Origin of the sequence: Burkholderia sp. AU39826 (assembly GCF_020419965.1) — a bacterium.
GTDB lineage: Bacteria > Pseudomonadota > Gammaproteobacteria > Burkholderiales > Burkholderiaceae > Burkholderia > Burkholderia semiarida.
Genome location: NZ_JAIZQG010000017.1, coordinates 56,775 through 112,790 on the forward strand (window position 1 = coordinate 56,775; position 56,016 = coordinate 112,790).

At 66.8% G+C, this 56,016-nt stretch carries 51 protein-coding genes and 1 tRNA gene (1 of these 52 cut by a window edge); 24 read left to right on the plus strand and 28 right to left on the minus strand.

Annotation, left to right across the window (positions count from 1 at the left end):
* Positions 1-104: 104 nt before the first annotated feature.
* Positions 105-1,169, minus strand: a complete 1,065-nt coding sequence (locus tag LGM42_RS24455; protein ID WP_226233461.1) for a LacI family DNA-binding transcriptional regulator — start codon at positions 1,167-1,169, stop codon at positions 105-107.
* Between the two features lie 170 nt (positions 1,170-1,339).
* Here LGM42_RS24455 and LGM42_RS24460 point away from each other — a divergent pair, with 170 nt between their 5' ends.
* The 3 genes from LGM42_RS24460 to LGM42_RS24470 are packed head-to-tail and all read left to right on the plus strand — an operon-like array spanning position 1,340 to position 4,040.
* Positions 1,340-2,422 (plus strand): fatty acid desaturase family protein, encoded by a 1,083-nt coding sequence (locus LGM42_RS24460; RefSeq protein WP_059578664.1) that lies wholly within the window; start codon positions 1,340-1,342, stop codon positions 2,420-2,422.
* Positions 2,423-2,458: 36 nt separating this feature from the next.
* On the plus strand, positions 2,459-2,767 hold the full coding sequence (locus LGM42_RS24465; RefSeq protein WP_059578663.1) for a non-heme iron oxygenase ferredoxin subunit: 309 nt from the start codon (positions 2,459-2,461) through the stop codon (positions 2,765-2,767).
* A 4-nt stretch (positions 2,768-2,771) separates the two neighbouring features.
* Entirely contained in the window at positions 2,772-4,040 is a 1,269-nt protein-coding gene (locus tag LGM42_RS24470) for an NAD(P)/FAD-dependent oxidoreductase (RefSeq protein WP_226233463.1), read from the plus strand.
* Between the two features lie 42 nt (positions 4,041-4,082).
* Here LGM42_RS24470 and LGM42_RS24475 read toward each other — a convergent pair whose 3' ends face one another.
* From LGM42_RS24475 to glpD, 3 genes are all read right to left on the minus strand, one after another.
* Complete coding sequence (locus LGM42_RS24475) at positions 4,083-4,799, minus strand: MIP/aquaporin family protein (protein ID WP_011546148.1); 717 nt, start codon at positions 4,797-4,799, stop codon at positions 4,083-4,085.
* Between the two features lie 81 nt (positions 4,800-4,880).
* Entirely contained in the window at positions 4,881-6,383 is a 1,503-nt protein-coding gene (gene glpK, locus LGM42_RS24480) for a glycerol kinase GlpK (protein WP_059578659.1), read from the minus strand.
* 110 nt (positions 6,384-6,493) lie between these two features.
* Entirely contained in the window at positions 6,494-8,017 is a 1,524-nt protein-coding gene (glpD, locus tag LGM42_RS24485) for a glycerol-3-phosphate dehydrogenase (RefSeq protein ID WP_059643008.1), read from the minus strand.
* 162 nt (positions 8,018-8,179) lie between these two features.
* Between glpD and LGM42_RS24490 the strand changes: the two genes are divergently transcribed.
* Entirely contained in the window at positions 8,180-8,548 is a 369-nt protein-coding gene (locus tag LGM42_RS24490) for a hypothetical protein (protein WP_226233465.1), read from the plus strand.
* A gap of 90 nt (positions 8,549-8,638) precedes the next feature.
* On the opposite strand, the gene LGM42_RS24495 is transcribed toward LGM42_RS24490, so the two are convergent.
* Entirely contained in the window at positions 8,639-8,836 is a 198-nt protein-coding gene (locus LGM42_RS24495) for a hypothetical protein (RefSeq protein ID WP_006477892.1), read from the minus strand.
* 301 nt (positions 8,837-9,137) lie between these two features.
* Positions 9,138-9,917, minus strand: coding sequence for a DeoR/GlpR family DNA-binding transcription regulator (locus LGM42_RS24500; protein WP_034208319.1), 780 nt, complete (start codon positions 9,915-9,917; stop codon positions 9,138-9,140).
* A 213-nt stretch (positions 9,918-10,130) separates the two neighbouring features.
* Between LGM42_RS24500 and LGM42_RS24505 the strand changes: the two genes are divergently transcribed.
* The 3 genes from LGM42_RS24505 to LGM42_RS24515 all read left to right on the plus strand — a co-directional run bounded on the left by LGM42_RS24505 (position 10,131) and on the right by LGM42_RS24515 (position 13,502).
* Positions 10,131-11,771 carry a gamma-glutamyltransferase family protein gene (locus tag LGM42_RS24505; protein ID WP_226233467.1) on the plus strand — a complete coding sequence of 547 codons (1,641 nt, stop codon included), beginning with the start codon at positions 10,131-10,133 and terminating at the stop codon, positions 11,769-11,771.
* Between the two features lie 326 nt (positions 11,772-12,097).
* Positions 12,098-12,925 (plus strand): ferritin-like domain-containing protein, encoded by an 828-nt coding sequence (locus tag LGM42_RS24510; protein WP_011546143.1) that lies wholly within the window; start codon positions 12,098-12,100, stop codon positions 12,923-12,925.
* A gap of 70 nt (positions 12,926-12,995) precedes the next feature.
* Complete coding sequence (locus LGM42_RS24515) at positions 12,996-13,502, plus strand: hypothetical protein (protein WP_059578652.1); 507 nt, start codon at positions 12,996-12,998, stop codon at positions 13,500-13,502.
* Here LGM42_RS24515 and LGM42_RS24520 read toward each other — a convergent pair.
* From LGM42_RS24520 to LGM42_RS24530, 3 genes are all read right to left on the minus strand, one after another.
* Positions 13,496-14,935 (minus strand): DEAD/DEAH box helicase, encoded by a 1,440-nt coding sequence (locus tag LGM42_RS24520; RefSeq protein WP_059578649.1) that lies wholly within the window; start codon positions 14,933-14,935, stop codon positions 13,496-13,498. The two genes, LGM42_RS24515 and LGM42_RS24520, sit on opposite strands and share 7 nt — an antisense overlap.
* A gap of 137 nt (positions 14,936-15,072) precedes the next feature.
* Entirely contained in the window at positions 15,073-16,371 is a 1,299-nt protein-coding gene (locus LGM42_RS24525) for a c-type cytochrome (RefSeq protein ID WP_059578646.1), read from the minus strand.
* 19 nt (positions 16,372-16,390) lie between these two features.
* Positions 16,391-17,155 (minus strand): c-type cytochrome, encoded by a 765-nt coding sequence (locus tag LGM42_RS24530; protein ID WP_006477898.1) that lies wholly within the window; start codon positions 17,153-17,155, stop codon positions 16,391-16,393.
* Between the two features lie 378 nt (positions 17,156-17,533).
* Between LGM42_RS24530 and LGM42_RS24535 the strand changes: the two genes are divergently transcribed.
* Positions 17,534-18,466, plus strand: a complete 933-nt coding sequence (locus LGM42_RS24535; RefSeq protein WP_226233469.1) for a CopD family protein — start codon at positions 17,534-17,536, stop codon at positions 18,464-18,466.
* Positions 18,467-18,601: 135 nt separating this feature from the next.
* Here the strand turns inward: LGM42_RS24535 and dgoD are convergent, their stop codons facing one another.
* On the minus strand, positions 18,602-19,750 hold the full coding sequence (dgoD, locus tag LGM42_RS24540) for a galactonate dehydratase (protein WP_059643016.1): 1,149 nt from the start codon (positions 19,748-19,750) through the stop codon (positions 18,602-18,604).
* A 146-nt stretch (positions 19,751-19,896) separates the two neighbouring features.
* Between dgoD and LGM42_RS24545 the strand changes: the two genes are divergently transcribed.
* The gene (locus LGM42_RS24545) at positions 19,897-20,580 is read left to right on the plus strand and encodes a FadR/GntR family transcriptional regulator (RefSeq protein ID WP_226233497.1); all 684 of its coding nucleotides are present in this window, start codon (positions 19,897-19,899) and stop codon (positions 20,578-20,580) included.
* A gap of 34 nt (positions 20,581-20,614) precedes the next feature.
* On the opposite strand, the gene LGM42_RS24550 is transcribed toward LGM42_RS24545, so the two are convergent.
* On the minus strand, positions 20,615-20,860 hold the full coding sequence (locus LGM42_RS24550; protein WP_059578642.1) for a DUF1272 domain-containing protein: 246 nt from the start codon (positions 20,858-20,860) through the stop codon (positions 20,615-20,617).
* A gap of 141 nt (positions 20,861-21,001) precedes the next feature.
* Here LGM42_RS24550 and LGM42_RS24555 point away from each other — a divergent pair, with 141 nt between their 5' ends.
* Positions 21,002-21,349, plus strand: coding sequence for a GFA family protein (locus LGM42_RS24555; protein WP_060315044.1), 348 nt, complete (start codon positions 21,002-21,004; stop codon positions 21,347-21,349).
* A 39-nt stretch (positions 21,350-21,388) separates the two neighbouring features.
* Here the strand turns inward: LGM42_RS24555 and LGM42_RS24560 are convergent, their stop codons facing one another.
* Together LGM42_RS24560 and LGM42_RS24565 are read right to left on the minus strand one after the other, a co-directional pair.
* Positions 21,389-24,496: a transglycosylase domain-containing protein gene (locus LGM42_RS24560; RefSeq protein ID WP_226233471.1), complete on the minus strand. Its 3,108-nt coding sequence runs from the start codon at positions 24,494-24,496 to the stop codon at positions 21,389-21,391.
* 242 nt (positions 24,497-24,738) lie between these two features.
* Positions 24,739-25,626 (minus strand): LysR family transcriptional regulator, encoded by an 888-nt coding sequence (locus tag LGM42_RS24565; protein WP_060315051.1) that lies wholly within the window; start codon positions 25,624-25,626, stop codon positions 24,739-24,741.
* A gap of 456 nt (positions 25,627-26,082) precedes the next feature.
* Here LGM42_RS24565 and LGM42_RS24570 point away from each other — a divergent pair, with 456 nt between their 5' ends.
* Positions 26,083-26,367 carry a PAAR domain-containing protein gene (locus tag LGM42_RS24570; RefSeq protein WP_059578632.1) on the plus strand — a complete coding sequence of 95 codons (285 nt, stop codon included), beginning with the start codon at positions 26,083-26,085 and terminating at the stop codon, positions 26,365-26,367.
* Positions 26,368-26,425: 58 nt separating this feature from the next.
* On the opposite strand, the gene LGM42_RS24575 is transcribed toward LGM42_RS24570, so the two are convergent.
* Positions 26,426-26,737, minus strand: coding sequence for a cupin (locus tag LGM42_RS24575; protein ID WP_059578629.1), 312 nt, complete (start codon positions 26,735-26,737; stop codon positions 26,426-26,428).
* Positions 26,738-26,796: 59 nt separating this feature from the next.
* Complete coding sequence (locus tag LGM42_RS24580; protein ID WP_226233474.1) at positions 26,797-27,480, minus strand: DJ-1/PfpI family protein; 684 nt, start codon at positions 27,478-27,480, stop codon at positions 26,797-26,799.
* A 116-nt stretch (positions 27,481-27,596) separates the two neighbouring features.
* Here LGM42_RS24580 and LGM42_RS24585 point away from each other — a divergent pair, with 116 nt between their 5' ends.
* Both LGM42_RS24585 and LGM42_RS24590 read left to right on the plus strand, forming a co-directional pair.
* A complete protein-coding gene (locus tag LGM42_RS24585) occupies positions 27,597-28,571 on the plus strand; it encodes a GlxA family transcriptional regulator (RefSeq protein ID WP_226233476.1) in 975 nt (324 codons plus the stop codon).
* 176 nt (positions 28,572-28,747) lie between these two features.
* Positions 28,748-29,722 carry a LysR family transcriptional regulator gene (locus tag LGM42_RS24590; protein WP_124658644.1) on the plus strand — a complete coding sequence of 325 codons (975 nt, stop codon included), beginning with the start codon at positions 28,748-28,750 and terminating at the stop codon, positions 29,720-29,722.
* A 173-nt stretch (positions 29,723-29,895) separates the two neighbouring features.
* Here LGM42_RS24590 and LGM42_RS24595 read toward each other — a convergent pair whose 3' ends face one another.
* Both LGM42_RS24595 and LGM42_RS24600 read right to left on the minus strand, forming a co-directional pair.
* On the minus strand, positions 29,896-30,492 hold the full coding sequence (locus LGM42_RS24595; protein ID WP_226233477.1) for a hypothetical protein: 597 nt from the start codon (positions 30,490-30,492) through the stop codon (positions 29,896-29,898).
* A complete protein-coding gene (locus tag LGM42_RS24600) occupies positions 30,489-31,073 on the minus strand; it encodes a hypothetical protein (RefSeq protein ID WP_226233478.1) in 585 nt (194 codons plus the stop codon). Before LGM42_RS24600 ends, LGM42_RS24595 begins: the two co-directional genes overlap by 4 nt.
* A 192-nt stretch (positions 31,074-31,265) precedes the next feature.
* Between LGM42_RS24600 and LGM42_RS33090 the strand changes: the two genes are divergently transcribed.
* Positions 31,266-31,400 carry a hypothetical protein gene (locus LGM42_RS33090; RefSeq protein WP_264168375.1) on the plus strand — a complete coding sequence of 45 codons (135 nt, stop codon included), beginning with the start codon at positions 31,266-31,268 and terminating at the stop codon, positions 31,398-31,400.
* Between the two features lie 331 nt (positions 31,401-31,731).
* Here LGM42_RS33090 and LGM42_RS24605 read toward each other — a convergent pair.
* The 4 genes from LGM42_RS24605 to LGM42_RS24620 form a co-directional block, all read right to left on the minus strand.
* Positions 31,732-31,808 (minus strand) — tRNA-Met (locus LGM42_RS24605).
* 158 nt (positions 31,809-31,966) lie between these two features.
* Positions 31,967-33,625 carry an MFS transporter gene (locus LGM42_RS24610; protein ID WP_059643034.1) on the minus strand — a complete coding sequence of 553 codons (1,659 nt, stop codon included), beginning with the start codon at positions 33,623-33,625 and terminating at the stop codon, positions 31,967-31,969.
* A 227-nt stretch (positions 33,626-33,852) separates the two neighbouring features.
* Complete coding sequence (locus tag LGM42_RS24615; protein ID WP_059578611.1) at positions 33,853-35,400, minus strand: sensor histidine kinase; 1,548 nt, start codon at positions 35,398-35,400, stop codon at positions 33,853-33,855.
* A gap of 17 nt (positions 35,401-35,417) precedes the next feature.
* Positions 35,418-36,146, minus strand: a complete 729-nt coding sequence (locus tag LGM42_RS24620) for a response regulator transcription factor (RefSeq protein WP_059578609.1) — start codon at positions 36,144-36,146, stop codon at positions 35,418-35,420.
* Between the two features lie 190 nt (positions 36,147-36,336).
* Between LGM42_RS24620 and recA the strand changes: the two genes are divergently transcribed.
* From recA to LGM42_RS24665, 9 genes are all read left to right on the plus strand, one after another.
* Positions 36,337-37,407, plus strand: coding sequence for a recombinase RecA (gene recA, locus LGM42_RS24625; RefSeq protein WP_059578606.1), 1,071 nt, complete (start codon positions 36,337-36,339; stop codon positions 37,405-37,407).
* Positions 37,407-38,318, plus strand: a complete 912-nt coding sequence (recX, locus tag LGM42_RS24630) for a recombination regulator RecX (RefSeq protein ID WP_226233480.1) — start codon at positions 37,407-37,409, stop codon at positions 38,316-38,318. The genes recA and recX overlap by 1 nt, the downstream gene beginning before the upstream one ends.
* 146 nt (positions 38,319-38,464) lie before the next feature.
* On the plus strand, positions 38,465-39,073 hold the full coding sequence (locus LGM42_RS24635) for a DUF2889 domain-containing protein (RefSeq protein ID WP_050014576.1): 609 nt from the start codon (positions 38,465-38,467) through the stop codon (positions 39,071-39,073).
* A gap of 68 nt (positions 39,074-39,141) precedes the next feature.
* Positions 39,142-40,308 (plus strand): ADP-forming succinate--CoA ligase subunit beta, encoded by a 1,167-nt coding sequence (gene sucC / locus LGM42_RS24640; protein WP_006477915.1) that lies wholly within the window; start codon positions 39,142-39,144, stop codon positions 40,306-40,308.
* A gap of 69 nt (positions 40,309-40,377) precedes the next feature.
* On the plus strand, positions 40,378-41,259 hold the full coding sequence (sucD, locus tag LGM42_RS24645; protein WP_006477916.1) for a succinate--CoA ligase subunit alpha: 882 nt from the start codon (positions 40,378-40,380) through the stop codon (positions 41,257-41,259).
* A 157-nt stretch (positions 41,260-41,416) separates the two neighbouring features.
* A complete protein-coding gene (locus tag LGM42_RS24650; RefSeq protein ID WP_226233481.1) occupies positions 41,417-42,121 on the plus strand; it encodes a TerC family protein in 705 nt (234 codons plus the stop codon).
* Between the two features lie 95 nt (positions 42,122-42,216).
* Positions 42,217-42,813 (plus strand): pilin, encoded by a 597-nt coding sequence (locus LGM42_RS24655; RefSeq protein WP_060315093.1) that lies wholly within the window; start codon positions 42,217-42,219, stop codon positions 42,811-42,813.
* 155 nt (positions 42,814-42,968) lie between these two features.
* Positions 42,969-44,747, plus strand: a complete 1,779-nt coding sequence (locus LGM42_RS24660; RefSeq protein WP_059578593.1) for a PglL family O-oligosaccharyltransferase — start codon at positions 42,969-42,971, stop codon at positions 44,745-44,747.
* Between the two features lie 452 nt (positions 44,748-45,199).
* Positions 45,200-45,550 (plus strand): TonB family protein, encoded by a 351-nt coding sequence (locus LGM42_RS24665; RefSeq protein WP_226225279.1) that lies wholly within the window; start codon positions 45,200-45,202, stop codon positions 45,548-45,550.
* Between the two features lie 29 nt (positions 45,551-45,579).
* Here the strand turns inward: LGM42_RS24665 and LGM42_RS24670 are convergent, their stop codons facing one another.
* From LGM42_RS24670 to moaC, 5 genes are all read right to left on the minus strand, one after another.
* Positions 45,580-46,728, minus strand: a complete 1,149-nt coding sequence (locus tag LGM42_RS24670) for a WD40/YVTN/BNR-like repeat-containing protein (protein ID WP_226233502.1) — start codon at positions 46,726-46,728, stop codon at positions 45,580-45,582.
* A 303-nt stretch (positions 46,729-47,031) separates the two neighbouring features.
* The gene (locus LGM42_RS24675; protein ID WP_226233482.1) at positions 47,032-48,267 is read right to left on the minus strand and encodes a WD40/YVTN/BNR-like repeat-containing protein; all 1,236 of its coding nucleotides are present in this window, start codon (positions 48,265-48,267) and stop codon (positions 47,032-47,034) included.
* 1 nt (position 48,268) lies between these two features.
* Positions 48,269-49,174 (minus strand): hypothetical protein, encoded by a 906-nt coding sequence (locus LGM42_RS24680; protein ID WP_059643057.1) that lies wholly within the window; start codon positions 49,172-49,174, stop codon positions 48,269-48,271.
* On the minus strand, positions 49,167-51,854 hold the full coding sequence (locus LGM42_RS24685; protein WP_226233483.1) for a type VI secretion system Vgr family protein: 2,688 nt from the start codon (positions 51,852-51,854) through the stop codon (positions 49,167-49,169). Before LGM42_RS24685 ends, LGM42_RS24680 begins: the two co-directional genes overlap by 8 nt.
* A 120-nt stretch (positions 51,855-51,974) precedes the next feature.
* The gene (gene moaC, locus LGM42_RS24690) at positions 51,975-52,463 is read right to left on the minus strand and encodes a cyclic pyranopterin monophosphate synthase MoaC (RefSeq protein WP_060315105.1); all 489 of its coding nucleotides are present in this window, start codon (positions 52,461-52,463) and stop codon (positions 51,975-51,977) included.
* Between the two features lie 271 nt (positions 52,464-52,734).
* Here moaC and LGM42_RS24695 point away from each other — a divergent pair, with 271 nt between their 5' ends.
* A complete protein-coding gene (locus LGM42_RS24695; protein WP_226233484.1) occupies positions 52,735-54,429 on the plus strand; it encodes a M48 family metalloprotease in 1,695 nt (564 codons plus the stop codon).
* Between the two features lie 39 nt (positions 54,430-54,468).
* Here LGM42_RS24695 and LGM42_RS24700 read toward each other — a convergent pair whose 3' ends face one another.
* Together LGM42_RS24700 and LGM42_RS24705 are read right to left on the minus strand one after the other, a co-directional pair.
* A complete protein-coding gene (locus LGM42_RS24700; RefSeq protein WP_226233485.1) occupies positions 54,469-55,056 on the minus strand; it encodes a DUF2946 family protein in 588 nt (195 codons plus the stop codon).
* Positions 55,049-56,016, minus strand: the 3' portion of a protein-coding gene (locus LGM42_RS24705; protein WP_059578575.1) for a hydrolase. 70 nt of this gene lie beyond the right edge of the window; only the last 968 of its 1,038 coding nucleotides appear in the window; the start codon falls outside the window, past its right edge — the gene reads right to left on this strand; the stop codon is at positions 55,049-55,051. The genes LGM42_RS24700 and LGM42_RS24705 overlap by 8 nt, the downstream gene beginning before the upstream one ends.

A 56,016-nucleotide genomic window follows, 5' to 3' on the forward strand; every position in this document is an offset into this window, starting at 1 on the left:
GACAAACGTTGACGAAAAATCGCCAATGCGGCGATCGATTTTTTCGACGCATGCACGCGCCGGGCCGCACGCCGCATGCCGCAGCCGCATGCCGCGCGGCGGGTTCACGGCTGCAGGTACGCGCTCGTCCTCACGTTCGCCAGGCAGAACACGCGGAATTCGACGGGGTCGTCCGGCGGCGGCTGTTCGACGATGCCGCATGCATGCAGCACGTGCTGCAGCGCGGAAATCGCCTGACCGTCCGGATCCTGGTCGATCGCGAGATCCATCGCGCCGGCTTCGATGAACGTGCGGTGCAGATCGATCATCTCGTGGCCGATCCATACGACGCGCCCGATCGCGCCGGCCCGGCGCAGCGCCGCCTCGATCCCGGCCGACCCGGCGCCGCTGTTGTAGATCGCGACCACGTCGTCGTGCGCCTGCAGCGCCTTCGACACCGCGCGGTAGCAGCGGTCGTCCTGGTCGAGCGTCTCGACCGGCGCGTCGTCGCAGCGCACGGCGGCGAACGCGTCGGCGAGCTGGTCGCGGCAGCCGGCCATCCGGTCGGCGTGGGCGCGGTAGCCCATGCGGCCGCCGAGCAGCAGCACGCGGCCGGGGCGCGCCGCGAGACGGCCGATGTAGTAGCCGGCCGTGCGCCCGGCGCGATAGTTGTCGATGCCGGCGAAGTGCGCGCGGTCGATGCCGCCGATGTCGGTGACCATCGTGACGACGGTCTCGCCCCGCGCGATCGCGGCGGCCAGCGCGTCGCGCATGCGGGCCGTGTCGTGCGCGGTGACGATCAGCGCCGCGCGCCGGTACGCGGGCCGTTCGATCAGCGCGGCGGCGCGCGCGTCGTCCGCGGCGGGTAGGATCGTCCGGTGCACGACCACGCGCCGGTCGAGCATCTGCAGCGAGCGCTGCAGCGCTTGCTGCAACCGCCGGAAGAACGGCGCGTCGGTGTCCGGCAGCAGTACGTCGACGTGGATCAGCCCGTGCCGCGTGTCGGGCAGCTGCCGCGGCACGCCGAGCTGCCGCGCGGCCGCCACCACGCGTTCGCGCGCCTGCGCGGAGACGCTGCCGCGCTCGTTCAGCACGCGGTCGACGGTCGTCGTGCTGACGCCGGCGAGCGCCGCGATCTCGTCGAAGCGCGCGGTGCGCTTGCGCCAGCGCGGCTCGGATTCTCCTGCCATGGTCGTCTCCATCGTGATAGGCGCCATCGATCGCGTGGCGTTGCCGAACGCTAAAGCGATGGCGAAATTTCGTCAACGTTTCGATTGAGCAGCGGAAGCCGGGCGCCTAATTTTGACTCCATGGCAGCGCGTGTCGCGCTTGCATCGCACGAGAACCCCAGGAGACAGACGTGGCCCCTACCGACGACCCGGCACGCAAGCGCAACGCGGCGCGCCGTCAGGAATACCGAATGATCGGCGGCGCGGGCGAGCGCGCGCACGCGGCCGGGCTCGTCAACGCCGCGTGGTACCGGTGCGCGGTGCCGCGGCCGCTGATGAAGCAGTTGATGCAGCGTGGCGACGCGCGTGCGATTCGCGACACGCTGATCTGGTACGCGGCGATCGCGATCAGCGGCGCGCTCGCGTGGCTGGCGTGGCACGCGCATTCGGCATGGGCGATCCCGGCGTTCTTCGTGTACGGCACCCTTTACTGCAGCCCGGCCGATTCGCGCTGGCACGAATGCGGGCACGGCACCGCGTTCCGCACGCGCTGGATGAACGACGCGCTGTACCAGCTCGCATCGTTCCAGGTGTTCCGCCGCGCAACCGCGTGGCGCTGGAGTCATGCGCGCCATCACACCGATACGCTGGTCGTCGGGCGCGATCCGGAAATCGCCGCGCCGAAGCCGACCGACTGGCTCGCGCTCGTGCTGAACGTCGTCGCGCTGAAGCACGTGGCCGGCGAGTTGCGCAAGATGATCGCGGCGTCGGCCACCGGCCGGCTCGACGACGAGGAGCGCACCTACGTGCCTGAATCGGAATGGCCGAAGGTCGTGCGCGAGTCGCGCATCCATCTCGCGATCTACGCGCTCGTGACGGGCGCCGCGATGTACTGGCACACGATCCTGCCGCTGCTCTACATCGGGCTGCCGAGCCTCTACGGCGCATGGCTGTACCTGTATTTCGGCCTCACGCAGCACGCGGGCATGCCGGAGAACGTACTCGATCACCGGCGCAACTGCCGCACCGTGATGATGAACCCGGTGTTCCGCTTCCTGTACTGGAACATGAACTATCACGTCGAGCACCACATGTTCCCGATGGTGCCGTTCCATGCGCTGCCGAAGCTGCACGAAGCCGTGAAGGCCGACATGCCGCCGCCGTACCGCAGCACGCTCGCCGCGTATGCGGAGATCGTGCCGGCGCTGGTCCGGCAGACGCGCGATCCGTCCGATTACGTCGTGCGGCCGGTGCCCGATGCCGCGCGTGCATGACAGCTACCGACCATCCCGACGAAGGAGACACACCCCATGACGCAATGGATCGACACCGGCGCGCTCGACGACATCGACGACGAAGACGTCGCGCGCTTCGATCACGCAGGCCGCACGTACGCGATCTACCGGATCGACGGCCAGGTATACGCGAGCGACGGCCTGTGCACGCACGAGCACGTACATCTCGCGGACGGGTTCGTGATGGATCACGTGATCGAATGCCCGAAGCACAACGGTCGCTTCGACGTACGCGACGGCCGGCCGCTGTCCGCGCCCGCGTGCGAGAAGCTGCGCACGTACCGCGCGAAGATCGAAGACGGTCGCATCCTGATCGAGGTGTGACGCGATGAGCCACGACCGGGTAATGGCGATCGTCGGCGCGGGCCATGCGGGCGGCCGCGCGGCGCAGGTGCTGCGCGCGTCCGGCTGGCGCGGGCGCATCGTGCTGATCGGCGCGGAGCCGCACCCGCCGTACGAGCGGCCGCCGTTGTCGAAGGGCGTGCTGACGGGCGACCGTAGCGCGGCGCAATGCCGGTTGCGCGATGCCGAGGCGTGGGCGGCCGACCGCATCGAGCGGGTCGTCGCGACCGTCGAGCGCATCGACCCGCATGCACGCGAAGTGCACGTGTCGGGCGGGCATGGGTTCGGCTACGATGCGCTGCTGCTGGCCACCGGCGGCCGCGCGCGCCGTCTGGCCATTCCGGGCGCGGCGCTCGACGGCGTGGTCGCGTTGCGTACGCTCGACGATGCGGCGGCGCTGGGCGCGCGGCTCTTGCCCGACGCACGGATCGTGCTGGTCGGCGGCGGCTTCATCGGACTCGAAGTCGCGGCGTCGGCGCGGCAGCGCGGCTGCCGCGTGACCGTGCTCGATGCGGCGCCACGGCTGCTCGGCCGGGCAGTGCCGGAAGCCATCGCGACGCGCGTGCATGCGCTTCACGACGAGCGCGGCGTGGCGATCCGTCTGAACCGCACGCCCGTTGCGATCGAGCGGACCTCGGGCGGTGCGCTGGCCGTCTTGCTCGACGACGGCGACGCGTTGCTTGCCGACACGGTCGTGACCGGCATCGGCATCGAACCGGCCGACGCGCTGGCGCGCGACGCGGGCCTCGCGGTCGAGCGCGGGATCGTCGTGAACGCGCAGCTCGAGACGTCGGCGCGCGGCATCTACGCTGCCGGCGACGTCGCGGTGTTTCCGAGCGCGTTATCGGGGCGGCTGGTTCGGCAGGAGACGTGGCATGGCGCCGAGACGCAGGCGCACGTCGCCGCCCGCAACATGCTCGGCGCGGGCGCACCGTATCGCGACATACCGTGGTTCTGGTCCGATCAATACGATGCGCAGTTGCAGGTGGCCGGGGAGCCGGCGCTCGGCGTGCAGTCGGTCGCGCGCGTACTCGGCGACGATGCGGAAATCCATTTCCATTTCGATGCGCTCGCGCGGCTCGTCGCGGCGAGCGGCTTCGGCCGTGCAGCGGGATTCGTGAAGGAAATGCGCGTGGCGAGGATGCTGGTCGAGCGCGGGATCGACGTGACGCCAGCTGCGGTCGCGGACGTCGCGGTGAAGCTGAAATCGCTGGTGACGGCCGTGAATGACCGGCAGAAGAAAGGAGCGGCGTGAAGCGCGCGGCAGTGAACGCCGCGCGCTTCGTTCAAACCGCGATCAGGCCATCGCGTGCAGGCGCAGATACAGCCCGGCTGCCGCGGCGCCGCCGAGCAGCGGGCCGACGACGGGCACCCAGGCATAGCGCCAGTCGCTGTCGCGCTTGCCGGGAATCGGCAGCAGCGCATGCATGATGCGCGGCGACAGGTCGCGCGCGGGGCTCATCGCATAGCCGGTCGGGCCGCCGAGCGAGATGCCGATGCCGAGCACCAGCAGGCCGACGGGCAGCGCGTCGAGTGCGCCGAGGCCGACCTGCGGCGACGCGAGATACAGCACGCCGAGGATCAGCACGAACGTGCAGATCGCTTCGGTCAGCACGTTGTGCGTGGTGCTGCGGATCGCGGGCGCCGTGCAGAACACCGCGAGCTTCAGGTCCGCATCGGCTTCCTTCGCGAAGTGCTGGCGATACGCGAGCCACACGAGCAGCGCGCCCGCCATCCCGCCGAGCATCTGCGCGAGCACGTAGCCGCCCACTTTCGACCATGCGAACTTGCCCGCGAGCGCGAGGCTGATCGTGACGATCGGGTTCAGGTGCGCGCCGCTGAACGACGCGGTCACGTAGACCGCGACGAATACCGCCATCGCCCAGCCCATCACGATCACGATCAGGTCCGCGCCTTTGCCCTTGGTCTTGGCAAGCAGCACGTTCGCGACCGCGCCGTTGCCGAGCAGCACGAGGATCGCCGTGCCGATGAATTCCGCAATATAAGGTGACATGGTTGTCTCTCGTATGTCACGGCGGACTCGCGCATCGCGCGGTCCGCCGGTGTTGTTGTATTTCGTCTGGATTGATTCGGGTTACTGGGCGTCGTCGGCCCATGCCTTCGCGGCGCGTACCGCACGCTGCCAGCCGGCCATGCGCTGCTCGACCTGCTCCTTCGGCATCGACGGGGCGAAGCGGCGATCGAGCTGCCACTGGTCGCGTACTTCGTCGAGGTTCTTCCAGTAGCCGATCGCGAGGCCCGCGAGGTAGGCCGCGCCGAGCGCGGTCGTCTCGGTGATCTGCGGACGCACCGCGTCGACGCCGAGCAGGTCGGCCTGGAACTGCATCAGCAGATCGTTCGCGCTCGCGCCGCCGTCCACGCGCAGCTCGCCGATGCTGATGCCGGAATCGGCTTCCATTGCGGCCAGCACGTCGAGCGACTGGTACGCGATCGCATCGAGCGCCGCGCGGGCGAGATGGGCGGCGCTCGTGCCGCGCGTGACGCCGAACACGGAGCCGCGCGCCCGCGCGTTCCAGTGCGGCGCGCCGAGGCCGGCGAACGCAGGTACGAGATACACGCCGTCGGTATGCGGCACGCTGGCGGCGAGCGCTTCGATTTCCGCGGCCGTCTTGATGAGGCCGACCCCGTCGCGCAGCCACTGCACGACCGCGCCCGCGATGAAGATGCTGCCTTCGAGCGCGTACTGCACGTCGTCGCCGATCTGCCACGCGATCGTCGTGACGAGGTTGTTCTTCGACTCGATCGGCTTGTCGCCGGTGTTCATCATCAGGAAGCAGCCGGTGCCGTAGGTGTTCTTCACCATGCCCGACGTCGTGCACATCTGGCCGAACAGCGCCGCGTGCTGGTCGCCGGCGATGCCCGCGAGCGGGATCTTCGATGCGAACACGGTGGTCTTCGTGTGGCCGTAGATCTCCGACGACGCCTTCACTTCCGGCAGCATGCTGCGCGGGATGTCGAGCAGTTCGAGCAGCTCGTTGTCCCACTCGCGCGTATGGATGTTGAACAGCATCGTGCGCGACGCGTTGGTCACGTCGGTCACGTGCAGCTCATGCTTCGTGAAGTTCCACACGAGCCAGCTGTCGACGGTGCCGAACGCGAGCTTGCCCTGGCGCGCCTTGTCGCGCGCGCCCGGCACGTTGTCGAGGATCCAGCGGATCTTCGTCGCGGAGAAGTACGAGTCGATCGGCAGGCCGGTCTTCGCGCGCACCTTCGCTTCGAGGCCCTGCTTTTTCAGCGAGTCGCAGAAGTCGGCGGTACGGCGATCCTGCCACACGATCGCGTTGTAGACGGGCTGGCCCGTCTCGCGATCCCAGACGATCGTCGTTTCGCGCTGGTTGGTGATGCCGATCGCCGCGATCGACGTGCCGTTCAGGCCCGTGCGCGTGACGGCTTCCGCGGCGACGCCGGCTTGCGTCGACCAGATTTCCTGCGGGTCGTGCTCGACCCAGCCGGGTTGCGGGTAGATCTGTTCGAATTCCTTCTGGGCGATTGATACGATATTGCCCTGGCGATCGAACAGCATCGCGCGGGAACTCGTGGTGCCCTGGTCAAGCGCGAGGATGTACTGGTCCTGCATGTCTCTCATCTCCATCCGTGGATTGGCTTAGTTGTGATGCGCGCCGCATGGGGCGGCGCGTCGGTGAATCAACGTCGGTCAGGCAACTGCAACTGCAATTTGCGTTCGAGTCACGCGTGCGGCGCATGCGCGGCGGCGAACCACGCGTCGACCGCGGCGGTCACGGCATCGAGCGTGCCGGGCGCGACATGCAGGCCGAGCTTCGAGCGGCGCCACAGCACGTCCTGCGCGCAGGTCGCCCATTCGGCGTCGCGCAGGTAGCGCAGCTCGGCGTCGTGGATGCCCGGCGCGATTTCGGCGCCGAGATCGGCGAGCGACTTCGCGCCTTCCACCACGCGTTCCGCACGCGTGCCGTACGCACGCGCATAGCGGCGCGCGAGCGCGGCGGGCAGCCACGGGTGACGTTTCGCGAACGCGCCGGCGAACACGTCGAACTTCGCGTCCGCGATGTCGCCGCCCGGCAGCGCGACGCCGGCCGTCCAGCGCTTCGCGTCGCGGCCGAGCGCGCGGCACAGCATGTCGCCGGCTTCTTCCGCGAGCTTGCGGAACGTCGTGATCTTGCCGCCGAACACCGACAGCAGCGGGGCGCCCGCGCCGTCGTCGAGTTCGAGGCGATAGTCGCGCGTGACGGCCGACGCGTTCGCCGCGTTCTCGTCCTCCAGCAGCGGACGCACGCCCGAATAGGTCCAGTGCACGTCGGCCGGCGAGATCTTGCGCTTGAAGTAGCGGTTGATCGAATCGCACAGATACTGCGTCTCGTCGCGATCGATCGCGACCTTCGCGGGATCGTTCGTGTACTCGACGTCGGTCGTGCCGATCAGCGTGAAATCGTGCTCGTACGGAATCGCGAAGATGATCCGCTTGTCCGGGTTCTGGAAGATGTACGCGTGATCGTGATCGAACAGGCGGCGCGTGATGATGTGGCTGCCCTTCACGAGCCGCACGCTGTGATGCGCGCCGCGGCCGAGCGCGCCGTGCAGCACGTCGCCGACCCACGGGCCGGCCGCGTTCGCGATCGCGCGCGCATGCACGACGCGGATCGAGCCGTCGGCGTGCTGCAGCCGCGCTTCCCACTCGTCGCCGCGGCGCTCGGCGGAAACGAGCTTCGTGCGCGTCAGGATCTCGGCGCCGCGCTCCTTCGCATCCATCGCGTTCAGCACGACGAGGCGCGCGTCGTCGACCCAGCCGTCGGAATACACGAAGCCGCGCTTGATCGAGTCGATCAGCGGCGCGCCGGCCGCATGGCGGCGCATGTCGATGCCGCGCGAGCCGGGCAGCAGTTCGCGTTTCGCGAGGTGATCGTAGAGGAACAGGCCGATGCGGATCAGCCACGCCGGGCGCAGGTTCGGCATGTGCGGCATCACGAAGCGCAGCGGCCACATGATGTGCGGCGCCGCGCGCAGCAGCGTCTCGCGCTCCTGCAGCGCCTTGCGCACCAGCCCGAACTCGTTGTACTCGAGGTAACGCAGGCCGCCGTGAATCAGCTTGGTGCTGGACGACGACGTGTGCGACGCGAGGTCGTCCTGTTCGCAGAGCATGACCGACAGGCCGCGGCCGGCCGCATCGCGCGCGATCCCCGCGCCGTTGATGCCGCCGCCGACGACGAGCAGATCGTAGCGATTCGGTTGGGTCACCTGCTGTCCTTATCGTCTGTTGAAATGGGGTGAACACGAAATGTTCGAATTCGAAATTTAACGAACGAAATCGAAAAAGTAAAGTTCGAAAAAGCGGGGCCAGTAGCGTGCGACGCGATCCCGGACGATACTGACGGAATCGACCGTTTCGCGAGGTGAATCATGCGTATTGGGATGTGGGCCGGCGTGTGCGCCGTCCTTCTGGCGGGATGCGGCGCGGGGACGCCGCCGCTCGCGGGCAACTGGCGGGCGCCGTCGTTCGTCGACCTGCAGACGTCGTGCGGCGGCGCGGCGCGCGACTGGGGCGCGGACGCGCAGCCGGTGTACTCGACGCTGTACGACGCGTACGTCGCGAAACGGTATCGCGGGCTGAGCGAAGCGAACTATTGTGCGTTCGTAAACGAACTTTCGACCCACTATGCGGCGCCCGACGCGGCGGCACGCGCCGGCTGGATCGCGTATTTCAACGGCGCACGCGCGCAGGCCATCAGCTGGCGGGCGGCGGTCGATCCGACGCTGCGCGGCGGCTGAAGCCGGCGGCGGCGACGGGCAGGCGGGAGGCAGAACGACCGCGCGGCCGGAATCCGGCCGCGCGATCAGGTGAGGTCGGGAACAGCGGGCTTACGAATAGCGGTACTTGATGGATCGCAGCGCGGCGTCGCCGGTCTCGGTCACGCAGTATTTGCGCCCCGAGCCGAGCCCTTCCAGGCGGACGAGTTGTTGTTCGAGCAGGATGTCCAGTTCATCCCGATCCATGTCGCGCTGATCAGGCGCGTCCTTTACAAGCAAGAGCGTGGCGAATTCATGCGGACTCAGCATCGTTCTCTCCATGGCAATCGGACTGCCCGCGCGGCCGGCGTATACGCCGCCGCGCGATACCCCGCGAGGGTATGGCTTGGGGGGAAAAGCTGCATTCGCCGGCCTGCGATTCGCACCGCCCTGGCACAGGCGGATCGGCGAACGGGCCGGGGAACTGGAGTCTAGTCGAGCGCGCGGGCAACGACAAATCGCGCCCCGTTAATTTTCCGTTTGACAGAAACGCATGCCACAAGCGGTTCGCGCGCGGCGCCAACTTCTTGATTTCACTTGAAGTTTCAGGTGCGGTGCAGCATCGCGATCGTCATTCCGCGACGTACACCTGGGTGCCGGCGGCGGCGACCGTGTCGGCCATGTCGGGCGGCAGCGGCTTGTCGGTGAAGAGCGCGTGCACCTGGCTCAGATGGCCCTGGCGCACCAGCGCCGGGCGGCCGACCTTCGAATGGTCGGTCACGAGGTAGACCGTGCGCGCATGCTGCATGATCGCCTCGGCGACGCGCACCTCTCGCGTGTCGAAATCGCGCAGCGTGCCGTCGGCCTCGATCGCCGACGTGCCGATGATCGCGTAGTCGACCTTGAACTGGCGGATGAAGTCGATCGCGAGCTCGCCGACGATGCCCTTGTCCCACGGCCGCACGATGCCGCCCGTGATCAGCACTTCGCAGTCGGGGTAGCCACTCATCATCGACGCGACGTTCAGGTTGTTGGTGATCACGTGCAGCCCGTGATGGCGGTTCAGCGCGCGCGCGACTTCCTCGGTCGTCGTGCCGAGATTGATGAACAGCGACGCCTGGTCGGGGATGTGCGACGCCGCGAGCGCCGCGATGCGCCGCTTCTCGTCGTGGAACATCCGCTGGCGCGCCGTGTACGACACGTTCTCCGAACTGGTCGGCAGGCTCGCGCCGCCGTGGTAGCGGCGCAGCAGGTTCAGGTCGGCGAGCCAGTTCACGTCGCGGCGGATCGTCTGCGGCGTCACCGCGAAGTGCGCGGCGAGATCGTCGACGGTCACGAAGCCGTCGCGCTGCACCCATTCGAGCAATTCCTGCTGGCGCGCGTTGAGGGTGAGGCGGGGATCTCGGGTCATGGCTCGATGGTCGTGTCGTGAGACGGAGCGGGTATTGTAAGGGCGGCAACGGCGTTCGGCCGGCCTGCCGGGCGTCGGTGTGCATGATTCATGCGGAAATGACATGGATTCATGTGACAAATGAATTTGTGCGATCGTGCCGATCGCGCTGCAATGGCGGATGGCCCGCACGTGCGGGCGCGCGTTCATCCCGTTTTCGACAAGGTGGCATCGATGACTGACTTCAACTGGCACAACCCGTATCCGACAACCCGCATCCCGGTGTTCGCGCGCAACGTCGTGTCGACGTCGCACCCGCTGGCCGCGCAGGCCGGGTTGCGGATGCTGTGGAAGGGCGGTAACGCGGTGGACGCGGCGCTGGCCGCGGCCGCCGCGATCACCGTCGTCGAGCCGGTGTCGTGCGGGCTCGGCGGCGATGCGTTCGCGCTCGTGTGGGACGGCGAACGACTGTCGGGACTCAATGCATCGGGCGTCGCGCCGGCCGCATGGAACGTCGACTACTTCCGCCAGCGCCACGGCGAGGACGCGCGCGGCATCGCGAACAAGCCGACGCGCGGCTGGGACACCGTCACCGTGCCGGGCGTGATCGCGGGCTGGGAAGCGCTGCACGCAAAGTTCGGTTCGCTGCCGTTCGCGGACCTGCTCGAGCCGGCGATCGAGATCGCGGAGCGCGGCTATTCGGTGCCACCGATCGTCGCGCACAAGTGGGCGGCGGCCGTTCCCGAACTGCGGGGCCTGCCGGGTTTCGCGGACACCTTCATGCCGCGCGGCCGCGCGCCGCTCGTCGGCGAACGCGTATGCCTGCCCGGTCATGCGCAGACGCTGCGCACGCTCGCGACGGAAGGCGCCCGGGCGTTCTACGAAGGCGCGCTCGCCGAGCGTCTCGCCGCGTTCGCGCGCGAGGGCGGCGGGGCGCTGACCGAAGCCGACCTGCGCGCGTACCGGCCGGAATGGGTCGAGCCGATCGGCAAGCGCTTCGGCCCCCACACGATTCACGAGATTCCGCCGAACGGACAGGGCATCGCCGCGCTGATCGCGCTCGGCATCGCCGAGCACGCGGGCGTGACCGAATGGCCGGTCGACTCGGTCGATTCGCAGCACCTGCAGATCGAGGCGATGAAGCTCGCGTTCGCCGATGTCTATCGCTACGTCGCCGATCCACGCGCGATGGACGTCACGCCCGAACAGATGCTCGACGACGCCTATCTCGCCGAACGCGCGAAACTGATCGATCGCGCGCGCGCGACGCACTTCGCCGCCGGCCGCCCGCATTCGGGCGGCACGATCTACCTGTCGGCGGCCGACGAGCGCGGGATGATGGTGAGCTTCATCCAGTCGAACTACATGGGCTTCGGCTCGGGGCTCGTCGTGCCCGGTACGGGCATTGCGCTGCAGAACCGCGGGCACGGCTTCTCGATGGACCCGGCTTCGCCGAACGTCGTCGCGGGCGGCAAGCGGCCGTTCCACACGATCATCCCGGCGTTCGTCACCGAGCAGGCCAACGGCCGCACCGAGGCCGTGATGAGCTTCGGCGTGATGGGCGGCGACATGCAGCCGCAAGGCCATCTGCAGACCGTCGTGCGAATGCTCGGCTATGGCCAGCAGCCGCAGGCCGCATGTTGCGCGCCGCGCTGGAAGGTCAACCGCGACTTCACGCTCGACGTCGAGGCGACGATGAACCGCGCGACCGTCGACGGGCTGGCCGCCCGCGGCCATACGATCAAGTCGATCGACGATCCGTACATGGATTTCGGTTCGGGGCAGTTCGTCTGGCGCCTCGATCCCGACGATCCGGAGCGCGGCTACGTGGCCGCGAGCGACAGCCGGCGCGACGGGCTGGCGGCCGGTTTCTGACGGATCGCTTCCAGCTTTCCTTGCAGTTTCCCGGCATCACGGGCGGCCCGGCGGCCGCCCGTTTCATTTGGCGCGGCGCATGTCCATCGAACGCGCGCAACCGGTTTGAAGGTCTCATCTAACGAACGGCAACGGACGCCGTGGAACTGCGCCTGTCGGGTATGGTCAGTGCTTTGGAGCACGAACATGAAAGTCCGGCTAAGATGCCAGAATGGTTCGGCCGGACCGACTCACTATAAACGCAAGTAAAACGCCGCCGCGGATCGGCTGGCGCCTGTGCCCCAGGCATGGGCCGGCCTCCGCGCGACGACTGGGAGCGCACCACCATGGACACCAAAACGACGCATGTGATGCCGTGGCGTATCGAGGACATCGACCTGAACCGGATCGATCGTCAGCGTGCCGCTGCGAACGAGGATTTGCTGCTGCTGCTGTGCGCGTCGTCGTTCATCGAAAGCGGCTCGGATCTCTATACGAGCAATCTGAGCGAATTCTTCAATGACGATCCGGAAGTCTCCGCATGGCTCAACAATGCATGGGAGCCCGAAGAATTGCAGCACGGCCGCGCGCTGAAGGCGTATATCGCGCACGTGTGGCCCGAGTTCGACTGGGATACGGCCTTCGCGAATTTCTTCGCCGAGTATTCGAAGACCTGCTCGGTCGAGGCGTTCGAAAAAACCCGCGCGCTCGAAATGGTCGCACGCTGCGTCGTCGAGACGGGCACGGCCACGCTCTATCGCGCGATCAACGAATGCTCGGACGAGCCGGTGCTGAAGGAAATCACCGACAACATCCGCACGGACGAAGTGCGTCACTACAAGCACTTCTTCAAGTTCTTCAAGAAGTACAACCAGGTCGAAGGCAACGGCCGGCTCGCGGTCCTCGGGGCGCTGGCGCGCCGCGTGATGGAAATCAAGAACGAGGATTCCGAGATCGCGCTGCGCCACGTGTTCGCGATCCGCTATCCGGATCGCGTCGGCGACAGCCAATACAACCGCGAGCGCGCCGCACGCATCAATTCGCTCGTCCGGCGCAACCTGTCGGCCGACATGTGCGTGAAGATGCTGCTCAAGCCGCTCGACCTGCCCGCGAAGATCCAGCCGGGCGTCCACTATCCGCTCACGAAGATCACGCGGCACGTTTTCCTGCGCTGATCGCCGCGGCACGGCCCGTCGCGCGTATGCTGGTGCATTCTCATCCGATTCGCGCCCGGGCCACGCCATCATGACCGATACCCATCGCCACGCGCTCGAACAATGGACGTTCGACGCGTGGCCGCCCGCCGTCGTGTCGCTGTTCGACGGCACCGCGCTCGAGCGTCATGCCGACCTCGCCGCGTCGCTGATCGTCGCGACCGACGACGGCCAGTTGCGCACGACGCTCCTCGGCGTCGGCGAGATCTATGCACACGATGCACGCACGCTGCTGATCGCGCTCTGGCCGCAGTCGCGGGCGGCGCGCGCGATCGCGCAGCGGCGCACGGCCGCGTTGACGCTCGTCGCGGACGGCGCGTTCTTTCAGGCGCAACTGGAGATGGCGCCGCTCGAAGGAGACTTCGGCGGCCTGGCCGGATTCGCCGCGACGATCGCGCACGGCGATGCGCAGCGGGTCGGCTATGCGCGTCTCGCGACAGGCGTCACGTTCACGCTGGAAGGGGAGCGCGCCGCGGTGCTCGCACGCTGGCGACGCCAGATCGAGCACCTGCGGCGCGCGGCCGCGCGGCTTCAGTGACCGCGCTGGCCGCTGCGCGACGAACGGTTGCGGTTCGGATGCGCGGCGTTGCCGCTTGCCGGGCGCGCGCCGTTGCCGCCGCCTGCCGGACGTCCGCCGCCATTGCCGCCGGCCCCGCCTTGCGTGCGCGGCTTCGCGGCCTTCTGCTGCGCGGCCTTCGGTTGCGCGTTGCCGTCGCGCTTCGCGGCCGGCTGGCCTGAGCCGCCGGCACGCGGCTGACGATTGCCGCCGCCACCGCCACGCGGCTGCTGCTGGCCGCGGCGCTGCTGGATCGGCTCCGGTTTCGCGTTCGGATCGGGTTCGAAGCCCGCGATCACTTCCTGCGGAATCTCGCGCTTGATCAGCCGCTCGATGTCGCGCAGCAACTGCTTCTCGTCGACGCACACGAGCGACACGGCTTCGCCGGTCGCGCCCGCGCGGCCCGTGCGGCCGATCCGGTGCACGTAGTCTTCCGGCACGTTCGGCAGATCGAAGTTGACGACGTGCGGCAACTGGTCGATGTCGATCCCGCGCGCGGCGATATCGGTCGCGACGAGCACCTGCAGCGTGCTGTTCTTGAACTCGGCCAGCGCGCGCGTACGCGCCGACTGGCTCTTGTTGCCGTGGATCGCCATCGCGCTGATGCCGTCCTTCGTCAACTGCTCGGCAAGCCGGTTCGCGCCGTGCTTGGTGCGCGTGAACACGAGCACCTGGAACCAGTTGTGTTCGCGGATCAGGTGCGTGAGCAGTTCGCGCTTGCGGTCGCGGTCGACCGGGTGGATCTTCTGCGCGACGCTCTCGGCGGTCGTGTTGCGGCGGGCGACCTCGATCAGCGCGGGCGAGTCGAGCAGGCTGTCGGCGAGCGCCTTGATTTCATCGGAGAAGGTGGCCGAGAACAGCAGGTTCTGGCGCTGCGGCGGCAGCTTCGCGAGCACGCGCTTGATGTCGTGGATGAAGCCCATGTCGAGCATCCGGTCGGCTTCGTCGAGCACGAGGATGTCGAGATCCGACAGGTCGATGGTCTTCTGCTGCATGTGGTCGAGCAGGCGCCCCGGCGTCGCGACGACGATGTCGACGCCGCGCTTGAGCGCATCGATCTGCGGATTGATGCTGACGCCGCCGAACATCACGGTCGAGCGCAGCTTCAGGTACTTGCTGTACGCGCGCACGCTTTCCTCGACCTGGGCGGCGAGTTCGCGCGTCGGCGTGAGGATCAGCGCGCGCACCGCGCGCTTCGCGCCGCGGTGCTCGGCGTAGAACGTGTGCAGGCGTTGCAGGATCGGCAGCGTGAAGCCGGCGGTCTTGCCGGTGCCGGTTTGCGCGCCGGCGAGCAGGTCGCCGCCGCCGAGGACGGCCGGAATGGCCTGCTGCTGGATCGGAGTCGGCGACGTGTAGCCGAGCTCGTTGACCGCCTTGACCAGCGGTTCGGCCAGGCCGAGAGATTCGAAAGACATAGATACCACTCTTGAGTTTTATGATCGGCGATGCATCGCGCGGCCCGCGCGGCAAACCTGCATCGCAAAACAGCCAAAAAGCAAAAGGGCGCGGCCGCGGTTTCCCGCAGCCGCGCCCCGTTTGTGTGCGCCGCTTCTTAGTCGAGCGGCGCGGAACGCAGATCGCTCACCTGTTGCGGCGAGATCGGCGTACCGTTGTTACCCCATGACATCCGGATATACGTGACAACCGCCGCGACTTCCTGGTTCGACAGCGACTGCGCGAAGGGCGGCATCCCGTACGGACGCGGATTCTTGAACGTGCTCGGCGGGTAGCCGCCATTCAGCACCATGCGGATCGGGTTGACGGCCGATTCCATCATGATCGAGTGGTTGCCCGCGAGCGGCGGATAGGCCGGCGGCTTGCCCGCGCCGTTTTCGGCGTGGCAGGTCGCGCAGTTGTCCGCGTAGATCTTCTTGCCCTGTTCGAACAGCGCGTTGCCGAACTGCTTCGACGGCTCGTACTGCATGTTCTTCGGCGCTTCAGCCTTCTGCGGGATCGACTTCAGGTACGTCGACATCGCGCGCGTATCTTCGTCGGTCATGTACTGCAGGCTGTTGTGGACCACGTCCGCCATCGGCCCGAATACCGCGCCCTTCTGCGACACGCCGGCCTGCAGCAGGTCGGACAGCTCCTGCACGTGCCAGTCGCCGAGGCCGAGTTCCTTGTCGTTCGTCAGCGACGGCGCATACCAGTTCTGCAGCGGGATCAGGCCGCCGGCGAACGCCGACGAGTTCACCGGGCCGCCCATCATGTTGATCGACGTGTGGCACATCGAGCAGTGGCCGAGGCCTTCGACGAGATACGCGCCGCGGTTCCATTCGACGGACTTCGTCGGATCCGGCTTGTACTCGCCTTCCTTGAAGAACAGCGTGCGCCAGCCGATCAGCAGGTTGCGGTTGTTGAACGGGAACTTCAGTTCGTGCGGACGGCTCGGCACCGACACCGGCGGGACCGAACGCAGGTACGCGTAGATCGCGTCCGAATCGGCGCGCGTGACCTTCGTGTAGCTCGCGAACGGGAAGCCCGGGTACAGCAGGCTGCCGTCCTTCGAGCGACCCGTGTGCATCGCGCGATAGAAGTCGTCCGACGTCCACTTGCCGATACCGTTCTGGTCGTCCGGCGTGATGTTCGGCGTGTACATCGTGCCGAACGGCGTCGCCATCGGCAGGCCGCCCGCGAACGACTTGCCGCCGCGCACCGTGTGGCACGCGATACAGTCGCCGACGCGCGCGAGGTATTCGCCCTTCTTGATCAGCGCGGCCTGGTCGGCCGGCGTGGCCGCGACGGCGGCAGCGCCGTGCAGCGTGTCGTTGCCCGGCCACAGGACCGGCACGAGGGCGGCAGCCGCGACGATCGCGACGGCCGAGAGTGCAAACAGGGACTTGCGTTTCATTGTGTCTGTCTCCCTTGCCTTATTGCGGTTCGCTGCCGCAGGCGAGCGGAGTCTTCATCGAACGCGCCGGGGCCGGCACGGGGTTGGCGGGCGCCGGTTGCGCGGCGAGCCATGCGGTCACGGCCGTCACGTCTTCGTCGGAAAGCTTCGCGGCGATGTCGTGCATGCAATCGGGCGCCTTCGCGTGGCGGTTGCCCGAGCGCCATGCGCCGAGCTGGGCGCTCAGGTAATCGGCGTGCAGGCCGACGAGGCCCGGGATCGCCGGCTGCATGCCGGTCAGCCCCGCACCGTGGCAGGCCACGCAGGCCGGCAGCTTGCGGGCCGGGTCGCCCTGCGTGACGAGCTGCTTGCCGCGTGCGAGCGTCGCGGCCGGCAGCGTCGGCTTCGCCGGCGTCGGGTACGGCGGACGCTCGGCCGAGAAGTGCTCGGCGATTTCGCGCAGGTAGTCGTCGTTCAGGTACGTCAGCAGATAGTTCATCGGCGGGTACTTGCGCCGGCCGTCGCGGAAGTTGACGAGCTGGTTGTACAGGTACTCGGCCGGCTTGCCAGCAAGACGCGGGAAATAGTCGTTGTCCGTGCCCTGGCCGTGGACGCCGTGGCATGCGGTACAGCCGCGCACGCGCTCGGCCATGGTATCGGGTGCCTTGAGCGGCGCCTGCTGGGCGTGCGCTTGCTCCGTGGGCTTGGTCTGCGCTTGGGCAGCGCTCATAAGGCCCGCGCCGCCGATCATCAGAACGGCGAGCAGCGGACGGAAGAGGCGTCTTGAAGACACACGAGACTCCATGATTATTCGTCGGGGACCTTGTCCGGGCTACGATCGGCTCGGCGCATGGACGGCAGGACAGCCGGGCTGCTGCGACGCGGCATTCTATCATCGATGGGTAATGACGGCTATTTGACGAAAGGACATCGGTTCCTGTCCGTTTGCGACTTGCGACAATTTGACGCGCATTGCGCGACGGTCGAGTGAACCGGCGTGCGCTTTCACCCTCGAAGACCGTACACTCGCGGGTCGCGCGGCGCCGCCTCCGCCGCTGACCCAGTCATTTCTCCCGTTTCCGGATTCATCGATGACGTTTTCTACCGTGCCGTTGCCTGCCTCACGCTGTCCGTCCCGTTGCCGCCGCGCTGCCGGCCTGCCGCTTGCGGGAGGGTGCGCGCGATGAAGTTCGACAGCTTGTGGATCGGCCAGGTCGCGCTCGCGGCGCTGATGGATGCGGCGTTCGCGATGGCGGTCGGCTCGGCGCTGCTCAAGGCGTGGCTCGGCAAGGACGGCGCGCGGCCGGTCATCGCGCCGTCGCACCCGGCATGGCTGCGCGCGCAACATTCGCTGGCGGCGGCCGCGCTGGCGCTGGTGCTCGCCGATCTCGGCTGGCTCGTGTACGAGGCCGCGGCGATGAGCGGCGCGGGGCTCGGCGGCGCGTTCGCCGCGATTCCCGTCGTGCTGATGCAGACGCACACGGGCTTCGCATGGAGCGTCGCGTTCGCCGGCGCGGTGCTGCTCGCGATCGTCGCGCTCGCGAAGCCGGATGGCCCGCTCGCGCATGCGGTGCTGTGGTTCGCCGTGATCGTGGTGGCGGCCGGCAAGGCGTCGCTCGGCCATGCGGCCGACAGCGGCGTGCTGTCCGCGGCGGTCGGCGTGCAGACGCTGCACCTGCTGGCCACCGCCGTATGGGGCGGCCTCGTGCTCGCGGGCGGGCTCGCGGTGTTGCCGGCGCTCGGGACGTCGGTCGCGCGCGGCGCGCTGATCCGCATCGGCCAGCACTTGTCGCGCACGTCGATCGTCGCGGTCGTCTTCGTGCTCGGCACCGGCGCGCTCAACGCGATCCGCGGGCTCGGCGGCTCGCTCGCGCCGCTCGACGGCAGCACGTGGGGCCGCGTGTTGCTGCTGAAGCTGCTGCTCGTCGCGCTCGCGCTCGTGCTCGGCGGGCTCAACCGCTTCTCGGCGCTGCCGCGCCTGCGCCGCACCGCGTCGACCGAGGACGCGCACACGTTCCGCAACATCCTGCATCTCGAGGGGATGACGATGATCGGCGTGTTCGTCGCGGCGGCCGTGCTGTCGTTCAGCGTACCGGGCTTCGCGGCGCTCGGCTGACGGCCGGACGGCGCGGCGCCGGGCGCCCGCGCGCGCCGCGCGCGTGGCGCGGATGCAAGAACGGCCGCCTTGTCGGGGCGGCCGTGTCGAACGCGTGGCGCGGCACGCGTGCGTCGCTCTTATCTCACGCGTTCGTCACCACTCGGCGACGCTGCCGTCCGCGTGGCGCCACACCGGGTTGCGCCAGCGATGGCCCGTCTTCGCCATCTCGCGCACCTTCTCCTCGTTCACGTCGATGCCGAGCCCCGGGCCCTGCGGGATCGCGACGAAGCCGTCCTCGTAGCGGAACACTTCGGGGTTGCGCAGGTAGTCGAGCAGGTCGTTGCCCTGGTTGTAGTGGATGCCGAGGCTCTGTTCCTGGATGAACGCGTTGTAGCTGACCGCGTCGAGCTGCAGGCACGCGGCGAGCGCGATCGGCCCGAGCGGGCAGTGCAGCGCGAGCGCCACGTCGTAGCTTTCCGCGAGCGTCGCGATCTTGCGGCACTCGGTGATGCCGCCCGCGTGCGACGCGTCCGGCTGGATGATGTCGACGTAGCCGCCCGCGAGGATGTGCTTGAAGTCCCAGCGCGAGTACAGCCGCTCGCCGAGCGCGATCGGCGTGTTGGTCTGGTTGACGATGTCGCGCAGCGCCTCGGCGTTCTCCGACAGCACCGGCTCCTCGATGAACATCAGCTTGTACGGATCGAGTTCCTTCGCGAGCACCTTCGCCATCGGCTTGTGCACGCGGCCGTGGAAGTCCACGCCGATCCCGACGTGCGGACCGACCGCGTCGCGCACCGCCGCGACGTTCGCGATCACCTGCTCGACCTTGTCGTAGGTGTCGACGATCTGCAGCTCCTCGGAGCCGTTCATCTTCACGGCCTTGAAGCCGCGCTCGACGACCGCGCGCGCATTGTTCGCGACGTCGCTCGGCCGGTCGCCGCCGATCCACGAATACACCTTGATGCGCTCGCGCACCTGGCCGCCGAGCAACGCGTGCACCGGCACGCCGTGATGCTTGCCCTTGATGTCCCACAGCGCCTGGTCGACGCCCGCGATCGCGCTCATCATGATCGGGCCGCCGCGGTAGAAGCCCGCGCGGTACATCACCTGCCAGTGATCCTCGATCAGGAGCGGGTCGCGCCCGACGAGGTAGTCGGCCAGTTCCTGCACGGCGGCCTCGACCGTGTGCGCGCGGCCTTCGACGACCGGCTCGCCCCAGCCGACGATACCCTCGTCGGTTTCGATCTTGAGGAACAGCCAGCGCGGCGGGACGACGAAGGTTTCGAGGCGGGTGATTTTCACGATGCGAGTCTCCATGATTGACCGGCGCGACCGTTCGGGCGCGGCGCACGATCCGTGCTTTCGCGGTTATCCTAGCGTAGTCGAATAAAAAATAGTATTAATAGCATTAATGTGCAGATAGTGGGCAGCCCGCCCGACGGAGAACGATCATTCAACGCGACCTGCATGGACAGACGGCTTTCCGGCTCGCGACGGCGATCCTGCGCGGCGACTATCCGCCCGAATCGCTGCTGCCGAGGGAACCCGACCTGATGGAGATGTACGGCGTGAGCCGCACGGTGATGCGCGAGGCGCTGCGCACGCTGACGTCGAAGGGGCTCGTCGAATCGCGGCCGAAGGTCGGCACGCGCGTGCGGCCGCGCCAGGCGTGGAACCTGCTCGACGCCGACCTGCTCGACTGGTATGCGCGCGTCGCGCCGCCGCTCGCGTTCGCGCTGAAGCTGCAGGAAATGCGCGAGATGATCGAGCCGTACGCGGCCGCGCTCGCCGCCCGCGCGCATACGCCCGACGCGTTCGACGCGATCGAGGGCGCGGCGCGCGCGATGGCCGCCGCGCGCAACGTCGACGAATGGGTCCGCGCCGATCTGCGCTTTCACCTGAGCGTGCTGGAGGCCGGCGGCAACGAGCTGCTGGTGCCGCTCGGCGCGCTGATCGATCGCACGCTCGAGGCGCAACTGCAATTGAATGCGCGCCGGGCGGACGTGTACAACGCGTCGCTGGCCGAGCATACGGCCGTCAGCGACGCGATCCGCGTGCGCGACGAGAACGGCGCGCGCCGCGCGATGGCGACGCTGCTCGCGGTGACGCGTGCGCGGATCGAGATGTCGTGACGGAAGCGGGGCGGGCGGTGCCGTTGCGGTGCCGTCAGGCGTTCGCGCAGCCGCCCGGCTTGTGGATGCGTTCCGTCGACGGCGGGTACTTCGCGAGCAGGCTCGCTGGCCGCCGCGGCCGCGCGACCAGGTCGCCGCCGCAGTTCGGGCACTGGCCTTTGAGCACGTCGTCGGCGCACGTCGCGCAAAAAGTACATTCGAACGTACAGATGCGCGCGTCCGTCGAATCCGGCGGCAGATCCTTGTCGCAACATTCGCAGCCGGGGCGCAGTTCAAGCATGACGGTCTCCTTGACGGGTGAGGGGGCGCCGCACATTGCGTGCGGCGCATGCGAGCGCTACTGTACGCGTTTGGATCGGCCCGGCCAACGGTGTCCCGCCCGGGCGCCGGCGCTGCGCACGGGCTGCACCGGGAGACGACCATGCTTTATCGCGGAAGCTGTCATTGTGGAGACGTGACGTTCGAGGCGGAAGGCGACCTGCAGGGCGTGATGGCGTGCAACTGCTCGATCTGCCGGCGCAAGGGCGCGCTGATGTGGTTCGTGCCGCGCGACCACATGAAGCTGCTGACGCCCGACGAAAATCTCGCGACCTACCTGTTCAACAAGCACGTGATCCGGCATCGCTTCTGCAAGCGTTGCGGGATTCACGCGTTCGGCGAGGGTGTCGATCCGAAGGGCACCGCGATGGCCGCGATCAACGTGCGCTGCATCGACGGCGTCGATCTCGACGCGCTGCCCGTCACGCACTACGACGGCCGCTCGCGCTGAGCGGCGCGCTGGCGCAGGCGCCTGCGCGCCGCGATCGGATCAGGACGGTTGCACGGCCGCCGCGTTCGGCGCAGGCGTTTCCGCCTGCGGCGCCGGGCCCGCGGTGCGCGTGCCGGCGTCGGCCGGCCGTTCGATCAGCGGCGCGAGCGCCGGCGCCATCGACTTCAGCAGCTGCACGGCCATCGCGCTCGTGAAGTCGTAGCGCGCCGCATACGGCTCGTGCGCGGTCGCCGTCAGCACGCCGAAGAACCGGTCGCCGATCGCGAACACGAAGGTGCCGCTGCGGTTGACCTTGCGCGACTCGATCAGCCGCGCGCCGCGCGCATAGACGTTGAAGCGCTGGTCGCCCGTCCCCGTCTTGCCGTACACGTCGAGCGTCTTGCCGTCCGGCAGCGTGAACCCGCCCGCCAGGCGGCGCGCGGTGCCGTGGAGCACGACGTCGCGCAGCAGCGCGTGCGTCACGTTGACGATCTCCGGCGCCAGCATCGGCTGCGGCTGCGCGGCCGCGCGTACGAAGCGGGTTTCGTACGGCGTGCCCTTCGCGAAATCGAGCCGTGTGATCGTCTCGGTCGGCGCCTTCTGGCCGCCGTTCGCGATCAGGCCGATCAGTTTCGCGAGCGCGTCGGGCTGGTCGCCCGATGCGCCGATCGCGGCCGCATACGACGGCGTCACCTCCGCGAACGGATAGCCGAGCGCGCGCCACGACTTCGTGATCTCCGCGTACGCGCGCAGCTCGACCATGCGGCGGATGCGCCGGTCCTGCGTCGCGTGGTAGCGGGTCTTGTACAGCCACGAATACGTGTAGAAACGCGCATCGCGACTGTCGCGCTGAACGTCCGCGAGCGACGCGGCGGGATGCGCGCGCAGGTAGTTGAGCGTCCACAGCGCGAGCGGATGCACGCTCGCGATATAGCCGCGGTCGTTCAGGTTGAAGCGGTCGATCGCGTATTTCGCGTAGAGCGCGGCGAGATCGTCGTCGGACAGCGTCGCGGCCGGCGTGCCCTTCAGTTGCGCGCGCATCCGCGCGGCGAACCACGCGAGCGATTCGTTCGGCGCGACGCTGCGCAGCACCGTCGCGAGCTTCGGCGGCGACTTGCGTACGTCGCGCAGCATCAGCGCGAGCGCGTCGTCGGGCGCCTTGCCCGTATAGCGTGTGTAGTAGCGCTTCACGTAGACCTGGCTTTCTCCGTCGACGAACTGCTGCAGGTAGTGCTGGCGCTGGGCGGGATCGTTCAGCCACGACGACGACGGTCCGGCCGCCTGCAGCGTCTCGTAGTGGACGATGTCGCGCATCAGCCGCACGAACACGAGGTTCACCGAGTGCTCGAACGCCGTGTGCAGCGTCATGATGCGGCCGTTGTCCGACTTCTCGAAGTTCGAGAACACCTGCGCGCCGCCGCCCGTGTAGAACACGTCCGGGCTCGCCGAGTACTTGCGTTCGACGGACGCATCGAGCATCGCCTGCAGCGAGCGGTCGCGCGTATGCGACAGGTAGTCGAGCGCCCAGCGCGACAGCCCGTCGATCGGATCGGGCTTCACGCGCGCCAGCTCCGCATTCGACAGGTTCGCGTAGCGCGCATGCAGGTCGGAGACGATCTGCAGGTACGTGATCAACGTGCGCAGCTTCGCGGTCGAACCGAGGTTGATGCGGCCGCCGCGATTCACGTCGAACGGCTGGTTCACGCTGTCGGTCTGCACGCGCAGCAGGTTCGCGCCGTTGCGATGCTCGTACAGCGTGAAGCTGTACGTGAGGTGCGACGGGTCGTCCTTCGGCGCGAGCATCTCGAAGCCGTACAGGCCGGCCGCCTGCGCGCCGTCGCGGGTCGACGCCTGCGCGAGCCGCTGGGCGACCGCCTGCTGCACGCCGTTGTCGAGCGTGCTGGTCGCTTCCAGGTCGAGCTGATCGAGCTGGTACAGGTCGGTGATGCCGAGCGCCGACAGCAGCGACGCGCGCGCGGACGTGACGGCCTTGCGCGACACGAACGACTGCACGCGCGCGGCGGCCGGCGGCGCGCTGCGTTCGATCTGCGCGGCGAGCGCCGCATCGCGCAGCGCGGGCGAGATCACGCCGCCGTTCGACAGCAGCCGCAGATAGCTGTCGGTCAGCTTCTGCAGCGCCGGATAACCGCGATTCAGGAAGTACGACGGCGCGCGCTGCGCGATCAGCAACGACAACACCTCGCGGAACGTCTTGCCCTGCTGGTCGACGTTGTCGCCGGTCGTCGGCGCGGACAGGATGCGGTTCACGTCGTTGAAGTCGCGGCCGTACCACGCGGCGAGACCGTCGCCGATACCGGTGATTTCGCCCACGTGCGGCCGGGCGGCGAGCGGCACCGAATTCAGGTAGCGCACGACGATTGAGCGGCGCGCGAGCATCGTCTGCGGGCCGTTCAGGTACGCGAGGATCGACGCGGACGCGATCTGCCGCAGTTTCTCCGGCGGCGTCGCGGTACGGCCGTCGGGCGAGTGGCGGAACTTCTCGATCTGCGTCGCGAGCGTGCTGCCGCCCGGGCGCGCCTGGTGGTGGTTGACGACGTGCAGCGCCTGGTCGGCGAGCGCGCGGCTGAAGCGGCCCCAGTCGATCGCCGGGTTGCGGTTCGGCTGGTTCGGGTCGAGCAGGTAGCGATCCTCGATGAACATCAGCGAATCGACGACCACGCGCGGCACCGTGTCGAAATCGGCGTACACGCGCTGCGGGAACACGGTCGCGAACAGCGGCGAGCCGGTCGAGTCGAACAGCATCAGCCCGGTCTGGTCCTTCTCTTCGTAAGGCAGGAACAGGCCGTGATCGGCGAGCGCCAGCATCCGGTCGGAATCGCGCGCCTGCTTGCCGACGACGAAGCCGCGCGCGAGCAGCCGCTGCTGGAACGCGGGAATCATCGAATAGCCGAGGCGTTGATCGTACGGCCCGTTCGCGGGGAAACGGATGTGGTTGCTCGCGCCCGTTTCGACCGTGTAGCCGACGTCGCGGGTGAGCTCGGACAAATAGTGCGCCTGCAGGCGCGACGTCGCGATTTCGGTCATCACGAGCCTCACCACGACCGCGATCGCGATCACCAGCGCGGCCAGCAAGGACCACTTGATCCACGTCCAGACCGATGCAGCTCCGGTCACGCGCGGCAGGATGCGATTCAGCGGCCGATTCATGGCGGCGTCTCCCTGAAGGCGCGGGCTCCGGCCGCACCTCATTAAGGATTAGTGTAGTCCTCCGCAGCGGGCTGCCAAGGGTGGTTCACTACTGAGATGCAGCGGCGCAACACCCGTGCCCGCGCCGGGATCGTGCGCCGCGAGGCCGGGCCCGCGCGCGGGTGCGGCCTCGCGGTACACGTCGTCCCGCATCCGCGTTCGGAAGCCATCTGGCACCGAAAAGACCGTCGCGATCGCATCATTCAACTGACGAAATGTTCGACGAGGTGATCGATGAAAAGGCGGGATTTACGCGGAAAGTGCTTGCGGCTCGGGTATGCGACGTTCATCTGGAGCGCTTCGAGACGATAGTCGGCGAGCAGGGCCAGAAGCTGGCCATCATGAAGATCCGGTTCGGCGAGGAAGTCCGGCAGGACTGCGATGCCCATGCCGGCAAGCGCCCAGTTCCGGATCATGCCGAAGTTGTTCGACGACGCGGCCTTGTTCGGGCGCACCGTGACACGCGTCTGGTCGTGCTCGAACGTCAGGTAATCGCTCGCGAAGTCGGCATGGAACACCAGGCATGCATGCGTGGCGAGATCGTGCGGATGGGCCGGCGAGCCGTGCCGGCTGACATATCGCGGCGACGCGCAGACGACGCGTTGGAATTGCATGAGCGGGCGCTTCACCAACGTGCTGTTGCCGATGTGCTGCGACAGCAGCAGCCCGATATCGAAGCCTTCCGACACGAGGTCGACATGGCGGTCGACGATCGTGACTTCCGGCACGATGTTGGGATGGCGTGCCTTGAACGCGTCGATCGCGGGCGCGAGCACGTGCATGCCGAACATGACCGGCGCGGCGATCTTCAGCGAACCGATCGGTTCCTGGTGCATCGACGCGATCGTTTCCTCGACGCGGTCGATTTCCTCGATCACGTGACGCATCTGCGCCAGGTAGAGGTGGCCGGCGTCGGTCAGCGACAGGCTGCGGGTCGTGCGATTCAGCAGGCGCGCGCCGAGCCGGTTCTCGATGCTCATGATCATGCGGGTGGCCGACGAATTGGAGATGTTCAGTTCGGTCGCGGCGCGCACGAAACTTTGTAGTTCGGCAACCTTGACAAATAGTCGCATTGGAAGGAGTTCGTCCATTTTTTTTGCCTAGAATCAGAAATTGTTTATTTAATTCTATCTTCCAATTTGCTGTTCAGAGCGTCGGACGATGGAGGAAAAAAGTATTATGAAACGACAGGTTGATTTGATGGCTGGGAAGCCCGGAAAATATAGGGTTTAGGCGTTTTGGGAGCGCCAGTTTGCGTCCGGTTAAGGGTAATTTTCACAACCATTTTTAGTAATTGTACGAATGTTCATACGATTGTTTTTTCACGTATTTGAGATATCGGGCGATTCGATTTTATCGAGATAAAGTATTTCCGGCGTTTTCGCGCCATCGTGCCGACGCACGGCCGCGACGAAGCAGCGGATCGAACCGTCGCATGCAATCGTGTCCGGGTGATATGCTCGCGGGACGCCCGCGACCGACGGGCGGTTTCACGATGCCCGTGCACGGCTGCGTTGCGCGGCGTTTCCGAGGGAAGAACCGACATCATGAGCCGCAAATTCATTCTGAAGGGCGACACGACCGATCACGGCGGCGTCGTGCTCGAAGGGATCGCCAATTCGTCGTTCGACGGGCGCGAACTCGCGTATCTCGGCGCATCGGTGTTCTGTGCGGCGTGCAAGTCGCCGGGCGTGATCGTGTCGGACGGCGGCGAGCGCACGATGACCGTGATGGGCAAGGTCGTCGCGCTCGAACACGACCTGTGCCAGTGCCAGTGCACGCCGCAGCCGAAACTGATCGCATCGCAGGCAACCGGGACGATCTCGGGCTGAGTCCCGCCGCCCGCAGGCGCTCGTCGTTCGCGCGGCATCGCGGCGCCGATACCGGCCGTCAGGCGCTGCCTTCGGTCTCGATCACGAGGATGCGCGCGGCGCCAAGCGGATGCGCAACATGTTCGGTGCCGACCGTCGCGTGGAAGACGTCGCCCGTTTCGAGCACCGTCGCGTGCTCGACGCCTGCTTCGCGGTAGCGCATCTCGACGCGGCCATCGAGCACCGCGAACACCTCCTCGCCGTCGTTCACGTGCCAGCGATACGGCTGGTCGGTCCAGTGCAGCCGGACCGTGATGCCGTTCAGGTTCGCGATGTCGAGGGCGCCCCACGCGCGGTCCGCCGTGAATGCGGCGCTTCGGATGATGTTCATCGATGTGTTCCCCGGCGCGCGCGGGCGCCGCTTTCCAGTCATTTTCCCGACATCCGCCTTCAGCGCGACGTGGCGCGCAGCGCCTGCTCGACGATCTGCTTGCGCTTCGCGAAGCCGGCCGACGTACGTTCGGTGACGCGCGTCACGACCGCGGCCGGCGCGGTGTCGGGCGAGCCGGCGTCGAACGGCGGCGCGGGCGCATATTCGAGCTGAAGCTGGATCGCCTGCGCTTCTTCGTCGCCGACGAGCTCCGCGGCGATCGTCAGCGCGAAGTCGATGCCGGCCGTCACGCCGCCGCCCGTGACCAGGTTGCCGTCGCGCACGACGCGCTCGCGCACGGGTATCGCGCCCAGCGGTTCCAGCAGCGAGTGGAACCGCCAGTGCGTCGTCGCGCGTCGTCCGCGCAGCAGGCCGGCCACGCCGAGCAGCAGCGAGCCCGTGCAGACCGACGTCACGTAGCGCGCGGTGGCCGCACGCTGCTGCACGAACGCGATCGTTTCGGCATCGAGCAGCAATTCGTTGATGCCGATCCCGCCCGGGATGCAGATCACGTCGAGCGGCGGGCAGTCGTCGAACGTGCAGGTCGGCGCGAGCGCGAGGCCGCTGCTCGACGCGACCGAGTCGCGCGACTTCCACACCAGATGGACGGCTGCGTCCGGCAGTGACGCGAGCACGTCGTGCGGGCCGGTGAGGTCGAGTTGCTGGACGCCCGGAAAGACGAGAAGGCCGATGTGAAGTGTCATGCGAAGGCTCCGGAGGGGAAAGGGAACGCGCCGTTCGGCACGGGATGGACAGATCGATTCTAGGCGCGTAGTGTTTGGCGAAATTGCCATATCACCCACGTTTTCAGCCAATCGCCATGCCTGCCGCCGCCCCGCGTTCGATCCTGGTCTTCGCGTTTCCCCGTGCGCAGTTGCTCGATGTGACGGGGCCGCTGCAGGTGTTCGCGTCCGTCAACGAGCTCGCGCTGGAGCGCGGGCAGCCGGCGCCGTATGCGCCGCGCGTCGTGGCCGTCGAAGCCGGGCCTGTCGAGACGTCGTCGGGCCTCGTCGTGATGGCCGAGTCGCTGCGCGCGGCCGCGCGCCACCCTGACACGCTGATCGTCGCCGGCGGCAAGGGCGTGCACGCGGCGTCGAAGGATGCGCGAGTGGTGCGCTGGGTGCGGCAGCAGGCCGGGCGCGCGCGGCGCGTGGCGTCGGTGTGCACCGGCGCGTTCCTGCTCGCCGAGGCCGGCCTGCTCGACGGGCGGCGCGCGGTCACGCACTGGGCGCGCTGCGAGGAATTCGCGGCGCGCTACCCGAACGTGCGCGTCGAGCCGGACCCGATCTTCATCCGCGAAGGCGCGCTGTGGACGTCCGCCGGCGTGACGGCCGGCATCGATCTCGCGCTCGCGCTGGTCGAGGACGATCTCGGGCGGGCGACCGCGCTCGACGTCGCGCGCGAGCTCGTCGTGTTCCTGAAGCGTCCGGGCGGGCAGGCGCAGTTCAGCACGATGCTGTCGATGCAGCGCACCGCCGACCGGTTCGGCGAGTTGCACGCGTGGATGGCCGAGCACCTGACGGCCGACCTGTCGGTGCCCGCGCTGGCCGAGCGCATGAGCATGAGCGAGCGCAGCTTCGTGCGTCACTATCGCGCGGAAACCGGCCGCACGCCCGCGCGCGCGGTCGAGCAGATCCGTGTCGAGGCCGCGCAACGCCTGCTCGGCGAAACGGCGTGGCCCGTCAAGCGGATCGCCGGGCGGTGCGGCTTCGGTTCCGAGGAGACGCTGCGGCGCAGTTTCGTGCGCGTGTTCGGCGTGTCGCCGCAGGGATATCGCGAGCGGTTCGTGCGGTAACGGTCCACCGATCATCGGGGCCGGAGCGGGTGGCGCCCGGAACTGAACGGAAACCGGTCGGTTTCCAGTCCGAAGTTTCGAAACTATTCAGGATCGGAGAACAATAGGCGGGGGCTTGTGCCGCGCCCGCCGCGCGCTCTATTCTGTTCCGTTGGCGATTCGAAAGGGGGAGCAGCATGGACCGGATCCAGGCAATGGAAGTTTTTACCCGCGTGGTCGACGCGAACAGCTTCACGCGGGCGGCCGACACGCTCTCGATGCCGCGTGCGTCGGTGACGACCATCATCCAGAATCTCGAGGCGCTGCTCGGCGTGCGCCTGATGCACCGGACCACGCGCCGGCTGTCGCTGACGCCGGAGGGCGCCGCGTACTACGAGCATTGCATGAAGATCATCGCGGAGATCGCCGAGGCCGACGCGAGTTTCCAGGCGGGCAACCGCAAGCCGAGTGGCATGCTGCGCGTCCACATGCCCAGTTCGCTCGGGCGGCGTATCGTGCTGCCGTCGCTGTCGACCTTCCGGCAGCGCTATCCGGACATCACGCTCGAGCTGGGGCTGTCGGACCGCTACGTCGATCCGGTCGAGGAAGGCATCGACTGCATGATCCGGGTCGGGCCGCTCGAGGATTCGTCGATGGTCGCGCGGCGCATCGGGATGCTCAAGCGCGTGACGTGCGCGTCGCCCGATTACCTCGCGCGTCACGGCGAGCCGAACGAGATTGCCGATCTCGTCGAACATCAGGCGGTGAATTTTCGCGCGAGCCACGGCGCGCGGACGATTCCGTGGGTGTTCATGATCGACGGCAAGCCGTTCGAGGTGCGGATGAACGGCAGCGTCACGGTCAACGATTCGGATGCGTACGTCACGTGCGGGCTCGAAGGCTTCGGGATGATCCAGCCTACGTTGTTCATGGTGCTGCCGCACTTGCTCGACGGTTCGCTGGTCGAGGTGCTGCCGGACTGCAATCCGAAGCCGAAGCCGATCTCGATCGTCTATCCGCACAACCGGCATCTGTCGCAGAAGGTGCGCGTGTTCGCCGACTGGATCGCGGAGGTGTTCGAGGCGACGCCGGCGCTGGAGGGCGGGGAGAACTGGCGGGGGAAGGTGGGGGTGGAGGCGGCGGATGCGCGGCGCGGGGCGGTGGTGGCGTAGTCGCGGCGCGCGGCCTGAAGGACAGGCAGCGCGCGGCACGGCGTGCGCTGGATGAAGCAATGAAAAAAGCCGCTGTTTCGAAAGAAACAGCGGCTTTTCGCATTTGGTGGCGAATCAGGGATGTGCACGGCTATTGTCCAGACCGATTTGCGTCGCTCCTGTCAATCGACGAGTCAGGAAGTCCCGCAGATGCGCGGCGGCGTTACCTCCACAGGAGTTCGCACGATCTTTCCATCATCGACCTGAAGTCGGGCAATAGTCACGGACATCGGTATCTTGACGTCGTCCGTGACGACAACCTCGTAGTCCGCTCCCGTTACCGGAGTGAAGCTAAGGAATCGCCAAGCCTTGTAGTACCGATAGCGATCCCCAATGCTCCAATGTGCTGAGAAAACGAGGGGGATGCCGGCCTTGACGACGACTTCAGCGTATGTGAGTTGCGACACATCCTCCAGGTCGTTCGGCATACCAAGCCTTGGCTGACTAAAGAGCCAAGTTGTTGCATTCAGGGAGCGCGCCTGATAGGTGATGGAGGCGAGCGACCGAATGGCCGGGTCTGCCTCAGCATAGCAAGCGGCACTTCCGTGTTCGAGGATATTCAACCAACCGTTACCGACGAACCGGAATCGTACCTTTGCGGTCGTGTCGTTTGGTCCAAGCTTGATATCGGTCGTGAGTAGAGGCGAGACGCAAGCAGAGAGGAGCCAAGCAGAAATCACACACAAGGCGATTGCTCGGGCGCTTGCGAATATATGTACTGACTTGTTCATGGGAAAGTAATTGAGATTTTGCCTTCGTAGGCGTTCGGTATGGCGTACATCGAGCCGTTTTGTGAATAGGCAATCAGCCGCTCGCTATTTGCCGACGATGCGGCGTAGACGATCATGTACTTCGCGTTTGCCGGAATCTGCGCTCTTGCGAAAAAGTAAGGGGTGGCGAGAGGCCTGGAGCGGCGCTTCAGTGGTTCGAGACGATCTGTTTCCGTGATGTGCAGGTTGTCGTCGAGGAACATCAGGCGCGGTTTGAATATGGTCACATGGGGAAGCAGCATTGCTCCCCAAGCCGCGATATACGTTCTTACTTCCACCACTTCGGGATGCGTTGCCGGAACTTTGTAGGCTACGAAGGTAGATCGCCCTTCAGGAAAGTCGAAAGTGGGACTTTGTCCGACCTGGATTGACACGCTGTCGGCCCCGTCGGGCCCAAGGTCGTCGAAGTGAAAGCTCTGGAAAGTGGAGCAGCATTGGGCCGGCGCTGGCGGCTCGAAGGAAATGGGCGGCCGCGATGCGCAACCAGATGTCGCCGCAATAAAAACGCTCGCGAGGAGGGCTACCGGTTTCATTTTTGACATGGCGTCTTGCAGGCAACGTTACTTGCTGCGCAGACCGCCAGGGACCATCGGCGGCAAAGACCGTGGCCAGAGTTGGACCGATTGGCTATCGACGCAGTATGTCGTGATAACGGCAAGTGGCCGACGTTCTTGAGGTTGTGTATTACGAAAACGAATCGTGCGGCGAAGATCGCTTTCTTTGCGGGGAGGCATATGTTCAACGATATCGCTGAACTGGCAGAGGGCGAGAAATGCCGGATGACGGCTTATGTAGACGACGTGACCATTTCCGGGCCTGCCGCCACGAAGAAGAAGCTGGGCGAGGTTCGCAAGGTGGTAAGCAGGTAGGATTACAAGAGCAAGCAGAAGGAAGACCTATGCCGCAACCTCGGTGAAGGTTGTCACGAGTGCAGTTGTGGTTGGCCGCGAGCTGCGACCTCCAAGCGAGCGGCATCGAAAAATACGGCAAACGAAGCAGGAGCTGTTGCGCTGCAGGCGCGATGAGAAGGCGTCACTGATGCGGGCGTCGGGGGGGGGGGCGGCTTCGGGCGGGCAGTCAGATTTTGGGCAACCGTGGCGGGAGTCGCGTGATTAGGATTGGCGATGCCGGAATTGTTGCCGCGCGATGTCTGCGGAGCAAAGAAAAAGGGCCCAGCTTGCGCTGAGCCCTTTCTGCATATGGTGGCGAATCAGGGATTCGAACCCCGGACCTGCGGATTATGATTCCGTCGCTCTAACCGACTGAGCTAATTCGCCGAAGACTTGAATTATGTCGATCGGCCGGCTGGCTGTCAATACCTTTTTCCATCTTTCCCGAAAAAAGTTGCCGCCGTCCCGTGCCGGCCTCCATCACGGCAGGGAGCCGGCCACCGGAAGAAGCACCTCCGCCGGCCGTCCCCGCTTCACGCACGGCATCAATCCTGCGCGTAGATGTCCGAGTCCTTCGTCTCCTTGACGAACAGCAGGCCGATCACGAACGTGGCCAGCGCGATCACGATCGGATACCAGAGCCCCGAGTAGATGTTGCCCTTCGCCGCGACGATCGCGAACGCGGTCGCCGGCAGGAAGCCGCCGAACCAGCCGTTGCCGATGTGATAGGGCAGCGACATCGACGTGTAGCGGATCCGCGTCGGGAACATCTCGACCAGCATCGCGGCGATCGGGCCGTAGACCATCGTCACGAAGATCACGAGGATCGTCAGGATCACGATCGTCATCGGCCAGTTGAGCTGCGCCGGGTCGGCCTTCGCCGGGTAGCCGGCCCCCTTCAGCGTCGACGCGAGCGTCTTGTCGAACGCCGCGCCCTGCGCCTTCGCGTCGGCCGCCTTGCCGTCGTAGGTCTGGATCACCGTGTCGCCGACCTTGATCTGGGCCAGCGCACCGGCCGGCGCCGCGACGTTCTCGTAGTTCAGGCCGGCCTTGGCGAGCGCGCTCTTCGCGATGTCGCACGAACTGGTGAACTTCGACGTGCCCACCGGATTGAACTGGAACGAGCAGGTGGCCGGATCGGCGACGACCGTGATCGGCGCCTTCTGCGTCGCGAGTTCGAGCTGCGGGTTCGCGTAGTGCGTGAGCGCCTTGAACAGCGGGAAGTAGGTCAGCGCGGCGATCAGGCAGCCCGCGAGGATGATCGGCTTGCGGCCGATCTTGTCCGACAGCGAACCGAAGAACAGGAAGAACGGCGTGCCGATCAGCAGCGCGATCGCGATCAGGATGTTCGCGCTGGCGCCGTCGACCTTCAGCGTCTGCGTGAGGAAGAACAGCGCGTAGAACTGGCCCGTGTACCACACGACGGCCTGGCCGGCCGTCAGGCCGATGAGCGCGAGGATCACGATCTTCAGGTTCTTCCACTGGCCGAACGCCTCGGTCAGCGGCGCCTTCGACGTCTTGCCTTCCGCCTTGATGCGCAGGAACACCGGCGATTCGTTCAACTGCAACCGGATCCACACCGACACCCCGAGCAGCAGGATCGACGCGACGAACGGCACGCGCCAGCCCCAGTTGCCGAACGCTTCCTCGCCGACGAACGTGCGTACGCCGAGGATCACGAGCAGCGACAGGAACAGGCCGAGCGTGGCCGTCGTCTGGATCCACGCGGTGTAGAAGCCGCGCCGGTTGGCCGGCGCATGCTCGGCGACGTAGGTCGCCGCGCCGCCGTACTCGCCGCCGAGCGCGAGGCCCTGCAACAGCCGCATCGCGATGAAGATCACGGGGGCGGCGATGCCGATCGACGCGTAGCCGGGCAGGAAGCCGACCACGAACGTCGACACGCCCATGATCACGATCGTCACGAGGAACGTGTGCTTGCGGCCGACGAGGTCGCCGAGCCGGCCGAACACGATCGCGCCGAACGGCCGCACCGCGAAGCCGGCCGCGAAGCCGAGCAGCGTGAAGATGAACGCGGCGGTCGGATTGACGCCGGAGAAGAAGCTCTTGCTGATGTAGGCCGCGAGCGAGCCGGCCAGGTAAAAGTCGTACCACTCGAACACGGTGCCGAGCGACGACGCGAAGATCACCTTCTTCTCTTCGCCCGTCATCGGCGAGTGCGAAATTTGCCCGCCTAACGTTGCCATGAATCGTCTCCAAGTCCCTTGATATAGATGTGCGGCCGCCTTGGGAGGGGCGGGCCTGTGGACGATTATTGGCACGGAAACTTACGGCGCACTGACTCGCGCGTACAAAACGACTGCGCGTTAACCCGTGTCGAATCGGCCGCTTCACGTGTCGATCGTGACGCGAACGTCCGGTAAAACGCCGGTTTCGGCATATTTGCACCCAGCCGCGGCGGCGCGCGTCAGGGTTAATCCGGGGTGGTGTCGGTCAGCGGCAGGCTGATGCGCACGAGCGTGCCGGCGAGGCGCGGCGTGTGCTGGTAGACGTGATCGTCGAGCGTCAGCGTGCCGCCGTGCTGCGTGGCGATCTCGCGCACGATCGCGAGCCCGAGGCCGCTGCCGTCGCCTTCGCGGCCGAGGATCCGGTAGAAGCGCTCGACGACGCGTTCGCGTTCGCCGGCCGGGATGCCGGGGCCCGTATCCTCGACTTCGAGATGCACGAGCCGCCTCGTGCGCTCCGCGCGCACGCGCACGGTGATGCGGCCGCCTTCGGGCGTGTAGCGGATCGCGTTGTCGACGAGGTTGCCGAGCATCTCGCGCAGCATCACCGGATTGCCGTCGACGTCGAGCGGCGCGTCGTCGTCCGGGCCTTCGTAACCGAGATCCATGCGTTTCGCGAGCGCGGCCTGCACCCAGTCGCGCACGGTGCGCCGCGCGAGCGCGCCGATCTCGACCGGCTCGAACGTGAGCCCGCTCGCGCGGTTCTCGGCGCGCGCGAGCGCGAGCAGTTGCGTGACGAGCCGCGCGGCTTGCTCGGAGCTCGTCGCGATCTGCTCGAGCGAGCGCTGCACGTCGGGCGGCACCGGATGGCGCAGCGCGAATTCGGCCTGCGTGCGCAGGCCCGCGAGCGGCGTCTTCATCTGGTGCGCGGCGTCGGCGATGAAGCGTTTCTGCAGCGCCATGTTCTGTTCGAGCCGCGCGAGCAGGTCGTTGAACGACGTGACGAGCGGCTCGATCTCGGGCGGCGCGCGCTGCGCCTCGACGGGCGACAGGTCGTCGGGCCGGCGCGCGCGGATGTGCGCCTGCAGCGCGTTGAGCGGCGCGAGCCCGCGCGACAGCCCGAACCAGACGAGCAGGATCGCGAGCGGCAGGATCACGAATTGCGGCAGGATCACGCCCTTGATGATGTCGTTCGCGAGCGCGTTGCGCTTGTCGAGCGTCTCGCCGACCTGCACGAGCACGGGCTGCGCGCCGCTCGCCTGCGGCAGCGCGACGGTCGTGTACGCGACGCGCACGTCGTTGCCGCGCAGCAGGTCGTCGCGGAACACGACGACGCCCGGCGGCGGGCGATCCTCGTCGCGCGGCAGCGGCATGTCGGCTTCGCCCGCGACCAGCTCGCCGCGCGTGCCGAGCACCTGGAAGTAGACACTGTCGATGTTGTCCGCGCGCAGGAAGTCGCGCGTCTGCTCCGGCAGCGTCAGTTCGGCGACGCCGTTGACCGGATGGATCTGCCGCGCGAGCACGTACGCGTTGGTCTCCAGCGCGCGGTCGAACGGGCTGTTCGCGATCGTCTTCGCGACGAGATAGGTGACGGCGATGCTCATCGGCCACAGCAGCAGCAGCGGTGCGAGCATCCAGTCGAGGATTTCGCCGAACAGCGAGCGCGGGCGCGGCGTTTCGGCCGATTCGGTTTCGTCGGGCGGCGCGAACGGGTTCTCGTAGCGCGCGTCGCGCGCCTCGTCGGCGGCCGACGACGGCGCGCCGGTCGGGTGACGGGAATGGGCCGGCGTGGCCATCGCGGCGCCGCCCGGCGTCAGCGCAGCGGCGTGCCGGCCGCCGCGGGCTGGGGCGCCGCCGGGTCGGCCGGCGTCGCGGGCGCGACCTTCTCGAGGCAATAGCCGAGGCCGCGCACGGTCGAGATCCGCACGCCGCTCGGTTCGATCTTCTTGCGCAGCCGGTGCACGTAGACTTCGATCGCGTTGTTGCTGACTTCCTCGCCCCATTCGCACAGGTGATCGACGAGCTGTTCCTTCGACACGAGGCGGCCGATCCGCTGCAGCAGCACCTCGAGCAGGCCGAGTTCGCGCGCCGAGAGATCGAGCACGTGATCGTTCGCATACGCGATGCGGCCGACCTGGTCGAACGCGAGCGAGCCGTGGCGCACGACGGTCGGCCCGCCGCCCGCGCCGCGCCGGGTCAGCGCGCGCACGCGCGCCTCGAGCTCGTTGAGCGCGAACGGCTTGGCCATGTAGTCGTCGGCGCCGAGGTCGAGCCCCTTCACGCGCTCGTCGACGCTGTCGGCGGCGGTCAGGATCAGCACGGGGAGATTGGAATTGCGGGCGCGCAGGCGCTTGAGCACGTCGAGCCCGGACATTTTCGGCAGCCCGAGATCGAGGATCAGCAGGTCGAAAGTCTGCATCGACAGCGCGGTGTCGGCGTCGACGCCGCTCTTCACGTGATCGACGGCATAGCCCGATTGGCGGAGTGACCGGGTGAGGCCGTCCGCGAGTATGCTGTCGTCTTCGGCGATGAGAATTCGCATGTTGCTGACCGATGGCCGGCGAGGCGTTCGCGCCGGCGCGGCTGTCTCCGAAGTTATCCGTGTACAACGCAGCCTGCATTGCGGGCTTGCATAAAACACTGTTTTTTTATACAGTGTCTGCATTCGTGGGCGGCGCTTGAAAGCGGGCGCGCCTTTAACAGACGCTGCTCATCATAGCAAAGGACGATTCATGGAAGATAGCAAGAAGGGCTCCGGGATGACCGCCGAGAAGAGCAAGGCGCTGGCGGCCGCACTCGCGCAGATCGAGAAGCAGTTCGGCAAAGGCTCGATCATGCGCATGGGCGACGGCGAAGCGGCCGAGGATATCCAGGTCGTCTCCACGGGCTCGCTGGGTCTCGATATCGCACTGGGCGTCGGCGGCCTGCCGCGCGGCCGGGTGGTCGAGATCTACGGTCCGGAATCGTCCGGTAAAACCACGCTCACGCTGCAGGTCATCGCCGAGCTGCAGAAGCTGGGCGGCACCGCGGCGTTCATCGACGCCGAGCACGCGCTCGACGTCCAATATGCCGCGAAGCTCGGCGTGAACGTGCCGGAGCTGCTGATCTCGCAGCCGGACACCGGCGAGCAGGCGCTCGAAATCACCGACGCGCTGGTGCGCTCGGGCTCGATCGACATGATCGTCATCGACTCGGTGGCGGCGCTCGTGCCGAAGGCCGAAATCGAAGGCGAGATGGGCGATTCGCTGCCGGGTCTGCAGGCCCGCCTGATGTCGCAGGCGCTGCGCAAGCTGACCGGCACGATCAAGCGCACGAACTGCCTCGTGATCTTCATCAACCAGATCCGGATGAAGATCGGCGTGATGTTCGGCAACCCGGAAACCACGACGGGCGGCAACGCGCTGAAGTTCTACTCGTCGGTGCGTCTCGATATCCGCCGGATCGGCTCGATCAAGAAGAACGACGAGGTGATCGGCAACGAAACCCGCGTGAAGGTCGTCAAGAACAAGGTATCGCCGCCGTTCCGCGAAGCGATCTTCGACATCCTGTACGGCGAAGGCATTTCGCGCCAGGGCGAGATCATCGATCTCGGCGTGCAGGCGAAGATCGTCGACAAGGCGGGCGCCTGGTACAGCTACAACGGCGAGAAGATCGGCCAGGGCAAGGACAACGCGCGTGAATTCCTGCGCGAAAATCCGGAAATCGCGCGCGAGATCGAGAACCGCATCCGCGAATCGCTCGGTGTCGTGGCGATGCCCGATGGCGTAGTCAACGAAGCCGAGGCGATGGACGAAGAAGAGTGATGGTTGCGCGCCGAGGTCAGGCTGGCGAGCCGGCGGAGCACGACGCGCCCGAAACGGCGGGTCGCTCCGGGCGGCGAGTCGGATCCTCGGGCGCCGACCGGCGGGGCGCAGGCGGCAACGCCGCGAACCGCACCGCGACGAGGGCATCCGACGATGCCCTCGTTTCGTTTGAGATTGCTGCACCGGACGACCCGTTCGACGACGATGAGTCGTTCGACGCGCACGACCGCTCCCGCCGTCGCGTGTCCGGTGTCCGCTTCCCGGGCGATCGCGCCCCGGGCGAACGCGTCCCGGACGATCGCGTCCCGGACGATCGCGCAGCCGATGCGCCCGCGACGGAAGATGTCTATACGCGCAGCAGCCAGCATCCGCGCCGCATACGCCGCGCAGCCGGCGCATCTTCCCGCGGTGCTGCTTCAAGCGACGCGTCGGCCGTAGGCGAGCGCAAGCCGTCGAAACCGCCGCGGTCGTTGAAGGGCCGTGCGCTCGGCTATCTGTCAAGGCGCGAATACAGCCGCGCGGAGCTCGCGCGCAAGCTCGCCCCCTACGTCGGCGAAGACGAATCCGTCGAACCGGTGCTCGATGCGCTGGAACAGGAAGGCTGGCTGTCCGACGCGCGCTTCGCCGAGAGTCTCGTGCATCGCCGCGCGTCGCGCGTCGGCGTCGCGCGCATCGTCAGCGAACTGAAGCGCCACGCGGTCGGCGACAGCCTCGTCGAAGCGGTGAATGCCCAATTGCGCGAGACCGAGTTGACGCGCGCGCAGGCCGTGTGGCGCAAGAAATTCGGTGCGCTGCCGCAAACGCCCGCCGAGCGCGCGAAGCAGGCGCGCTTCCTTGCCGCGCGCGGCTTCTCGAGCGCGACCATCGTGAAGTTGCTGAAGGTCGGCGACGATTTCCCGCTCGACGACTGAGCCGCCCGGTCGCGCGCGGGGCGCGCGATTTTGCTGCATCGCAACCGCTTCCGGACAGGCGGGAATACCCGCCGTCGAGGCCGGATGTCTCAAATACCCAATATGCTAAAATCCACGGGTTTTCCTCTTCGGCCTCAACCTCCAGCATGCCGCTATCCGAGCCCGTGCCCCGTCAGTTGCGACATCGACGCGCAATCCGAGCGGAAGCCTACGAGCGCGGCGACGGCTTGTGGGACATCGAAGCCTGCCTGACCGACCACAAGCCGCGCGATGTCGCGCTTGCGTCGGGCATCCGGCCCCAGGGCCTGCCGATCCACGAACTCTGGCTGCGCGTGACCATCGATCGTGACCTCAATGTCGTCGACGCCGAAGCGTCTTCGGAATGGGTTCCCTATCCCGGTCACTGTCAATCCGCTTCCCCCGCCTATCGGGCCCTCATCGGGCTCAACCTCTTCCGCAATTTCCGCCGCAACGCGAACCGGCTGCTCGCCGGCGTCGCCGGCTGTTCCCATCTCACCGAACTGTGCGCCGTGCTGCCGACGGCCGCGATCCAGGCGTTCGCCGGTGATGTGTGGAACGTGCGCGAGGAGGGCGGCGAAGGGCCGGATCATGACGGCGTGCACGCCGAACCGCCTTTCCAGCTTGGCCGCTGCCGGGCGCTGCGATTCGACGGCGAGGTCGTACGGCAGTACTACCCGCGCTGGTACGGCCCGATTCGGCCGGATCTGCCCGGTGAAGGCAGCACGAAGGAATGAACGGAAATCATTCGAAGAAGCGTCTTAAGCGACTTTTCATCCAACTCTCAGACTGAAGGGAATCACGCATGAAGATTCACGAGTACCAGGGTAAGGAAATCCTGCGGAAATTCGGAGTCGCGGTACCGCGCGGCAAGCCGGCGTTCTCGGTTGACGAGGCCGTCAAGGTGGCGGAAGAGCTCGGCGGCCCGGTATGGGTCGTGAAGGCTCAGATTCACGCGGGTGGCCGTGGCAAGGGCGGCGGCGTGAAGGTGGCGAAGTCGATCGAACAGGTGCGCGAATACGCGAACCAGATCCTCGGCATGCAGCTCGTCACGCACCAGACGGGCCCGGAAGGCCAGAAGGTCAACCGTCTGATGATCGAGGAAGGCGCCGACATCAAGCAGGAACTGTATGTCAGCCTCGTCGTCGACCGCATCTCGCAGAAGATCGTGCTGATGGGTTCGAGCGAAGGCGGCATGGACATCGAGGAAGTCGCCGAAAAGCACCCGGAACTGATCCACAAGGTCATCGTCGAGCCGTCGACGGGCCTGCTGGACGCGCAGGCCGACGACCTCGCCGCGAAGATCGGCGTGCCGGCCGCGTCGATTCCGCAAGCGCGCGCGATCCTGCAAGGCCTGTACAAGGCATTCTGGGAAACCGACGCATCGCTGGCTGAAATCAACCCGCTGAACGTCTCCGGCGACGGCAAGGTCACCGCACTCGACGCGAAGTTCAACTTCGACTCGAACGCGCTGTTCCGTCACCCGGAAATCGTCGCGTACCGCGATCTGGACGAAGAAGATCCGGCTGAAATCGAAGCGTCGAAGTTCGACCTCGCGTACATCTCGCTCGACGGCAACATCGGCTGCCTCGTGAACGGCGCGGGCCTCGCGATGGCGACGATGGACACCATCAAGCTGTTCGGCGGCGAGCCGGCGAACTTCCTGGACGTCGGCGGTGGCGCGACGACCGAGAAGGTCACGGAAGCGTTCAAGCTGATGCTGAAGAACCCGGACCTGAAGGCGATCCTCGTGAACATCTTCGGCGGCATCATGCGCTGCGACGTGATCGCGGAAGGCGTGATCGCCGGTTCGAAGGCCGTGAACCTGAACGTGCCGCTCGTCGTGCGCATGAAGGGCACGAACGAGGACCTCGGCAAGAAGATGCTGGCCGATTCGGGCCTGCCGATCATCTCGGCGGACAGCATGGAAGAAGCCGCGCAGAAGGTCGTCGCGGCTGCCGCAGGCAAGTAAGCACGCGCTAATGAACACGTAGGGCGGCGCGGCTTGCTCGCGACGCCCATCGAACAGAGGTCAAAATACATGTCGATTCTGATCAACAAGGACACGAAGGTCATCACGCAGGGCATTACCGGCAAAACCGGTCAGTTCCATACGCGCGCCTGCCGTGAATATGCAAACGGCCGCGAAGCATTCGTCGCGGGCGTGAACCCGAAGAAGGCCGGCGAAGATTTCGAAGGCATTCCGATCTACGCGAGCGTCAAGGAAGCGAAGGCGGAAACCGGCGCGACCGTGTCGGTCATCTATGTGCCGCCGGCAGGCGCTGCCGCTGCGATCTGGGAAGCGGTCGAAGCTGATCTGGATCTCGCGATCTGCATCACGGAAGGCATTCCCGTGCGCGACATGATCGAAGTGAAGGACCGCATGCGTCGCGAAGGCCGCAAGACGCTGCTGCTCGGGCCGAACTGCCCGGGCACGATCACGCCGGACGAGCTGAAGATCGGCATCATGCCGGGTCACATCCACCGCAAGGGCCGCATCGGCGTCGTGTCGCGTTCGGGCACGCTGACGTACGAAGCGGTTGCGCAGCTGACGGCTCTGGGCCTCGGCCAGTCGTCGGCGGTCGGTATCGGCGGCGACCCGATCAACGGCCTGAAGCACATCGACGTGATGAAGATGTTCAACGACGATCCGGATACGGATGCGGTCGTGATGATCGGCGAAATCGGCGGTCCGGACGAAGCCAACGCCGCCGAGTGGATCAAGGACAACATGAAGAAGCCGGTCGTCGGCTTCATCGCGGGCGTCACGGCGCCTCCGGGCAAGCGCATGGGCCACGCCGGCGCGCTGATCTCGGGCGGTGCGGATACGGCCGAAGCGAAGCTGGAAATCATGGAAGCGTGCGGCATCACCGTCACGCGCAACCCGTCGGAAATGGGCCGTCTGCTGAAGAAGGCGCTGTAATTGTTTCCGTTGGGCTCGTCCTGCAGAAAACGCCGGCTTTGCCGGCGTTTTTTGTTATGCTCCCGCAATGAATTCGTAAGCACCGGGCATGCGTGCTGCATGTGCCGACGATGAACCGGGTCGCCCGCGAGGCGGCCGTTGTCCTTTCCTCACCGCCATGCTCGAATTCCTGACCTCGCTGCACTGGGGCGCCATTCTCCAGATCGTCATCATCGATATCCTGCTCGGCGGCGACAACGCGGTCGTGATCGCGCTTGCGTGCCGCAACCTGCCGGCGAACCAGCGGCTGCGCGGCGTCGTCTGGGGCACCGCGGGGGCGATCCTGCTGCGTGTCGCGCTGATCACGTTCGCGGTCGCGCTGCTCGACGTGCCGTTTCTGAAGCTCGGCGGCGGGCTGCTGCTGCTGTGGATCGGCATCAAGCTGATGGCGCCAGCCGGTGACGCGCACGACGACATCAAACCGGCCGACCGGCTGTGGGACGCCGTGAAGACGATCGTGATCGCCGATGCGGTGATGAGCCTCGACAACGTGATCGCGATCGCCGGCGCGGCCGAGCAGGCCGATCCGTCGCACCGGATCGCGCTCGTGATCTTCGGGCTCGTCGTCAGCGTGCCGATCATCGTGTGGGGCAGCACGCTGGTGCTGAAGCTGCTCGACCGTTTCCCGGTCGTCGTGGCGTTCGGCGCCGGGCTGCTCGGGTGGATCGCGGGCGGGCTGATCGTGAACGACCCGGTCGGCGACCGCTGGCCGGTGCTCGATACGCCACCGGTGGTCTATGGCGCGAGCATCGCCGGCGCCCTGTTCGTCGTGGCGATCGGTTACGCGCTCAGGAAGCGTCGCGGCGTGACGCACGCGCCCTGACTGGCCATCCGGCCGACTGTCGGCTTCGCGGCCCGCTGGCTACGATCGAGACGCCTGCCTGTATCGGCAGGCGTTTTTCGTTTCCGGAGCCTGTCATGTTCGAAGCTTTTTCCGTTTCCCTGTTTCGTCGCATTGCCGCCGACCTGCGGCGCGCGAACCGGCCGTCGCCGCGCTGGCGGCCGGCCGGCTTCACGCTGATCGAACTGATGATCGTGCTGGCGATCGTCGGCGTCGTCGCCGCCTATGCAATTCCCGCGTACCAGGATTACCTCGCGCGGTCGCGCGTCGGCGAGGGCCTTGCACTCGCGTCGTCGGCGCGGCTCGCGGTCGCCGACAACGCGGCGAGCGGCGCGAGCCTCGATGGCGGCTACAGCCCGCCTGCCGCGACCCGCAACGTCGAATCGGTTGCGATCGACGGCGCCACCGGCCAGATCACGGTCGCGTTTACCCCCCGCGTCGCCGCGGCTGGCGCGAATACGCTGGTGCTCGTACCGTCCGCGCCAGACAAGGCCGATGCGCCCACCGCGCGCGTACCGCTCAAAAAGGGGGCGATACAGGCGGGCGCGATCGCGTGGGAATGTTTCGCCGCCGGCAAGGAGGCATCGTCGCTGCCCGCGCCGGGAGCGGGGCCGTTGCCGGGTAACGCCGCGACGCTGCCCGCGAAATATGCGCCCGCGGAGTGCCGTGCGTAGCGCCGCCGCCGGTATGGAAGGGCGGTGGCCCGTGCGCAAAGCCGGCCGCCGCGTGTCCGATGCGGCGGCGGCCGCGCCGCGGTTCATCGCGCGTGCGCCGCACAGAGCGGGGAAAGTTTTGTATAGTGCGCCGGTTGCTGACACCCGGTTCGCTCATGCCTTCTACTTTTTCCCGTTCGTTGTCGCTCGTTGCGCTGGCTGTCGCCCTGATCGTGCCGTATGCGATCACGAATCACACGTATCCGATCCCGACCTTCTATTCCGAGTTTTCCGCGCTCGTGCTGTATCTGTTGCTGGGCGTATCGGTCGTGCTGCTCGCGCGCACGGGCCGGCCGGTCAAGCCGTTCGCCGCGCCGGCTGCGTTCGTCGTGCCGATTGGCTTCGCGGTGGTGCTGATCGCGCAATTGGCGCTGATCCCGCTCAAGGTGCCGTCGATGAACTGGCTGGCGCTCGGTTATCTGGCCGCGGCGCTCGTCGCGATGCAGGCCGGCTACGCGCTCGCGCGCGACGGGATCGCGGAAACCGTGTCGCGGATGATGGCCGGTGCGCTGCTCGTCGGCGGCGTGTTCGCGGTCGGCACGCAGATCGTGCAGTTGTTCCACCTCGAGTCGGCTGTCTCGCCGTTCGTCGTGGTGTACAACATCGCGGTCGACCGCCGTCCGTACGGCAACATGGCGCAGGCGAACCATCTGGCCAGCTATATCGCGTTCGCGATGGCCGGCGCGCTGTATCTGGTGCAGACGCGCCGGCTCGCGGTGTGGGCATGGCTCGCGCTGTCGATCGTGCTGTCGGTCGGTCTCGCGCTGACGGTGTCGCGCGGGCCGTGGCTGCAGGTCGCGGTGATGGTCGTCGCGGGGTTCTGGATGGCGTGGGTCGAATCGCGCCGCACGCAGGGCAATGCGCGTGCGTGGCTGATCCCGGTCGTGCTCGCCGTTGCATTCATCGCGGTGAACGTCGCGGTGCGCTGGGCCAACGTGCACTACCACCTGAATCTCGCGGAGTCGGCCGCCGACCGGATGCGCGACGCCGGGCAGATCGCGCCGCGCCTCGCACTGTGGAAGTACGGGCTCGCGATGTTCCGCGAGCATCCGCTGCTCGGGGTCGGCTGGGGCGAATTCCCGTCGCACCAGTTTGCGCTCGCGCGCACGCTCGGCGGCGTCGAGATCGCGAACAACTCGCACGACATCTTCATCGATCTGCTCGCGAAGTCCGGTCTGGTCGGCCTCGGCGTGCTCGCCGTCACGCTCGTCGCGTGGTTCGTGCGCGCGGTGCGGGCGCCCCAGTCGAGCATGCGCGTGTTCGGTTTCGCGCTGATCGGCATCCTGCTGATGCACGCGCTGGTCGAGTATCCGCAGCAATACATGTTCTTCCTGCTGCCGGCGATGTTCGTGATCGGGCTGCTCGACGTGAAGCCGCTGCGCATCCTGCCGGGGCGCGCGGCATTCGGGCTGTTCGCGGTGCTGTCGTTCGGTGGCGTGCTGGCGGCGGTGCCGGTGCTGCGTGACTACCAGCGCGCGGAAGTGCTCTATTACGGCAGCAGCCCGGCCGCGCAGTATCGCGATGCGCCGTCGCGGCTGTTCGGCGCGTGGGGCGATTACGGTGCGGCGACGCTGCTCACCATTTCGTCGGAGAACCTGCCGCTCAAGCTCGCCGCGCACGAGCGCGCGATCGCGCTGCTGCCGGGCGAGACGGTGCTGCGCCGCTACGCGGTGCTGCAGGCGCTGGCCGGCCGCGAAGCCGACGCGCTCGATACCGTCGCGCGCCTGCATGTGTTTGCAAAGGAATTGAAGGACTGGCCGCAACAGCTGGCCGCGTTGTACAAGCTGTGCGATGACGAGCCGACGCTGAAGACGTTCCGGGCCGCACTGGCAGCAAAGTACGGGGAAGCGCCGGCCGACGCGGGCGACGACTCGGACGACGACGATTCGGATTGACCGGCTGCGCGTGCCGGCACGGGGAATACCGGCGTCTATCGGTTGCGATGAAGGCGGATCGACGTCGGGCCCCGCGGCCCGGTGCACGCGCAACGCGCCACGCCGGTCGGGTATCGATTACATCGCGGATCGCGTGGAGTCCGCTCGAATGGGCGGCGATTCGCGTCAACCATTGTCAAATCGCCGCCGTTGACCGGGTGGCGCGTGCACAATGCGCGAAAGCGCTCGCATGAAAGCGGCGCGGGGCTAACCGGTGCGAGCGTAGAAAACGCCCGCGGCTATCCGGGACATTCCACGAACAGGATCGCGGTCGAGCGTCGCTCGGCCGTGCGGCCGTAACGGGGCGCCGGTCCGATGGCCGCGGCGCGGTGCAACACACGCGGCGCGGCCGGGGAAGGCTTCCGTCGTGCGGCGCGCGTGCCCAGACCAGTACTCAAGAACGATATTCGACCATGGCTATCCGCTCGACCTACCTGATCCTGCCCGCCGTCGCGATGCTGTTTTCCGGCTGCGCGATGCTGACGTCGTCGCAGGAAAGCAAGCTGACCTGCCACATTCCGCGCGCGGTCTATCCGGATACCGCGAAGCCGCTCACGCGCCAGGCGACCGTGCTGGTGCGCGCATTGATGACGGCGTCCGGCGAAGCGCAGAACGTGACCGTGACGACGAGCAGCCGCAATGCTGCGGCCGATCGCGCGGCCGTCGAGGCGATGACGCACGCGAGTTGCACGCAGACGGGCGCGACCGCGAATCCGTTCCTGCTCACGCAACCGTTCGTGTTCGAGCCGTCACGTGGCCAGTAAGGCGGGGCACCGTGCCAGACGGCGCGCGCTCAGAAGGTTCGCTTCTTGAGCGTATAGCCGTGCAGCCGGTACAGCGTGTTGGTCTGCGCGTCGAAGTAGGCGCCATGTGCGGTCTTGTCGATCGTTTTATTCGAAGACTTGCCGGCGTCGGTGCTGCTGAACGTCAGGTCGATCGGGGCGCCGCCGCCGGTACCGCCGCTTCCGGAGTTCGGATCGGTTGCGTAAACGAGCAGGAGGCCGTCGCGACCGACGCTCATACCGTCGAGCGTGAGCTTCTCGTCGAACGTGCGCAGTTGCTGCACGGCCTCGGGATGGTCGGTCGTCCACGTGGAAATGGCGCCCGTCCGGCGGCCATTGTCGTGAGCCTCTCCATTTTGCGACTTGTCGAGACGCGACAGTATGTACACCGAATAACGTGATCCCGATTCCGGTGTGGTCGGCGTGGTGTCGAGCGCAGTGATGACCTGGCCTGGCAGCACGGTATCCGTCACGAATGCGTGCCGCCCCCAGTCGAGCCGGGCGACCACGCTGTGAGCCGGTGCGTCGGCAGTCCGTGCGACAGCGTAGGCGATCCGCAGAACCCCGTCCGGGCCGAGGCTGATTTCATTGAAATCCTGGCGCGTTTCGCTTTCGACGTGTGCATCGGCCGGCACGTCGACCGCTTGCCACGTGTTTCCGCCGTCCGAAGTCCGCCATATGCGGGGGCCCCAGCCGGCCGCGTAGCCGCGCTGCGGATCGAGAAAGAGCAGGCGGCCGATGTTCTGGCTGGCGGGCCATCGAAGTTGCGACCAGGTCTGGCCGCCATCGGTCGATTTCCACAGCTTGGTGGTTTGTGGCGCGTCGCCGCCTTGCGCCTCGGGAGCCTTGTAGTTCATCCATGACGTGCTGATGAACTGAACGATCCAGTCTGGCGAGTACCACCAGGCGGTGTTCTGGCCGACCTGTTGGAATTGACGCTTCATCCCGCCGTCGATTGTGCCGCGGAAGAAGCTGATCGTCATGCGGTTCAGCAACTCGCCGGTGTCGTTCATCCATGCTTCGGTCGGCTCGGGCCGTTGCGGCTCGTTCGATTCGGGCTGAGGCTTGAACGTTACTACGGGATTGGCGAGCTTGACGCTCATCACGTCATTGCCCTTGATGCGGAAACTGTTGCCGCCGTATGGCGTGTCGTCCCGCATGAAGTGCGTCGAAATCGTCTCCCGATCCGTCGTGGGGCGGATATAACTGAATGTCACCACGGCCAGGACGGCGAGGCTCACGACGAACCCTATCCGGCGAGTGTGTGTTTGCATCTCATTGGATAGGCGGTTACCCCGAGACACGACCGACTCGGCAGGACCGGTATCTGACGGCTCGGGCAGGCGTCGCGTCGCGATCGTGCGGCCGGGCCCCGCATTGCTCGGTCATTTCGGATCGGCCGCAGGCCGCGGAGCCGACGCCCGAATCGCGACGGGAGCCCCGCGGTCATCGCATCGGAACGGTCAGAACTGCCGCTTCTTCAGCGTATAGGCGACCAGTGAATACAGCGTGTTCGTTTGGGCATCGAAATATCCGCCCTGAGTCAGCTTCTCCCTGCTCGAGTTCCAGGTCTTTCCCGCGTCGCTGCTGACGAACGTGAGATCGAGCGGTGTGCCGTTGCGGCTGGAGTCGGTTGCGTAGACGAGCAGCAATCCGTCCCGGCCGACGCTCAGGCTATCGAGCGTCAGTCTGTCGTCAAACGTATGCAACTGCTGAACCTGCTCGGGTGCACTGTTCGTCCAGGTAGAAATGGCGCCGACGCGTTGTCCTTTGTCGGCGGGATCGCCGGAATTGCGCGGTTCACCGAGGCGCGACAACGCGTAAAGCGCATAGCGATTCGACGCGGTTGGAGACGAGGACAGGTTGACGACCACCTGTTCGGGCAAAACGGCATCCAGCGCGAACTCGGATTGTTCCCAGCCGAGCCGATAGACAACGCTTCCGGCGGCAGCTTGCTCGGTTTTCCCGACGTGGTATGCCACGCGCAAGGTACCGTCCGGACCAAGGTCGATGCCGTCAAAGGTGCGGCGGGGTTTGCCGGATTCCGCGGCACCCGGTGGCAGTGCGATTTCCCGCCACGACTGACCACCGTCGGACGTGCGCCACACGTGCGGGCCCCAACCGATCGCATAACCGCGCTGCGGATCAAGAAACAGCAGGCGGCCGATGTTCCGGTCTTCGGGCCACGCGAGCTGCACCCAGTCGCGTCCGCCGTTGGACGACTTCCAGAGCTTGGTCACTTGCGGCGTCAGTCCATCGGCGGGCTGAGGCGACTTGTAGTCCATCCAGCCGGTGCTGATGAATTCGACCGTCCAGTCCTTGGCGTGCCACCAGGCGGCGGTCTGGCCCGCCTGCTTGAAATGGCGCGTCATGTCGCCGTTCACCGGGCCGCGCCAGAATTCGACCGACGTCCGGTTCAGCGTTTCGCGACTGTCGTTCATCCAGGCTTCGGCCGGCTCCGCTTTTTCCTTGTCCCTCCATTCCGCGTAAGGCTTGAACGTGATTTCAGGATCGCTGATCTTCAGCGTGATCGCCTCGTTTCCCGATATCACGAAGTCGCCGCCGCCGTATGGCTTGCTGTTCTTCATGAAAGTGTTGGAAACGACCTGCCAGTCATTCGACATATATGAGAACCCGACAATCAAGACAATGAGCACGACTGCCGCAACCAGCGACAGCTTCACGGATTTTTTCGTCATTTCATTTCGGCATCAGTTTTTCGATTGCCTGTGCAACAGGGTCGATGACATGTTCGTTGACGGCATCACCGGCCTTTTTTGCATATTCCACGGTATTGTCGACGTATTGCTTGCCCACGCCGACACCACTGTCGAATGCCTGGGAGAACGTCCTCACATCGCCCCATTCCTGGGCGTTAGGTTGCTTGAGGATATAGTACATGTCGACAGGCCCGAGCCCGGCCAGACCGCCGTCGAGATAGGCGAGAGGGTGGGTCTTGAACGCGTATGTCTTGAAGGTGTCGTCGTCCAGTTCGAGCGAGTACTGCGGCACGTTCATCGAGCAGCTTCCGCTGTTCGGCTTCTTGCCCCGGATCGAAATGGTGTCGCCGCGCATGTTCTGCTGCAAACCTTGTTCCAGGTAATGCTGCAGGAACCAGCGTGCGCTCGCAAGCCACGCCTTGCCCTTGTCGCTCAATTGCGGAAGCAGGTATTTACCGTAATTCGAGCAGTAGTAATAACCGTAACTCACGTAATATCCCGGCGGCTTATGCCCGCACCCGATATGACGCATCATGAAATTGCCGTGGCGGGACCAGTCGGAATCGGTGCTTTCGGCTTGTATCAGGTTCTCCCGCCGATGCAGCAGGTCGCGGGCAACTTTCGTGTCTTTCCACGGATCCCATGACGTCGCGAATTTCTTGACGGTCGCCCAAATACTCGACGTGCTGACCTTTTCGACCGTTTCCCAGTATTCGCCATGCAGTGGCCGGTAGTAGTACGGACAGGTTCCAATAATGGAATCCGCCGCCGGCGTCACATGCTTGTCGCAGATGTTGATCTGCACCTTCGGCCGATCCTGGTATCCCGTCGGGGTGAGCATCGCCGCACCTGTCCCGAGCACCTTGTCGTGTTGTCCGTCAGCCATTCGATTTCCCCAGAAACTTGACGACGACGTCGTGCGGCACGTGGCTCTGCGTGAGCCCCGTCTCGCCTGCCGCGTTGGTGACGCCCTCCGAGATCAGCTTGCCGTTCGAGAACATGTGGTACCGCGTGTTCGCGACCGGAATGTCGGTGCCGGCCCAGTGCGCGATGAACGCCTGGTCGTAGTTGCCGCTGGAGTTCGGCAGCGTCGGCATCGTTTGCGACAGGTGGGTGGGGCCGCTGAACGCATGCTGCGCGCCCTTGATGTCGATCTTGCCGGGCGCGTGCACCTCGATGTTGCCGTCCGCGATGCGGATATAAGCGCCGCCGGACGTCAGCAGGATTTCTTTCGCCGCGGCGCCCTCGACCGATTGCGTGACGGCGATCAGCTTCAGCGCCTTCTGTGCGGTCAGCTCGATGTTGTCCGCCTGCGCCTGCACTTCGACCTTGCCCTTGCCGGCGAACAGCTTCATCCCAGCGTTCTGCGCGAACAGGCTGATCCGATCGAGGACACTGGCGATCAGCGATTTGCCGGCGGCGACGTGCGTGCTTTGCCCGCTGACGAGGTTGATGTGCTGGTCCGCGGCAAATTGCGCGGATTGCTGCGTGGACAGCCCGATGCCGGCCGGGCTGCCGAACAGCATCACGGGCTCCTTGAACGCATTGGCCGAGCCGGTTCCGCCACCTGCGGTCCTGCCGCCGGCGCTGCTGCCGCCCACGCTGTGCTGCGTCGCATCGCCGAACTGCTTCAGCGCCGTGTGGCCGGCGTCGAGCGATTCGCCCTGATGCTGCGCGCTGACCTGCGACATGGCGTCGATCAGCCCTTGCGCGCGCACGAGCTGCTCCCGCGTCTCGTCGACGTCGAGCGGCTGGCTTGCCGCCTGCTTCGGATGCGTCGTCACATACAGCCCGCGGTTCGCGCGCACCGCGCCGTATGCGTCGGAACGCAGGTCGAAGCCGCTGCCGAGATAGCTGCCGCGGTTGTTGCCCGTGTGGTCGATCAGGTAGCCGAGGTGCAAGTGCGTGTTGGCCTGGCTGCTGTACAGGTGCACGCGGTTCTGTGCGGTCGCGTCGTCGAGCACCAGCTGGTTGTAGCCGGCGCCCGCATATTCCTTTGACCGGTATCCGGACAGGAGCCCGTTGCTGTGCCATTGCGGACGCGTCGCGCCGTTGTACACCTTGCCGACGACGATCGGGCGATCGCAGTCGCCGCCGAGGAAATCGACCAGCACTTCCTCGCCGGCGCGGTGCGGGTGAACGGCGCCGTAGCCATTGCCCGAATCGGACGCCGTGGCGCGCAGCCAGCACGACGCCTTTTCGTCGCCGTCGTTCAAGCGGTCCCAGTGGAATCGGACCTTGACCCGGTTGAGCTCGTCCGTGTGAACCTCTTCGCCCTGCGGGGCGACGACGATCGCCGATTGCAGGTGCATCGGCGGCTTCGCATGCTCGAACGGGCTGCGGAACGGCACCGTCGTGCGCTGCGCTTCGATGCGGATCTGAAAGAAGCCCTCGCTGCCGTCGGGATGCCGCACGCGCGACAGGTCGTTATCGGTTTCCCGCATGAGGCGGCCGATTTCGGCCTGCAGGCTGTGCGGGAAAACGGCCGACTCGTCGGCCACGGGCAGATTGTTGACGATGACCCACGTCGTCTCGATCACGGCGAATTCGCGTTGACCGGCATCGTCCTTGTCGTGTTCGGGATGATCGGCGAACTCGAACGTGCGTCCCGCGTCCATGCGCCGCACGCCGCCGACACCGTGAAAGCGCTTGGCGTGCGATTCCTGTTCTTCCATCCAGATCTTCGACAGATGGTCGCCGCGCGACTGCTCGGGATACGTGTACGCACCCGTGTATTCGTAGACTTCGAGTTGCCCCGGCAGGTCGCCCTGGTTCGCGATCGTCGGCGTGTGAGTGGCCTTCGGATTCGACGCGGTGGGCGGCTGCTTGTAGTCGAACGTGCGCGTGGTGCGCGCGACGCTTCGCAGCGTGCGCGTACCGGCGAACTGGACGAGCGTGTCGGCTTCGTCGCCCGCGCCCGCGTGATGAAAGCGCACGGTTCGCGGCGACAGCGCGGGCAATGCATCGAGGCGATCGACGATGACGAGCCGGTGCGACTTGCCGTCGTCGTCCTGTTCCCAGAAACCGTACAGGCCTTCCGATTCCATCAGGCGATGGACGAAATTCCAGTCGTCCTCGTATTGCATGCAGAACGAGCGCGACGGCAGCGGCTGGTAGAGCTTGAACGTGAAGCGGCCCTTGGCCTGCGGGTGCTGGTTCAACACGTCGGCGATGATGTCGTCTGCCGACCGGTCCTGCCAGATCCGCTGATCGCGGCGGAATTTCAGGAAGTGCAGGAACGACGCAAAAACGACCTGATAGTGCGTGAGGCCGCTGTCCGATCCGAGCCGGCGGACCGCATGCGCGTAGCCGTGGTGTGGCGCGTACGATTGGTCGGCCTGCTGGATCCACAGCGTCACCGGCTGCGCGATCAGTTTCTTGAGTTCGACGTCGTCGGATACCGACACGGTATCGACGGTGAACTCGAAATGGCGTCCGAGCCGCGACCGGCCCGTGACCCGCTGCGGCAACAGGACGTCAGGGCCGAGCGGGGTATCCAGCTTGACGAGGCGCTGGTGCTGGACCGGTCCGGCCAGCAACGCGCTTCTTGACGCTTGCGAATTCATCACCAGGGCTCGCTTTGTTGTGCTGTTTTGCTGGTTCGCACGCTCTCTCGTGCGGAATCCGGTAATTGTATGAGATAAACGGCTTTATCTCGAATTTGCGGGCCGGCCGCGCCCGGCCGTTCAGCCCGCCGCGTCTTCCGCCTTCCAATCCCCCGACTTCCCGCCGCGTTTCTCCCGCACGCTCACGTCGGTGATCACCATTCCGCGATCGACGGCCTTGCACATGTCGTAGACGGTCAGCAGCCCGACCTGGACGGCCGTCAGCGCTTCCATCTCGACGCCGGTCCGGCCGAACGTCTCGACCTGCACGACGCAATGCACGCCGGGCAGCGCTTCGTCGAGTTCGAAGTCGACAGCCACGCGCGTGAGCGCGAGCGGGTGGCACAGCGGGATGAGGTCGGCCGTGCGTTTGGCACCCTGGATCGCCGCGATGCGCGCGACGCCGAGCACGTCGCCTTTCTTGGCCTTGCCGTCGCGGATCAGCGCGAACGTGGCCGGCAGCATCCGGATCGTGCCCCGCGCGATCGCGATGCGCCGGGTTTCCTGCTTGTCGCCGACGTCGACCATGTGCGCATGGCCGGCGGCATCGAAATGGGTGAGTCCTGACATGTCTTCCTCTTGTGAGAACGGAGTGCGCGCGCACGTCCGTCGATCGCTGCTTCACGATCGGCCGGGTACCGGAACCCATGCCGACGCGGCGAACCGATCCAGCCTCGCGACGGGCGCCTATCATAGCAGCGGCGTCTGCGTCGCCGGGGGCGCAGATGATGCACGCGCGGCACGGGACAGTCGTCGCGGCGCCGGTACAATGACCCGAATATTCAGACCAAACGCCGCGATGCGCGCCGCTCGCGCGGGACGGCGTCGTTTTCATCCTGCCATGCGTGTCAAACAGTTGCTTGCCGTGTCGCTGTCGGCGGCGCTCGCGCTGCCGCCGGGCGGCCATGCTCAGAGCGCATCCGCGCCACCGCTCGAGCCGGCGGCCGGCGGCGGGACGTCGATTTCCACCGTGCCGTCCGGCATCGCGACCGGCGTGTTCGGTACATACGGCGGCGCGGAGAGCCGATTCTCGGGCGCGGCCGGTGCGTCGGCGCCCGTCGCGAGCTTGCGCGCGCCGCTGCGTGTACTGGAGCTGCCCGATCTCGGCGATGGCTCCGGCGGTTCGCTGACGCCGCGAGCCGAGCGCCGGCTCGGCGAGCGCGTGATGCGCGAAGTGCGGCGCGATCCCGACTATCTCGACGACTGGCTGGTGCGCGACTACCTGAACGCGATGGCGGCGCGGCTCGCGGCCGCGGCGGCCGCGCGCTACATCGGCGGCTACACGCCGGACTTCGACCTGTTCGCGGTACGCGATCCGCAGATCAACGCGTTCTCGATGCCGGGCGGCTTCATCGGGATCAACAGCGGGCTGGTGGTGACGACGCAGACGGAATCGGAGCTCGCATCGGTGGTCGGCCACGAGATGGGCCACGTGCTGCAGCGGCACATCGCCCGGATGATCGGCGCGAACGAGAAATCCGGCTACACGGCGCTGGCGACGATGCTGCTCGGCGTGCTGGCCGGCGTGCTCGCGCGCAGCGGCGATCTCGGCAGCGCGATCGCGATGGGCGGGCAGGCGTATGCGGTCGACAACCAGTTGCGCTTCTCGCGGTCGGCCGAGCGGGAGGCCGATCGCGTCGGCTTCCAGCTGCTCGCGGGGGCCGGCTACGATCCGTACGGGATGCCGGGCTTCTTCGAGCGGCTCGACCGCGCGTCGATGGGCGATGCGGGCGTGCCGGCCTATGCGCGCACGCACCCGCTGACCGGCGAGCGGATTGCCGACATGGAAGATCGCGCGCGCCGCGCGCCGTACCGGCAGCCGCGCCAGTCGGCCGAATACGGGTTCGTGCGTGCGCGTCTTCGCGTGCTGCAGAACCGGGCGCCGACCGACATCTCGGCCGAGGCGCGGCGGATGCAGCTCGAGATCGACGATCGCACCGCGCCGAACGTCGCGGCGAACTGGTACGGCATCGCGCTCGCGAACACGCTTCTCGGCCAGTACGACACGGCGGACAAGGCGCTCGCGTCGGCGCGCGGCGCGTTCGACGCGCGCGAGCGGCGCGACGACGATCCGGCGACGAGTTCGCCGAGCCTCGACGTGCTGGCCGCCGACATCGCCCGCCGCGCGGGCCGCACCGACGACGCGGTGCGGCTCTCGGCGCTCGCGCAGCGGCGCTGGCCGGCGTCGCACGCGGCGATCGTCGCGCACCTGCAGGCGCTGCTCGCCGCGCGCCGTTTCGCCGAAGCGCAGACGCTCGCCCAGGCGCAAGCGAAGGCCGACCCCGAACAGCCGGACTGGTGGGATTACCTCGCGAAGGCGAGCGACGGCAAGGGCGACGTGCTCGCGCGGCGCCGGGCGCTGGCGGAGAAACTGGCGCTCGACGGCGCGTGGCCGTCGGCGATCCGGCAACTGAAGGAAGCGCGCGATGCGAAGGACGTGTCGTTCTACGAGCAGTCGATCATCGGCGCGCGGCTGCTGGAATTCGAGGCGCGCTACAAGGAAGAGCGCGACGACGAGAAGAACGGCCGCGGGTAGCGGCCGCCACGGGGCGAACGCCGACGGCGCCGGGGCGGGTCAGTTGCCGCTGCCGGCGGCGTCGCGTGCGTGGCGCGCCGGGCTCGCGACATAGCCGAACCGCGCGGGCACGTCGGCGCAGGCGATGCTGGCGAGCGGCAGCGTGCGGCCGTCGCGCCAGCGCAGCACGGGCGGCTCGGCATCGAAATCCGCGTGATCGGCGAATAGCCCGAGGTCGTGATCGTGCAGCGCCGCGATGCGTGGGGGTGTGCCGGCCTCGCGAAACAGCACGCCGCCGCCGTCGTCGAGCCAGGCTGCGTCCGGTTCGAACGGGGCGCCCGTCTGGTCGGTGAGCGCGAGCTGCCCGTCGCGTTCGGCGAGCCGCACGATCCACGGCGTATAGGCGAGCTCGACGTACACGCGCTGCGGCCCGTTCTGGAAGAACCACTGGCCCTGCGCGTCGCATGCGTAGTTGCGGCCGATGAACGCGTTCAGCGCCGCATGCCGGACCGGCGAGCCGAGCTCGCCGGCCGCCTGCGCCGCGTCGTCGCGCAGCCGCCATGTGCCGCGCCGGTCGAGCAGCAGCCAGCCGGTGCAATGCGGCACGTTCGGCCATTTGGCGAGCGCCTGCCTGACGATGTCATCCATGGTCGACGAATTTCGAGCAATAACCGAACACCCGCGCCGACAGCCAGTCGAGGCGGCCGGGAAACGGGCCGGTCATGAAGCCCGCATGGCCGCCGTGCGCGGGCTGGTCGAGCTCGACGGCCGGCGACACGTCGGCGGCGCCCGGCAGTGCGGACTCGGGCAGGAACGGATCGTTGCGCGCGTTGAGCAGCAGCGTGGGCACGTCGATCGCGCGCAGCAGCGGGCGGGTCGTGGCCTGTGTCCAGTAGTCGTCCGCGTTCGCGAAGCCGTGCAGCGGTGCGGTCACGACTTCGTCGAAGTCGCGCATCGTCACGGCCCGCAGCATCGCGTCGCGATCGAACAGCCCCGGATACTGCTCGAGCTTCGCGAGTCCCTTGCGTTTCAGCGTCTTCAGGAAGCTGCGCGTGTAGACCATCGCGAACCCTTGCGACAGCGCGCGGCCGCCCGCGTGCACGTCGATCGGCGTCGAGATCGCGGCGGCGGCGCGCACGATCGACGTGTCGCTGCGATGCTCGCCGAGCCAGCGCAGCAGCACGTTGCCGCCGAGCGATACGCCGGCCGCGACCAGCGGCCCGCGATGCTGCCCGGCGAGCCGGCGCAGGATCCAGTCGACCTCGGCGCTGTCCGCGAGATGGTAGAAGCGCGGCTGGCGGTTGATCTCGCCGCTGCAACTGCGAAAGTGGGGGACGACGGCGTGCCAGCCCTTCGCGCGCGCGGCGGCCATCATCGCGAGCGCGTAGTGCGAGCCTGAGCTGCCTTCGAGGCCGTGGAACAGCACGAACAGCGGCGCGTCGGGCGCCGGCGCCGCGCTGTCGAGGTGCGCGACCCAGTCGAGATCGATGAAGTCGTGGTCGGGCGTCTCCCATCGCTCTCGCCGGTAGGCGACAACCGGACGCCGCGCGAACAGCGCGGGCACGATGGTTTGCACATGGCTATTGGGTAGCCAGCGCGGTGCGCGAT

Excerpts from the sequence above, each read along its gene's own strand:
- LGM42_RS24455 (WP_226233461.1), bottom strand. The coding sequence starts at position 1,169 with ATGGCAGGAGAATCCGAGCCGCGCTGGCGCAAGCGCACCGCGCGCTTC.
- LGM42_RS24465 (WP_059578663.1), top strand. The coding sequence starts at position 2,459 with ATGACGCAATGGATCGACACCGGCGCGCTCGACGACATCGACGACGAA.
- LGM42_RS24470 (WP_226233463.1), top strand. The coding sequence starts at position 2,772 with ATGAGCCACGACCGGGTAATGGCGATCGTCGGCGCGGGCCATGCGGGC.
- LGM42_RS24475 (WP_011546148.1), bottom strand. The coding sequence starts at position 4,799 with ATGTCACCTTATATTGCGGAATTCATCGGCACGGCGATCCTCGTGCTG.
- glpK (WP_059578659.1), bottom strand. The coding sequence starts at position 6,383 with ATGCAGGACCAGTACATCCTCGCGCTTGACCAGGGCACCACGAGTTCC.
- LGM42_RS24490 (WP_226233465.1), top strand. The coding sequence starts at position 8,180 with ATGCGTATTGGGATGTGGGCCGGCGTGTGCGCCGTCCTTCTGGCGGGA.
- LGM42_RS24495 (WP_006477892.1), bottom strand. The coding sequence starts at position 8,836 with ATGCTGAGTCCGCATGAATTCGCCACGCTCTTGCTTGTAAAGGACGCG.
- LGM42_RS24500 (WP_034208319.1), bottom strand. The coding sequence starts at position 9,917 with ATGACCCGAGATCCCCGCCTCACCCTCAACGCGCGCCAGCAGGAATTG.
- LGM42_RS24505 (WP_226233467.1), top strand. The coding sequence starts at position 10,131 with ATGACTGACTTCAACTGGCACAACCCGTATCCGACAACCCGCATCCCG.
- LGM42_RS24510 (WP_011546143.1), top strand. The coding sequence starts at position 12,098 with ATGGACACCAAAACGACGCATGTGATGCCGTGGCGTATCGAGGACATC.
- LGM42_RS24515 (WP_059578652.1), top strand. The coding sequence starts at position 12,996 with ATGACCGATACCCATCGCCACGCGCTCGAACAATGGACGTTCGACGCG.
- LGM42_RS24520 (WP_059578649.1), bottom strand. The coding sequence starts at position 14,935 with ATGTCTTTCGAATCTCTCGGCCTGGCCGAACCGCTGGTCAAGGCGGTC.
- LGM42_RS24525 (WP_059578646.1), bottom strand. The coding sequence starts at position 16,371 with ATGAAACGCAAGTCCCTGTTTGCACTCTCGGCCGTCGCGATCGTCGCG.
- LGM42_RS24530 (WP_006477898.1), bottom strand. The coding sequence starts at position 17,155 with ATGGAGTCTCGTGTGTCTTCAAGACGCCTCTTCCGTCCGCTGCTCGCC.
- LGM42_RS24535 (WP_226233469.1), top strand. The coding sequence starts at position 17,534 with ATGAAGTTCGACAGCTTGTGGATCGGCCAGGTCGCGCTCGCGGCGCTG.
- LGM42_RS24550 (WP_059578642.1), bottom strand. The coding sequence starts at position 20,860 with ATGCTTGAACTGCGCCCCGGCTGCGAATGTTGCGACAAGGATCTGCCG.
- LGM42_RS24555 (WP_060315044.1), top strand. The coding sequence starts at position 21,002 with ATGCTTTATCGCGGAAGCTGTCATTGTGGAGACGTGACGTTCGAGGCG.
- LGM42_RS24560 (WP_226233471.1), bottom strand. The coding sequence starts at position 24,496 with ATGAATCGGCCGCTGAATCGCATCCTGCCGCGCGTGACCGGAGCTGCA.
- LGM42_RS24565 (WP_060315051.1), bottom strand. The coding sequence starts at position 25,626 with ATGGACGAACTCCTTCCAATGCGACTATTTGTCAAGGTTGCCGAACTA.
- LGM42_RS24570 (WP_059578632.1), top strand. The coding sequence starts at position 26,083 with ATGAGCCGCAAATTCATTCTGAAGGGCGACACGACCGATCACGGCGGC.
- LGM42_RS24575 (WP_059578629.1), bottom strand. The coding sequence starts at position 26,737 with ATGAACATCATCCGAAGCGCCGCATTCACGGCGGACCGCGCGTGGGGC.
- LGM42_RS24580 (WP_226233474.1), bottom strand. The coding sequence starts at position 27,480 with ATGACACTTCACATCGGCCTTCTCGTCTTTCCGGGCGTCCAGCAACTC.
- LGM42_RS24585 (WP_226233476.1), top strand. The coding sequence starts at position 27,597 with ATGCCTGCCGCCGCCCCGCGTTCGATCCTGGTCTTCGCGTTTCCCCGT.
- LGM42_RS24590 (WP_124658644.1), top strand. The coding sequence starts at position 28,748 with ATGGACCGGATCCAGGCAATGGAAGTTTTTACCCGCGTGGTCGACGCG.
- LGM42_RS24595 (WP_226233477.1), bottom strand. The coding sequence starts at position 30,492 with ATGAACAAGTCAGTACATATATTCGCAAGCGCCCGAGCAATCGCCTTG.
- LGM42_RS24600 (WP_226233478.1), bottom strand. The coding sequence starts at position 31,073 with ATGTCAAAAATGAAACCGGTAGCCCTCCTCGCGAGCGTTTTTATTGCG.
- LGM42_RS33090 (WP_264168375.1), top strand. The coding sequence starts at position 31,266 with ATGTTCAACGATATCGCTGAACTGGCAGAGGGCGAGAAATGCCGGATG.
- LGM42_RS24610 (WP_059643034.1), bottom strand. The coding sequence starts at position 33,625 with ATGGCAACGTTAGGCGGGCAAATTTCGCACTCGCCGATGACGGGCGAA.
- LGM42_RS24615 (WP_059578611.1), bottom strand. The coding sequence starts at position 35,400 with ATGGCCACGCCGGCCCATTCCCGTCACCCGACCGGCGCGCCGTCGTCG.
- LGM42_RS24620 (WP_059578609.1), bottom strand. The coding sequence starts at position 36,146 with ATGCGAATTCTCATCGCCGAAGACGACAGCATACTCGCGGACGGCCTC.
- recA (WP_059578606.1), top strand. The coding sequence starts at position 36,337 with ATGGAAGATAGCAAGAAGGGCTCCGGGATGACCGCCGAGAAGAGCAAG.
- recX (WP_226233480.1), top strand. The coding sequence starts at position 37,407 with ATGGTTGCGCGCCGAGGTCAGGCTGGCGAGCCGGCGGAGCACGACGCG.
- LGM42_RS24635 (WP_050014576.1), top strand. The coding sequence starts at position 38,465 with ATGCCGCTATCCGAGCCCGTGCCCCGTCAGTTGCGACATCGACGCGCA.
- sucC (WP_006477915.1), top strand. The coding sequence starts at position 39,142 with ATGAAGATTCACGAGTACCAGGGTAAGGAAATCCTGCGGAAATTCGGA.
- sucD (WP_006477916.1), top strand. The coding sequence starts at position 40,378 with ATGTCGATTCTGATCAACAAGGACACGAAGGTCATCACGCAGGGCATT.
- LGM42_RS24650 (WP_226233481.1), top strand. The coding sequence starts at position 41,417 with ATGCTCGAATTCCTGACCTCGCTGCACTGGGGCGCCATTCTCCAGATC.
- LGM42_RS24655 (WP_060315093.1), top strand. The coding sequence starts at position 42,217 with ATGTTCGAAGCTTTTTCCGTTTCCCTGTTTCGTCGCATTGCCGCCGAC.
- LGM42_RS24660 (WP_059578593.1), top strand. The coding sequence starts at position 42,969 with ATGCCTTCTACTTTTTCCCGTTCGTTGTCGCTCGTTGCGCTGGCTGTC.
- LGM42_RS24665 (WP_226225279.1), top strand. The coding sequence starts at position 45,200 with ATGGCTATCCGCTCGACCTACCTGATCCTGCCCGCCGTCGCGATGCTG.
- LGM42_RS24670 (WP_226233502.1), bottom strand. The coding sequence starts at position 46,728 with ATGCGGGACGACACGCCATACGGCGGCAACAGTTTCCGCATCAAGGGC.
- LGM42_RS24675 (WP_226233482.1), bottom strand. The coding sequence starts at position 48,267 with ATGACGAAAAAATCCGTGAAGCTGTCGCTGGTTGCGGCAGTCGTGCTC.
- LGM42_RS24680 (WP_059643057.1), bottom strand. The coding sequence starts at position 49,174 with ATGGCTGACGGACAACACGACAAGGTGCTCGGGACAGGTGCGGCGATG.
- LGM42_RS24685 (WP_226233483.1), bottom strand. The coding sequence starts at position 51,854 with ATGAATTCGCAAGCGTCAAGAAGCGCGTTGCTGGCCGGACCGGTCCAG.
- moaC (WP_060315105.1), bottom strand. The coding sequence starts at position 52,463 with ATGTCAGGACTCACCCATTTCGATGCCGCCGGCCATGCGCACATGGTC.
- LGM42_RS24695 (WP_226233484.1), top strand. The coding sequence starts at position 52,735 with ATGCGTGTCAAACAGTTGCTTGCCGTGTCGCTGTCGGCGGCGCTCGCG.
- LGM42_RS24700 (WP_226233485.1), bottom strand. The coding sequence starts at position 55,056 with ATGGATGACATCGTCAGGCAGGCGCTCGCCAAATGGCCGAACGTGCCG.